The sequence below is a fragment of the Sulfitobacter sp. HNIBRBA3233 genome (genome assembly GCF_040149665.1).
GTDB classification, from domain to species: Bacteria; Pseudomonadota; Alphaproteobacteria; order Rhodobacterales; family Rhodobacteraceae; genus Sulfitobacter; species Sulfitobacter marinivivus.
In genome coordinates, this window is sequence record NZ_JBEFLP010000001.1 from 1,181,764 (window position 1) to 1,238,586 (window position 56,823).

Below are 56,823 nucleotides of genomic sequence, written 5' to 3' on the forward strand. Positions count from 1 at the left end.
TCGTCGGGGTCATAGGCAGGGTCTTCGGGGCTTTGCCACTGCACAGTGGCGGGACGCGCGCGGTTGAGGTAACCCACCGCACGCCGCGCCAGCGACAGCGCATGGGCGTCGTCCTCGGCCAGATAGTCGGCCACGCCCGACAGGCGCGTATGGACGTCACCGCCGCCCAGATCCTCGGCGGTCACAACCTCACCGGTCGCGGCCTTTACCAGCGGCGGTCCGGCAAGGAAGATCGTGCCCTGCTCCTTCACGATGATCGTGACGTCCGACATGGCCGGCACATAGGCGCCGCCCGCCGTGCAGGACCCCATGACCACAGCGATCTGCGGGATGCCCTTGGCGCTCATCCGCGCCTGATTGTAGAAGATCCGGCCAAAATGGTCGCGGTCGGGAAAGACCTCGTCCTGGTTGGGCAGGTTCGCCCCGCCGCTGTCGACCAGATAGATGCAGGGAAGGTGGTTTTCCTCCGCGATCTCCTGCGCGCGCAGGTGTTTCTTGACCGTCATCGGATAGTAGGTGCCGCCCTTTACCGTCGCATCGTTGCACACCACCATGACCTCGAGCCCCTGCACCTGCCCGATGCCCGCGATCACCCCTGCGGCGGGTGCCGCGCCGTCGTAGAGGCCATGGGCGGCAAGCGCACCGATTTCCAGAAAAGGCGATCCGGGATCCAGAAGGTTCGCCACCCTTTCGCGCGGCAGCATCTTGCCGCGGCTGACGTGGCGGTCGCGCGATTTCTCGCCGCCGCCCAGCGCCGCGACGGAAGCGGCCTGCGCCACCTCTGCCAGTGCGTCCAGATGCGCTGCCTCGTTTGTCTTGAACTGGTCCGACGACGCAATCGCCTGAGAGTGCAGTTTCATGGTGTGGTTCCTCGATCCGGCCAGTGTTCCAGTTGTATCCGCGCGGTCATACGGCGGTTTCCCGCGCGGCGCGGGCTTTCAGCTCTTTGCGGATCACCTTGCCCGTTACCGTCATCGGCAGGCTGTCCACGAATTCTATTTCCCTTGGGTAGGAATAGCTTGCCAGCCGTTCCTTGACCCAATCCTGCAAAGCTTCGCCGCGGACACCAGCGCCCTCGCGCAGGACGACATAGGCCTTCACGATCTCGGTGCGCAGCGGATCGGGCTTGCCCACCACGCCGCAGGTCGCCACATCGGGATGGGTCAGCAGGCAATCCTCGATCTCTGCCGGTCCGATCCGGTATCCCGCCGAGGTGATTACATCATCCTCGCGGCCCACGAAGCGCAGGAACTCGCCCTCCCAGCGGCCCCTGTCGCCGGTCAGCATCCAGTCGCCGCGAAACTTCTCTGCCGTGGCCTCGGGGCGCTGCCAATAGCCCAGCATCATCGCGGCAGAGCCACGGCGGACGGCCACATCACCCTCGCCCTGCGCGGGCGCACCCGCCGCATCCAGAACCGCGATCTCATGGCCCGACACCGGTTTGCCGATGCAGCCCGGTTGCGCCGCAAAGGCGGCGCCACAGCTCGACGCGACCATGTTGCATTCCGTCTGGCCGTAGAATTCGTTGATTTGCAGCCCGAAGGCACGCCGCCCCCACTCCAGCATCTCGGCGCCCAGCGGCTCGCCCCCGCTGGCGACGGACCGCAACCCGCCGATATGCACATCCGCCGATTTCAGCATCCGCAGGGCCGTGGGCGGGAAGAACACATTGCGGATGCCCGCATCCGCGATCAGCCTCCGGCAGGCCTGCGGATCGAATTTCTGCATCCGTGCCGCGACGACCGGCACGCCCAGCGCCAGCGCAGGCATCGCCACGTCAAACAGCCCGCCGATCCACGCCCAATCCGCCGGTGTCCACAAACGGTCACCGGGCTGCCCGAGGAAATCGTGGCTGGCCGCGACACAGGGCAAGTGGCCCGTCAGAACCCGGTGACCGTGCAGCGCGCCCTTGGGCGTGCCGGTCGTGCCGGAGGTATAGATCAGCACCGCCGGATCTTCCGGCCCGGTGTCGGCGAAAGGCACCGGATCCCCCGCGATGCCCGCCGTATCGGCCAGCCACGCCTCGGCCAGATCGCCCAGCAGCGCGGCACCTTCGTCATCGGTCAGCACGATCTCGACGCCCGCGTCCGCAATGCGCGAGGCCAGCGCGTCATGCTTGAAGAGTTTGAACAAGGGTACTGATATCGCGCCGATTTTCCAGATCGCCAGATGCGCCGCCGCACACCACGCCGACTGGCCCAGAAGCACCCCGATCCGCGCACCGCCGTCCACCCGCAAGGCTAGTGCCCGCGCAAGACCGTCCGCACGCGCCGCAAGCTGCGATACCGTCACCTCTGTAACCGCGTCCTGCGACACTTCAGTAATGGCAATCCGGTCAGCGGGATGGTCAAGACACTGGCGCGCCATATTCAGGCGTGCCGGAATATCCCAGCGTCCCCGTGCGTCGATGCCGGGAAGCGCGCGCATCTCAGCGGCTCCAGTCCTGAAGGCTCAGCGCCTGCCGTGCGGTCTGCTGCATCGCGCAGCCGATGGCGGCAGGCCCGGCGCCGGTGCCGCCGCCCCAGCGCGACGCCTCGTAAGCGCAGGCCGCGTCGCGGAACACGATCCAGCTCCGCTGCATCGCCCGCAGGGCAACCGCCTGTCGCGGTGTGGCACTGTCGAGCGCGTCGAGATCCTTGTCGTAGGCCACCGCCTGCGACAGCGCCGCCTGATAATACTCGTTCAGCAGCGCGTCCCAGAACAGCCGCTCACGGTCGAGACATCCGCCGGTGCCCACCGTCGATCCCCCCTCGGGCGTGTCGATACAGGCCTGCGCCGAGGCGCCCGCGCAGGCCAGCCGCGCGGTGTAGGTCTCTGCGTCTTGCAGACAGCTCAAAGTCGGGGTGTCGGAATAGGGCAAATCCTGCGCGTGGAGGGCCCCCGCAGACAGCGCCAGCACCGCGACGATCCGCAGGATCATGCCATCGCCGCCATCATCTCGCGCCCCACCAGCATCCGGCGGATCTCGGAGGTGCCTGCCCCGATCTCCATCAGCTTCGCGTCACGGAAGATGCGGCTGACCGGGCTGTCGGACAGGAACCCCGCCCCGCCCATGGCCTGCACCGCCTGATGCGCCTGCACCATCGCCTGCTCGGAGGCATAGAGACAGCACGCCGCCGCATCCGCGCGGGTCACTTCGCCGCGGTCGCAGGCCTTGGCGACCTCGTAGACATAGGCGCGGGCCGAATTCATTGCCGTGTACATGTCGGCCATCTTGCCCTGCATCAGCTGGAACGACCCGACCGGCTGGCCGAATTGCTTGCGCTCGGCCATGTAGGGCATGATCTCGTCGAGGCAGGCAGCCATGATGCCCAGACCGATGCCCGCCAGAACCACCCGTTCGTAATCCAGCCCCGACATCAGCACGGCCACGCCGCGGCCTTCCTCGCCAAGCACGTTCTCGAACGGGACTTCGCAATCGTCGAACACCAGCTCCGCCGTGTTCGATCCACGCATCCCCAGCTTGTCGAAATGCGGCGACGTGGTGAAACCGGTCATCGACTTTTCGATCAGAAAGGCGGTGATGCCTTTGCTGCCCGCGTCCTTGTCGGTCTTGGCGTAGACTACCAGCGTTTCGGCGTCGCAGCCGTTGGTGATCCAGTATTTGCTGCCGTTCAGGCGAAAGTGGTCGTTGCGCTTCTCGGCCCCGAGCTTCATCGACACCACATCCGATCCGGCGGAGGTCTCGGACATCGCCAGGGCTCCCACATGCTCGCCCGAGCACAGCTTCGGCAGGTATTTCGCCCGCTGCTCGTCGGTGCCGTTCAGACGGATCTGGTTGACACAGAGGTTGGAATGCGCCCCGTAGGACAGCGATACCGAAGCGGAGGCGCGCGCAACTTCCTCGACCGCGACCGTATGGGCGAGATAGCCCATGCCGGTGCCGCCCCATTGCTCTTCGACGGTCATCCCCAGAAGGCCCATCTCGCCCATCTCGGTCCACAGCTCGGCGGGAAAGATATTGTCCTTGTCGATCTGCTGCGCCATCGGACGGATCCGGTCCTGCGCCCAGCGGTGCACACTCTCGCGCAGCGCGTTCACATCCTCGCCCAGATCAAAATTCATTGTGGCGTTGAACATGTGGATCCTCCCCGATCTGTCATTTATTGAACGCTTGTTCATTAGTTGCAGGAATCCCGCCTTGCGTCAAGCGCGCAGCGGAACCATTCGCGCAGCTTAGCAGTTGTAACGGCAACCCGAAATGAATGGAGAATACCATGTCGACCGATATCAAAAAGGAATTCTGGGACCGTCTTGAAGACACACGCGCAGGCATGCTCTCCACCGGCAGCGCACCCGCGGTCCCGATGAGCCATTATGCGGACGATGACGGCGGGCCGATCTGGTTCATCTCTGCCAAGGGCACCGATCTGGTGCAGTCCGCCGTGCAGGCCACGCCCGCCCAGTACATCATCAGCAGCGCCAACGAGGGTCTTTATGCCCGTATCGACGGCACGCTGACCTGTGTCACCGATCCCGCCCAGCTGGACAAGCTCTGGGGCGCCATCGCCGCCGCGTGGTTCGAGGACGGAAAGCAGGACGACGATGTCCAGTTGATGCGCTTCGACCCAAAGGAAGCCGAGGTCTGGACCACGGGCGGGACGCTCCAGTTTCTCTACGAGATCACGAAGGCCAACGTGCAGGACGAGATGCCCGACATCGGCAAGCACGGCAAGATCACGTTCTGATCCGGCCCCGCCGCAACGCGACAGACGCAAAGGCCCGCTGTTCCCAAACGGCGGGCTTTCGCATGCCGGAGCGGATCAATGCTCCGACTGGAAGATCCGTCCCGCTTCGTCGCGGATGATACGCGCGATCACAGCACAGTCTTCGAGACTGAAGGTCAGCGGCACGCGCATGTCCACGAGCCCCGCCAGCACATGATCGCTCTGCGGCATCGGCTCTGACGGGACATACCGCCAGCTGTCGTAGCGGCTGGTGAAGCCCACAGGCTCGGCGCTGCCAAACCATTTCAGCTCGACCCCGCGATCGAGACAGCGCGCGAGCAGGGTCTGCACCGCATCCCCCGACCAGTCGTTCAGCAGGAACTGGAAGGAGGACCCGACAAAGCTTTCCTCCGGCGGACGCGGCACGAGTGTCACACCGGGGGTATCGGCCAGCCCTGCCTCGATCGCGCGGTAGCGTTCGTTCCAGCGCTCGCACTGGCGGTGCAGGTCGGCCAGTTGCGGCCGCAGGATCGCGGCGCGCAGATTGTCCATCCGGCCCGAGATGTTCGGCGTCTCGTAACGGATCGTCTCGAATGTCTCGGGCGGCGGACCGGCGGCATGCCGTTCGTAGAGCATGTAGGAGCCCGAATACATGATCGCGCGCGCGGCGGTTTCGGCATCATCGGTGATCAGAAGGCCGCCCTCGCCGGAATTCACATGCTTGTAGGTCTGGCACGAGAAGCAGCCGACCTTTCCCCAAGTGCCGGAGGGCTTTCCCTTCCACGCGGCGCCCATCGTGTGGGCGCAATCCTCGATCACCGTGATGCCAGCTGCATCGCAGATCGCCAGCAGGCGTTCCATGTCGCACAGATGGCCCCGCATATGGCTGAGAAGCAGAACCCGCGCCTGCCCCGCCTTCGCCTCCAGATCCTCAAGGTCAAGCACGAGATCGCCGGTCACACCGACAAAGACCGGCACGCCGCCCACCGCCGCAATCGCGCCCGGCACCGGGGCCAGCGTAAAGGCATTGGTCAGGACCTTGTCGCCGTGTTTCACACCAATGGCGCGCAACGCGGTCGCCATCGCATAGCCGCCCGAGGCCACCGCGAGACAGTATCGCGCGCCCGTCATCGCCGCGAATTCCTGCTCCAGCAAGACGGTTTCCGCCGTCTCGCCGGGGGCGGTGTTGTAACGGTGCAAACGCCCGTGCCGCATCACCCGCACCGCCGCCTCGATCCCCGCCTCGGGGATCGGCTCCTGCTGGGTAAAGCTGCCCTTGAAAACCTCGGTCATCGCGCCGGTGCCCCGATGAGATCGCGCACCAGAGCGGGCAGATCGCCGTAGCGGTGCAGCAGCGCCTCGGGGTCGAGCGCGGCCATGTCGCCACCTGCGGGCCCGAAGGTGACGAGGATCGACGGCACACCTGCCGCCCGCGCGGTGTTGCGGTCTGTATCGCTGTCGCCCACCAGACAGCTTTGCGCGGGATCTCCCCCGGCGCGGCGCACGGTTTCGCGAAGATGCTCGGGGTCCGGTTTGCGCACCGAAAGCGTATCCGCGCCCGTCATCGCCTGAAACCGGTCAAGAATGCCCAGCCGCGTCAGCAGATCGCGCGCCAGCCGCTCGGGCTTGTTGGTGCAGATGGCGACGCGGTATCCCTGCACGCGCAGATCGTCCACCGCAGCCATCGCCCCGTCGTAGATCCGCGTGTGGGTGTCGATGTCGCGCGCGTAATGCTCCAGGAGCGGCTGGTAGTAGTGGTCGATCAGCGGATCGTCGGCATTGCGGCCCAGACGTGTCATGCCCAGACGCAGCATCGCGCGCCCTCCGCGCAGCGCCGTACCCGCGTCCGCCGCCGGATCCAGAACAGCGCCCTCGCCCATATCCGTGAAACAGGCGTTCGCCGCCGCGATCAGGTCGCCGCTGGTGTCCGCCAGCGTGCCGTCGAGATCGAATACCACCGTCTTCATCACCTGCCCCCTCGCACATCTTCCCGCTCATCCATGCGCAATGATGTTGCAAGCCGCAACCGGAATTGATGGGGCGGGTGCTTGTGCTGCCCCGCACATCCTATAAACAAGGAAAAAACGGGCAGAACGGATACCACATGAAAACAAGTCTCATCATCCTCGCGGCAGGCAAAGGCACGCGGATGAATTCCGATTTGCCCAAGGTGCTGCACCCGATCGCGGGCGACGCGCTGCTGATCCATGCCATGGCCGCCGGTGCCACGCTTGAGCCCGAGCGCACGGTCGTCGTCGCCGGACACGGGGCCGAGAGGGTCAGCGCCGCGGCACTGGACCACGATTCCGATACCGTGGTGGTGGTGCAGGAAGAACAGCTGGGAACGGCCCATGCGGTCGACCAGGCGCGCGCGGCACTCGCCGACGCCGAAGGCACGGCCATCGTTCTTTACGGCGACACGCCTTTTGTATCGCCCGAAACGCTGGAGCGTCTGGCCGGCGCGGCACAGAGCAGCGACATCGTCGTGCTGGGGTTCGAAGCCGCCGATCCCGCTCGCTACGGGCGGCTGGTGATGGACGGCGACAGCCTGTCGCGCATTGTCGAATACAAGGACGCCACCGAGGCCGAGCGCGCCATCACCCTGTGCAACAGCGGTGTCGTGGCCTGTGACGTGCGCCGCCTGTTCGACCTTATCGCCGAGATCGGCAACGACAATGCCGCTGGCGAGTATTACCTGACGGATATCGTCGGGCTGGCGCGCGCCAAGGGCCTCAGCGCCACGGCAGTCACCTGTGACGAGGCCGAAACGCTGGGCGTGAATTCGCGTGCCGAACTTGCCGCCGCCGAAGCCGCCTTTCAGGCGCGTGCCCGCGCGGTGCTGCTGGCGGACGGTGTGACGCTTCAGGCCCCCGATACGGTCTATCTGGCGCGCGACACGGTGATCGGGCGCGACACGCTGGTCGAGCCGCATGTGGTCTTCGGCCCCGGCGTGACCGTCGAAAGCGGCGCCACCATCCGGGCCTTCAGCCATCTGGAAGGGTGCCACGTCTCACGCGGATCTGTCGTCGGCCCCTACGCGCGGCTGCGCCCCGGTGCTGAGTTGGCCGAAAACACCCGCGTGGGCAACTTCGTGGAAGTCAAGAACGCGCAGGTCGGCGAGGGTGCGAAGATCAACCACCTCAGCTATGTCGGCGATGCCTTCGTGGGCGCGCGGGCGAATATTGGTGCCGGGACGATCACCTGCAACTACGACGGCGTGATGAAGCACCACACCCATATCGGCGCGGATGCGTTCATCGGCTCCAACACCATGCTGGTCGCGCCGGTGCATGTGGGCGACAGCGCCATGACCGGATCGGGCTCGGTCATCACATCGGACGTCGAGGACGGGGCGCTGGCACTGGCCCGCGCGCCACAGATCGAAAAGCCGGGCATGGCCCGCAAACTCATGGACATGCTCAGGGCAAGGAAAGCCCGGGCGCAGAGAGGCAGCTGATATGTGCGGAATCGTCGGAGTGCTGGGCAACCACGAAGCGGCCCCGATACTGGTCGAGGCGCTGAAACGCCTTGAATATCGCGGCTACGACAGTGCGGGGATCGCGACGGTCAACGGAGGCACGCTGGACCGCCGTCGCGCGGTCGGCAAGCTTGTCAACCTTGGCGATCTGCTGGTGCACGAGCCGCTGGCGGGAAAATCCGGCATCGGCCACACCCGCTGGGCCACCCACGGAGAGCCCAACGTCGGCAACGCCCACCCGCACCGCTCGGGCCCGGTGGCGGTGGTGCACAACGGCATCATCGAGAATTTCCGCGAATTGCGGGCCGAGTTGGCCGCCGAGGGGCTGACCCCCTCGACCGATACGGACACCGAAACGGTCGCGATGCTGACCGAGCATCACATGAACACCGGCCTGTCGCCCACCGATGCCGCGATCAAGACGCTGGGCAAGCTGCAAGGCGCTTTCGCGCTGGCCTTCCTGTTCGACGGTGAGGACGACCTGATGATCGCCGCGCGGCGCGGGTCTCCTCTGGCCATCGGGTACGGTGACACGGAAATGTTCGTAGGCTCGGACGCCATCGCGCTGTCGCCGCTGACCGACCGGATCAGCTATCTCGAGGAAGGCGACTACGCCATCGTCACCCGCGCGGGCGCGCGTGTCTTCGACGCACAAGGCACCGCCGTGGAACGTGAAATCCGCACCATCCAGATCAGTTCGGCCAGCGTGGACAAGGGCGGGCACAAGCACTTCATGGCCAAGGAAATCGCGGAACAGCCCGCGGTGATCGCCGATGCGCTGCGCCATTACCTGAGCCCGACAGGCGATATCAACCTGCCCGATCCCCAGATCGATTTCGCGACTGTCGACCGGATCACCATGGTCGCCTGCGGCACGGCCTATCTGGCCTGCCTGACGGCGAAATACTGGTTCGAGCAGATCGCGCGCCTGCCCGTGGAGGTCGATGTGGCCTCCGAATTCCGCTACCGCGAGCCGCCGATCCCCGCGCGCAACCTCGCGCTTTTTGTCAGCCAGTCGGGCGAGACCGCCGACACGCTGGCCGCGCTGCGCTATTGCACCGGCAAGGCCGCGCGCATCGCCTCGGTGGTCAACGTCCCCGAAAGCTCGATCGCGCGTGAAAGCGACGTGGCGCTGCCCATACTCGCCGGTGTCGAGATCGGCGTCGCCTCGACCAAGGCGTTTACCTGCCAGCTGACCGTGTTGTTCCTGCTGGCGATCAAGGCCGCCACCGACCGCGGTGAAATCACGCCCGAGCAGCGCGAGGACCACCTGTCGCAACTGCGCCGCCTGCCGTCGCTGATTGCCGAGGCGCTGGAGCAGAGCGACGCGGTCCGCGAAACCGCGCGCAAACTGGCAAACGCCCGCGATGTTCTGTTCCTGGGCCGAGGTCCGCTCTATCCGCTGGCCCACGAAGGCGCGCTGAAACTGAAGGAAATCAGCTATATCCACGCCGAGGCCTATGCCTCGGGCGAGCTGAAGCACGGGCCCATCGCGCTGATCGACGAGAATGTGCCAGTGGTGGTCATGGCGCCGCGCGATGCGCTTTTCGACAAGACGGTCAGCAACATGCAGGAAGTCATGGCCCGCAAGGGCAAGGTGATCCTGATTTCCGATCGCGAGGGTCTGGCCGAAGCGAGCCAGGGCGTCTGGGATACGATCGAGATGCCGGATGTCTCGGATGCGGTGGCCCCGATCCTCTACGCGATCCCCGCACAATTGCTGGCCTATCATACGGCCGTCGCCAAGGGCACGGATGTGGACCAGCCCCGGAACCTCGCGAAATCCGTCACGGTGGAATAGATGGCCACGCAATTCGACCGCATCGGCGACGCGCATCGCGGGTTCATCGAAGCGCAGCATCTGTTCTTTTGCGGGACTGCCGCCGAGGACGGGCGCGTCAACATCTCGCCCAAGGGAATGGACAGCCTGCGGGTGCTGGACGAGACGCGGATCGTGTGGCGCAACCTGACCGGGTCCGGCAACGAGACCGCAGGTCACCTCAAGCGGGTCAACCGGATGACGCTGATGTGGTGCGGGTTCGAACGCCAGCCCATGATCATGCGGGCCTACGGCACCGCGCGCACGCTGCATCCGCGCGACGAGGCCTTCGACGGGCTGAACGCCCTGTTCGAGCCGTCGCCGGGCGCGCGGCAAATCTACGACATGACTGTCGACATGCTGCAGACAAGCTGCGGCTATGCCGTGCCTTTCTACGACCACGCCGGCCCGCGGGACGTGTTGAAGGACTGGGCAGAGGCGCGGGGCCCTGAGGGCATCGAGACCTATTGGGACGAACGCAACCGCACCACCATCGACGGTCTGCCCACAGACATCCTTCCGCCCGATGCATGACCCCTATCCCGGCGCGCCCGAAGCCCTGTCCGATCCGGCGCGCGCCGGTGGCTTGCGCGATACGCTGGATGTCGCGAAGCTTCTCGCGGTTGCGGACGGGCTTTAGCGCACAGACTTTTTTGAAGCGCGGCCACGCTGCTGACGCGGGCGCGCTTGCTTGGGTAAACGCGAAACGCGTGCGGGCAGAGATGGCGGGATTGAGTTTAAGGGCAAAATGGAGATGCGGACCCTGTGGCCCCATTCGGCGCGGCACGCCGTTGCGGGCGCTGTGGCATCATTCCTCCAGAGAGACTTCGACTTCGGTGAGATCTGTCAGGGATGCTTCGATCAGGCGCAGCGCGGGAAGCGACAGGCGGCTGCCGCCGGTCGGCGGGCCATCGATGGGTATCAGCGTGACAGCCGAGGATTTGCCCGTCGCTGGATTCGTCACCCGCCCCTTGGTCTGGGTCTTGACCAGCGGCGTCTTGAGCCAAAAGCCCGGCTCTGTCGGGCTGCCGAGGCTCACGATCGTGGTTCCGAGGCTGCGCGAGGCGGTTTCGGGGGCGGCGGGTGCCGCGGCCTCCGCCCGCTGGGCGGCGCTGGTCGTATCCAGCGCATCTGCCGTTGTCGCCGCTTCAGGCGGTGGCGGCGCCGAAGTCAGGACAGGATCTGGCGCTGTTTCCGCAACTTCTGCCGCTGGTGGTGCGGCAGCGTCATCGGGTTGGCGCGGGCCAAGCGCCGCGCAGGCCGAGAGGCCGAGGGCCGCGGCAGCGAGCACGAGAGGGAGGGGGGTATTCAAACGATTCATCTCGCCACGCTACCTTGCCGCGGCGGGCGCTTCAATGATCGGAAATGCTGCTTGCGACACGGCGGCCGCGACTGTACCACTTGGGGCATGAATGCACCCCTGATCGACCCTTTCGCCCGCGCGATCACCTATCTGCGCGTCTCCGTCACGGACCGCTGCGATTTTCGCTGTGTTTACTGCATGTCCGAGAACATGACATTTCTGCCGAAGAAAGAGCTTCTGACGCTGGAAGAGCTGGACCGGCTGTGTTCGACCTTTATCGGTCTGGGAATCGAAAAGCTGCGGATCACCGGCGGCGAGCCGCTGGTCCGTCGCGGGATCATGCAGTTTTTCGACAACATGAAACGGCATCTGGACGCGGGCACGCTGAAAGAGCTGACGCTGACGACAAACGGCAGCCAGTTGGAGAAATACGCAACCGCGCTCTACAGCGCCGGTGTGCGGCGGGTGAATATCTCGCTCGACACGCTGGACGAGGCGAAATTCGCCGAAGTGACCCGGTGGGGACGTCTGGCGCAGGTGTTGCGCGGGATCGACGCGGCACAGGCTGCGGGCCTGCGGGTCAAGATCAATGCCGTGGCGCTCAAGGGGTTCAACGAGCCGGAACTGGCGAAGATTACCGAATGGTGCGCCGAGCGCGACATGGACCTGACGTGGATCGAGGTCATGCCGATGGGCGACATCGGCAACGAGGACCGGCTGGGCCAGTACTGGTCGCTGCGCGACGTGCGCGCCGAATATGCCAAGCACTACACGGTGACCGATCTGGCCGAACGCACGGGCGGGCCCGCGCGCTACGTTCGGCTGGAGGAGACGGGCCAGAAAATCGGCTTCATCACGCCTCTCAGCCATAATTTCTGCGAAAGCTGCAACCGCGTGCGGATCACCTGCACCGGAGAGATCTACCTGTGCCTCGGTCAGGAAGACAGCGCCGACCTGCGCGCCCCCCTGCGCGCGCATCCCGGTGACGACCGCCCGCTGGAAGACGCGATCCGCGCGGCCATCAACCTCAAACCGCGCGGCCACGATTTCGACTATTCCCGCCAGACGCTGGATGGGCAGATGCCGCGCCACATGAGCCACACCGGCGGCTGATCCGCAATGCGCGCGCCTCTGGCCTACCGCGCCTATGTGGTCCTGTCGGTCATCCTGTTGCCCTTCGCCGCGTGGATCGTCACGCGCAAGCTGCGCCGCGCGGGCGTATCCGCCTTGCGGGCCCATGAACGGCTGGGCAACGCCAGCGTGCAGCGGCCCGGGGGCACGCTGATCTGGTTTCACGCGGCATCGGTCGGCGAAAGCCTGTCGGTGCTGGCGCTGATCACCCGCATGAGCGTTCTTCTACCCGGCGCGCAGTTCCTGATCACCTCCGGCACGGCGACCTCGGCCAAGCTGATTGCCGACAGGATGCCACCGCGCGCTGTCCACCAATACGCGCCGCTGGACGCACCGGGGCCGCTGAAGCGGTTCCTGAAACACTGGAGGCCCGACGCGGCGGTTTTCGTTGAATCCGAACTCTGGCCACAGATGCTGCGTCGCACCCGCGCCACCGGTGCCACCATGGCGCTCGTCAACGCGCGTCTGTCGGACCGCTCTGTCGCATCCTGGGCCAAGCGCGGCGCGCTTGCGGCGCATGTTCTGGATGTCTTCGACCTGATCCTGACCCAGAACGACGCCATGGCCGAGGCGATGGTACGGATGCATGCGCCCGCCGGTCGGGTCGCGCGGGGCCAGAACCTCAAGAGCTTTGCCGGGCCCCTGCCCACGGACGACGACACCCTGTTCGAGGCGCGCGCGGCGTTGGGCCACCGCCCCGTCTGGGTCGCCGCCTCCACCCACTCCGGCGAAGAAGAGACCGTGCTGGCCGCCCATAAGCTGGTGATGAAAGACCACCCCACCGCGCATCTGATCCTTGTGCCGCGCCACCCCGAGCGGGGCACCGAAGTGCTGCAACGGATCGCGGACGCGGGCCTTGCCGCTACCCGCCGCACGCGCGGCGACACGCCGGGCGGTGCGGTGTATCTCGCCGATACGCTGGGCGAGCTGGGCAATTGGTTCGCGCTGACGGATGTGGTGTTTCTGGGGGGATCCCTGCGGCCTATCGGCGGGCATAACCCCTTCGAGGTCGCGCAGTCGGGTGCCACGGTTCTGTCGGGCAACCACGTGTTCAACTTTGCCGAAACCTTTGCGGCCATGGAAGCCGCCGGTGCCGCCCGACTGGTCGCGGATGCACAGGATCTCGGCCAGCAGGTGGCCACGCTTTTGTCCGACGACGCTGCGCGCGCCCGCGCCTGCACGGCTGCCGAAGGTTTTGCGAAGGCAGAGACGGGCAAACTTGATACAATTGCCGGGCGGCTGATCAAGGCTCTGGAGCTCGACCATGGGTAAGGCGCCCCATCCGCGCGACATCGACGTGATCGCGCCAAACTTCAAACGCCGTCTGTCGGGTGTGACTGCGACGGTCGTGCGTCTGGTGCCGGTACAGGCGCGCGACATCGCGATCGTGGCAACCGGCCCGGTGCTGCCCGAACATGTGCCGCAGATTCCGCTGTCGCGTCTGATCACCCTGCCCCGGTCTGGCCCCTCGGGCGCGCGCGTCTGGCACGCCCGCCGCAACGTCGAGATGATCGGCGGTCTGGCGCTGAAACACCTGCTGTGCAAGCGGTTGCGGCTGATGTTCACCTCGGCCTCGCAGCGGCAGCAGTCGGGGCTGACACGCTGGCTGATCCGGCGCATGGACGCGGTGGTGGCGACTTCGGACAAGACGGCAGCCTATCTCGAAGGCCCCTCTACCGTCATCATGCACGGGATCGACACCGACACTTTCGCCCCCGCACAGGACCGCGCTGCACTGCGCGCGCGCATGGGGCTGCCGGTCGAGGGGCCGCTTATCGGCTGCTACGGCAGGATACGCGCGCAAAAGGGCACGGATGCCTTCGTTGATGCGATGATCGATACGCTGCCGCGCCATCCCGGCGCGCATGCCATCGTCATGGGGCGCGCCGTGGAGAAAGATCAGGCGTTTCTTGAGGATCTGAAACAACGTGTGCGGGGTGCCGGTCTGGCGGAACGCATCCTGTTCAAACCCGAGGTGCCGACAGACCGAATGGCGGACTGGTACGCGGTCTTGGATCTCTACGTCGCGCCGCAGCGGTGGGAGGGTTTCGGCCTGACCCCGATCGAGGCGATGGCGACAGGCTGCCCCGTCGTGGCCACACGGGTCGGCGCGTTTGATGCTTTGGTGGCATCGGGCGAAACCGGCACGCTGGTCGATCCCGGCGACAGTGTGGCCCTCGGGCGCGCGGTGGACGCGGCCTTGGCCGATCCCGCGCGGCTTGCCGCATGGCGGATCGCATCGCGACAGCGGGTAGAGACCGACTTCTCGATCGAGGGCGAGGCGCGTGCGCTGATCGCGATCTACCGCGAATTGCTTGGCAGGGGCGACCGATAGGGCCGCCCCTGCCCCGTCATCAAGCGATCGGCATGCGCTGTTCGACGATTCCCGCCCACCAGCTACAGCCCGCCGGAATGACGTCATCATTGAAGTTGTAAAGCGGGTGGTGGACGCTGGCCGTATCGCCGTTGCCGACGAGGATATAGGCACCGGGGCGCTCTTCGAGCATGAAGGCGAAGTCCTCGCCACCCATGACCAGCGGTGCCTCGTCGCAGTCGCCCGAGATATCGCGGGCCACTTTCGCCGCGAATTCGGTCTGCTCGTCGTGATTGACCATGACCGGATAGTTGCGGTGGTAGGTCACCCGCGCCTCGCCGCCCATGGCAGAGGCGATGCCTGTGCAGATCTCGTTCACGCGCTTGTCCGCCAGATCGCGCAGCTCGAGCGACATGGTGCGGACGGTCCCCTTCAGATGCACCCGCTGCGGGATCACGTTATAGGCCTTAGATGAGGTCTCGAACGAGGTGATGGAGACCACGATATTGCCGATGGGATCGGCATTGCGCGCGGCGATGGTCTGCAACGCGCCCACGATCTGGCTGGCGATCACGGTGGTGTCGACCGTCTCGTTCGGCTTGGCGGCGTGGCCGCCCTTGCCCTCGATCTCGATATCCAGAAGGTCCGTCGCGGCAAAGAAAGGACCAGAGCGGATTGCAAAGCTGCCCGGTGCCATGCCCGGCCAGTTGTGCATGCCGTAGACTTCCTGAATTCCCCAACGCTCCATCAGGCCGTCGTCGCACATCACCTTGGCGCCGCCGCCGCCCTCTTCGGCGGGCTGGAAGATCACCACGACGGTCCCGTCGAAATTGCGTGTCTCGGCCAGATACTGCGCCGCCCCGAGCAGCATCGCGGTATGGCCGTCGTGCCCGCAGGCGTGCATCGCCCCATCGGTTTTCGATGCGTATTCAAGACCGGTCTGTTCGTGGATCGGCAGCGCATCCATGTCGGCGCGCAGCCCGATGATCTTGCCCGAGGCAGTCTCGCGGCCCTTGATGACGCCCACCACGCCGGTACGGCCCACGCCCTCGACCACTTCGTCGCAGCCGAAGGCGCGCAGTTTGTCAGCCACCGTGGCCGAGGTGCGGTGCGTCTCGAACAGGATTTCGGGGTGTTCGTGCAGATCGCGTCGCCAAGCGGTGATATCGGTGTGCAGTTCGGCAAAGCGGTTCTTGACGGGCATGGGGATCTCCTGATGAAACTGATTGACAGGCTCCTACCGCAAGCCGCAGCCAAGGGCCAGCCGTGTGCCTGCCGCGGCCTAGCCCTTGAGCGGCAAACGCCTTTCGACAAGCTCGGCAAACCACGAACAGCCCGCCGGAATGGCATCGTCGTTGAAGTTGTACTGCGGGTGATGAACCATGGCCCCGCCCCCGTTGCCCAGCATGATATAGGCGCCGGGCCGCTCTTCCAGCATGTAGGAAAAATCCTCTCCCGCCATGATCGGAGAGGTGTTGCGGTCCACCCCGGGGCTGATCGCATCCGCGGCATCGGCGGCGTGGACGGTTTCGGCCGCGTGGTTCATCGTGACAGGATAGCCACGGTCGTACTGGATATCGGCGCTGCAGCCATACGCGCGCGCGGTGTGGGTCACGATTTCGGTCAGACGGTTTTCGGCCAGATCCCGCACACCGGTGTCCAGCGTCCGGACTGTACCGCGCAAGAGGACCGTCTGCGGGATCACATTATGCGCATCGTTGTCGGACCGGATCACGCAGGTCGACACGACCACCTGTTTGAGCGGATCGACATTGCGGCTGGCGATGGATTGCAGCGCGACAACCACATGCGCTGCGGCAAGGTTGGTATCGATCGCCTCGTGCGGGGCCGCCGCGTGGCCGCCCTTACCGGTCAGCACGATGTCAAAGAAATCGACCGCCGCCAGCAGCGCGCCCTCGCGGATCGCGAATTCGCCCACGGGGTATTCCGGCGCGTTGTGCAGGCCGTAGACTTCGTCGATGCCCCACCGCTCCATCAGGCCTTCGTCACACATCACCTTGCCGCCGCCGCCGCCTTCTTCGGCGGGTTGGAAGATCAGCACCACGCGCCCGTCGAAATTGCGGGTCTCGTTGAGGTACTGTGCCGCCCCCAGCAGGATCGCGGTATGCCCGTCATGGCCGCAGGCATGCATCTTGCCCGGATGGGTAGAGGCATAATCGACGCCCGTCGCCTCGTGGATCGGCAGCGCGTCCATATCGGCACGCAGGCCGATGGTGCGCCCCGAGCCGTTCCCGCGCCCCTCGATCACCGCCACGATACCCGTCTCGGCAATGCCGGTGGTGATGTCGGTGATGCCGAAACTGCGCAGCTTTTCGGCGACAAAGGCGCTGGTCTTGGGCAGATCGAACTGCAATTCGGGGATCGTATGCAAATGGCGACGCCAGGCGGTGATATCGGCGTGACGTTCGGCAAAGCTGTTGCGGATGGGCATGGAAATCTCCTTCAGACGTCGGGACCAAGCACGATGGGGGAGCCATCGGAAAAGCGGTTATAGCGGAACCGCGTCAGATCGTGACCCGGATCACGACCGGCGGCAAGATCGGCAAGGATCCGGCCCATCGCAGGGCCAATGCCAAAGCCGTGGCCGCTCATCCCAGTGCCGACGATCAGGCCGGGCAGCGGCGCGTGATCGACCACCGGCACAACGTCGGGCATCGTGTCGATCATGCCGGCCCAAGTCGCGCGCAGCCTGACCGTCCCGAGATGCGGAAACAGATCCTGAAAACGCCGGCGCAACCGCTCCATCCGGCGCTTGTCCGGCTTCGGATCGAGAATGCGCATCCGCTCGAACGGGCTCTGAGCATCGCCAGACCACCGCCGGCGGGTGCCCCAGGCGTCGGGAAAGCCCGCTGGTGCCACCGGTTTGAGCCGCGCGAAGAACGGATCGGCACGCAGCTGCGGCAGGTATTTCAAAAGCGCGCGGAAGGCATCCGGACCGATATAGAGGTCCGGCCCGAATCCCGGCGCAAGGGTAAAGCCGCCATCGGCTCGCCGCCGGAATGCCACCCCCGGAACCGATGCCGCCGCGGTGCCGACATCGGGCAGCCGTTCTGTCGCCGCGACCTGACTGCGCACCGAAAGCTGCGGCAGGCCCAGCCCGTGATTGCGCAAGAACAGCGACGACCAAGCGCCGCCAGCCAGCACCACGCGCGGCGCGCGGATACGCCCGCGTTCGGTAACCACACCGGCCACGGCCCCCGCCGCGATATCGAGGCAACGCACCGCGCAGTGCTCGACGATCGTGACACCCTCGCGATGCGCGATTTCTGCCAGTGCTGGCACGGCGACCCAAGGCTCCGCGCGCAGATCGGACGGCGTATGCAGCCCGCCCTTGGCCTGAAACGTCATGCCGGGATACATCGCGGCCACGTCCGTCTCGCTCAGCAGGCGACTGTCGAGGCCGTTTGCCCGCGCGTGCGGCAGCCATGCCTCATATCCGGCCAGTGCTTTTTCGTCGCGCGCCAGATAGGTGACCCCTGCCCGCGTCAGGCCGATTTCGGCGTTGGTTTCCCGCGCGAGGCTCTGCCACAGGCGGTTCGCCTCGACCATGATCGGCAATTCGGCAGGGTCGCGGCCCTGCTGGCGGATCCAGCCCCAGTTGCGGCTTGACTGTTCGGCGGCCACCAGCCCCTTTTCCAGCAGCACCACACGCGCGCCGCCACGGGCCGCATAAAGCGCCGTGCAAACGCCGATCACGCCCCCGCCAATGACCACCAGATCGGCGTCCTGCGGCAGATCGGGGGTATAGCGCGGTGGCTGATCCGCGGTGATCGGAAAGCCGGCCATCAGCGCGCTGCTTCTATAGACACAGCCGGTCAACGAGTTTGCGCATGAAATCATGGCCCGCGTTGAACTGCGACACTTCGATGAATTCGTTCGGCTGGTGTGCCTGCGCGATATCGCCGGGACCGCAGACCACGGCGGAATAGCCCGCTTCCTGGAATTGCCCGGCCTCGGTGCCGTAGCTAACCTTGTGGCTGGCGTTGTCTCCGGTGATCTGGCGGACCAGTGTTTCGGCCTCGCCTTCGTCTTCCGGCTGGAGCGCGGGCACATCGAAACGCGGCGTGATTTCGATTCGCGTATCCGCCACCACGTCCTGCATCGCGGCTTCGACCTCGCGCACCTTTTCCAGATAGGCGCTGGCCCATGCATCCTTGTTCTCGCCGGGCACAACACGGAAATCCATGGCGAAGTGGCAATCCTTCGCGGTGATGTTATGCGCCGTCCCGCCCGAGATCATGCCGACATGGCAGGTGGTGAACGGCGGATCGAACATCGCGGCAAGATCACTCGGCTTGGCCTCCATGTTCTCGGTATTGCGCGCGTTGGCCCACTCGATCAGCTTGGCGCCCGCCATGATCGCATTCACGCCCGTGTGCAGCAGCGACGAATGAACCTCGAACCCGACGACGTGGGTGTTGAAACCGATGCCGCCCTTGTGGCCGGTCACCGCCTGCAGGCTCGATGGTTCGCCGACAATCACGGCAGAGCCTTTCGGCACCACGCCCTGCATGGCCTCGATCATCGGAGGCGCGCCGGTGCAGCCGACTTCCTCGTCAAAGCTGAAGGCGATCTGCAGCGGGCGTTTGACCCCGGCATATTTCGCCTCCACCAGCGCCCAGAGGGCGAGCGCGTCGAAGCCCTTCATGTCGCAGGTGCCGCGGCCATAGTATTTTCCGTCGCGTTCCACGACGCTGAACGGGTCGCTGTCCCACGGCTGGCCATCGACGGGAACCACATCGGTATGGCCCGAAAGCACGATCGCGCCGTCCTCTTGCGGGCCGACATGGGCAAACAGCGCGTGTTTGGGCTGGTCGGGGTCGATGTAGCGGTGCGCGGTGATGCCGTGCCCGTCCAGATAGTCGCTGACCCAGTCGACCAGAGGAATGTTGGTGTCCCGCGACACGGTCGGAAAGCTGACGAGTTTCTCCATCAACTCGAACGGAGAGAGGCGCGCAGACATAGATGTATCCTTACTGGTTAATAGCCGCTGTCGGTGATCAGAACCTTGTGGCCCGGCGCGACCTCGCGGTAGACGCTTGGTTCGGGATCGTATCCGACCGGATGAATGGGCGACGGTATCGGTTTGAAATTCAGCTCTTTTTCCGATTTGCGCTTGCGCGGATCCGCGATTGGAACCGCTTTCATCAGGGCCTGCGTATAGGGGTGCTGCGGATTTTCGAACACCGCGCGGCGCGGTCCGAGCTCGACGATCCGGCCAAGGTACATCACGCCGACATAGTGGCTGACCCGCTCTACCACAGCCATGTCGTGGCTGATGAACAGAAAGCTCAGCTGCATTTCGGCCTGAAGCTCCATCATCAGGTTCAGTACCTGCGCCTGCACCGAGACATCCAGCGCCGATACGGCCTCGTCCGCGATGATCAGTTTCGGGTTCAGCGCGAGGGCGCGCGCGATGGCGACACGCTGGCGCTGGCCCCCCGACAGTTCGTGCGGATAGCGGCGCATGAAACTGCGAGGCAGCTCGACACGGTCAAACAGCATCTCGACCCGCTTGGCGATATCGCCGCCTTTCAGCGTGGCGTAGTTGTGGATCGGCTCGGCCACCTGATCGGACAGGTTCATCTGCGGGTTCAGCGAGGCAAAGGGATCCTGAAAGATCATCTGCATGTCCAGCCGCGCCGTGCGCAGGTCGCGCTGGTTGAGCGCCATGATGTCCTTGCCATCCAGATCGACTGCGCCGGACATCGGCTCTACCAGTCGCAGGATCGACCGACCTGCGGTGGATTTACCGCACCCCGATTCCCCGACCAGCGACAGGGTCTGGCCCTTGTTGATCTCGAACGACAGATCCTCGACCGCGTGGACATTCGCAACCGTGCGGCGCAGCAATCCACCGGTCACCGGGAAGCGCGTCGTCAGGTTGCTGACCGTCAGCAGCGTCTGGTCGGTGCCCTTGATCGGCTTGATCTCGTTCTTTTCGCTGCCCAGCAGCTTCATCGGTTCGGGATAATCCTTGCCGGTCATCTCGCCCAGCTTGGGCACCGCGGCCAGCAGCGCCTTCGTGTAGGCGTGTTGGGGGTTTTCGAAAATCTGTTCGACGGGCCCCTCTTCCACCTTGTTGCCGCGGAACATGACGACCACACGGTCGGCCATCTGCGCCACAACGGCCATATCATGGGTGATGAACATCACGGCGGTGCCGGTCTCGCGCTTGAGCCGGTCGATCAGGGCCAGAATCTCGGCCTGGATCGTCACATCCAGCGCGGTAGTGGGTTCGTCCGCGATCAGCAGGCGCGGCTCGCAGGCCAGCGCCATGGCGATCACGACCCGCTGGCGCATGCCCCCCGACAGCTCGTGAGGATACTGCTCGAGCCGCTTTTCCGGCTCGGGGATACGCACCTGTTTCATCAACTCCAGCGCACGCGCCTCGGCTTGCGATTTGCTCATCTTCTTGTGCAGGCGCAGACCTTCGGTCAACTGCTTGCCGACCGTGAACACGGGGTTCAGGGCGGTCATCGGCTCCTGAAAGATCATCCCGATCTCGTTGCCGCGGATACCGCGCATCTTGTCCTGCGGTGTCGCGCCGAGATCGATCTGGGTGCCGCCCGCGCGTTCGAACAACAGCTTGCCCCCGGCGATTTCGCCACCGCCGAATTCGACCAGCCGCATCAGCGACAGCGACGAGACCGATTTACCGGAACCGGATTCGCCAACCACGCAGACAGTCTCGCCCGGGTTGATGCTGAATGACACATCCTCGACGCCGACAACGGGGCCGTCCTTGGTCTGAAACTCGACCCTGAGGTTCTCGATCCGTGCGATCGGTCCCTTCGGCGCTTGATCCAGCATAACTGTCCTCTCAGATGGGGGTGCTGCCGCACGCTAAGCCGAAGCCGCAGCGGCGTCAAACAGGACCGTACCCCTTTCGACCCGACACGGAACTTCACCCGCGAAAGCTGCCCGGAATTTCGGCTTGCCCGGCGCGGCAGTGGGGTTGCAATTTTTACCGGTTGTGGTTCTATCCCGCCACGCGCTTTGGGGATGCCGCGACTGCCATGTCAATTTACCTTAGGTAAATCAACACGATGGCAGGCGTTGTTATTTCCGGAGGAGTGAAGCCAAAACCAAGCCCGGTGTACCGGGTGGTCCGACACCGATACGTGTGTCCAACAAGGAGTACGCAATGTCTTTGAAATCAACCCTAATGGGCGCTGTCGCACTAGCGGCGCTTGCACCCATGGCCATCGCGGATGGTCACGAGGGCGAGCGCGGCCGTGACGGTCAGCTCAACATCATCTACTGGCAAGCGCCATCGATCCTGAACCCCTACCTCTCCGGCGGGACAAAGGACCTCGAATCGGCATCGCTGGTCATCGAGCCTCTGGGCCGTTACGACGAAACCGGTGCGCTGGTTCCGTATCTTGCCGCCGAAATCCCGACCGTTGAAAACGGCGGCGTGAGCGAAGACCTCAAGTCGATCACGTGGAAGCTGAAAGAGGGCCTCGTTTGGTCCGATGGCACGCCCGTCACATCGGCAGACGTGAAATTCACCGCCGATTACTGCATGCACCCAGAAGGCGGCTGCGCGCAGGGATCGAAATTTGACGGCGTCGAATCCGTTGAGGTCGTCGACGACCTGACGGTCACCGTCAACTTCTCCGAAGCCAAGCCGAACCCCTACGGCCCGTTCATGGGCGCTCAGTCCCCCATCATTCAGGCCGCACAGTTCGCTGACTGCCTTGGCGCGAAAGCACCCGAGTGCACCGAAGCCAACTTCTCGCCCATCGGGACAGGCCCCTTCGTGGTCACCGATTTCCGTCCGAACGACGTGATCCAGATGGAAGCCAACGAAAACTTCCGTGAAGAAGGCAAACCCGCCTTCGCATCGCTGACGTTCAAAGGTGGCGGCGACGCGACCGCCGCTGGCCGTGCCGTCATGGAAACCGGCGAATTCGACTATGCCTGGAACATGCAGCTGGCCCCCGACGTGCTGGCGAACATGGCCGAAGGCGGCAAGGGCAAGCCGATCTCGGCGTTCGGCACATTGGTCGAGCGGATCGAGATGAACCTGACAGACCCGTCGCCCGATCTGCCCGAAGGCGAGCGTTCGACCGTTGCACACCCGCACCCGATCCTGTCGGACGAGCGTGTACGCCGCGCGCTGTCGATGGCAATCGACCGCGAACTGCTGGTCGAAGTCGGTTACGGTCAGGCAGGTCGCCCGACATGTAACCTCGTGCCAGCGCCCGCGCTTTACGCGTCCGACAACACCGAGTGCCTGACACAGGATCTGGACGGCGCCCGCGCGCTTCTGGAAGAAGCCGGCTGGACCGACACCGACGGTGACGGCGTGCGCGAAAAGGACGGCATGGAACTTTCCCTGCTGTACCAGACATCGACCAACGCCGTGCGTCAGGATTTCCAGGCGCTGATCAAGGATTGGTGGAGCCAGATCGGTGTTGAAACCGAGTTGCGCAACCTCGACGCCTCCGTGTTCTTCGGTGGTGACCCCGGTTCGCCCGACACGTTCCAGAAGTTCTATGCGGACGTTGAAATGTACGCCAACAACTTCGACGGCACAGACCCGCAGGCGTATCTGTCGGCCTACCGTTGCGGCAACGAGCCAAAGCCATCCAGCCAGTGGCAGGGTGAAAACATCAACCGCTTCTGCAACGAAGAGTACGATGCGCTGCTCGACGAACTGGCCCGCACGGGTGAGCTCGACAAGCGTGGCGAGATTGCCAAGCAGCTCAACGACATGATCACCAAGGACAGCATGACCATCGTGCCGCTCGTCGATCGTGGCCGTGTGTCCGCTGCATCCAACACTCTGGGTGGCGTTGTGCTCAATGTTTGGGACAGCGAACTGTGGAACGTCGCGGACTGGTACCGCATCAAGGAATAAGGGTTGCGGCGGGCACGCGCCCGTCATAATCCTGAAACATACGGGCGGGGATTTCCCCGCCCGTGCCATACCTGAAGACTGCTTACCAAAGGCGCCGCCCGATGCTGAATTTCACCATCCGACGACTTGTCCTGTCCATCCCGACGCTTTTGTTCATCAGTCTGGTGATCTTTCTGCTTCTACAGCTCGCCCCCGGCGATCCGATGGCGCAGGTGCCCCTGACCGTCCCGCCAGAGGTCAAACAGAAGATGCGCGAGGCGCTCGGCCTCGGCGCGCCGATCCACGTCCAGTACCTGAAGTGGCTGCACCAGTTCTTCGTCGTCGAACCGGCGGTCTTCATCGACTACCTGACCACGTCGAGCACGCTTCTGGGCTGGCTGCCCGACACGCATCTGAGCATGGTGATGGACGAGGCCACGGGCGAGATGACCCAGCGCCAGCGGGTTATCAGTTGGCAGACCCGGTCGCCGGTCATGGACATCGTCATCCAGCGGATGCCGCAAACGCTGTGGGTCGTCGGGCTGAGCTATGTCGTCGGGATCCTGATCGCCATTCCCATCGGCATCTATTCCGCCTACCGGCACTATTCGGTCTTCGATCAGGCCGGCACCTTCGTGACCATGATCGGCTTCTCGATCCCGCCGTTCTTTACCGGCCCGCTGCTCATTGTGATCTTCTCTGTCAGCCTTGGATGGCTTCCCTCGATCTATGACACCACGCTGGTCGTCAATTCGTGGGATACCTTCAAGTTGCAGTTCATGCAGATGATCATGCCGGTCATGGTGCTCGCGCTTCAGACCACCGCGCAGATCAGCCGCTACATGCGCTCGGCGATGCTCGATAACCTCAACCAGGACTACGTGCGCACCGCCCGCGCCAAGGGTCTGGGCGAAAGCGTCGTGGTCATGGTGCATGTTCTGCGAAACTCGATGATCCCCGTCGTCACCATCATCGCGCTCGGCATGCCCGCGATTTTCGGCGGCGCGATCATCACCGAAAACGTGTTCAAGGTGAACGGCATCGGACAGCTTCTGCTGACCGCCCTCTTTGCCAACGATCTGCCGATGGTGATGACGCTGACGTTCATCTTTGCCATTCTCATCGTTCTCTTCAACCTGATTGCCGATATCCTCTACGGCGTGCTTGACCCAAGGATCCGCTATGACTGAGCAAGCAACACCCGCAAGCCCCGTCGAAGCAGATATCGAAACCTTCGGCGCACTCGTCGACAAGGAACCCTCTGCCCCGCCGCGCAGCCAGTGGAAGGACGTCTGGGACCAGTTCCGCAAGCACAAGGGCGCGGTGTTTGGTGGCGGCTTTCTGATCTTCATCACCCTTGCGGTGATCTTCGGGCCGTGGATCTGGCAGATCGAGCCGACCAAGCTTGATATCCGCAACAAGGACTGGCGTCCGGTCTATACGCTGCTGTGGAACAGCGACGTGAAGGCGGGATGGGCACATCCCTTCGGCACCGACCAGTTGGGCCGCGATATCCTCGCGCAGATGATCTACGGCGGGCGGGTGTCCATGGCCGTGGGCTGGGCCGCCATGGGTCTGGCGCTGTTCATCGGGACAGTGATCGGCGTCGCCGCCGGCTACTTCAAAAAGATGGACTTCTGGCTGATGCGCCTCACGGACCTGTTTCTGTCGTTGCCGATCCTGCCGCTGGTCCTGCTGGCCGTGACCCTCTTCCGCCAGCCGCTGACATCGGCCTTTGGCGGGCCCGAGGCGGGCATGTTCGTACTGATCGTCGGCGTCATCGCCTTTACGTCATGGATGCAGACCGCGCGGATCGTGCGCGGCGACATTCTTGCCCTGAAAGAGCGCGAGTTCATTCTTGCCGCACGCTCCATCGGCTCGACACCGGGCAAGATCATCCGCCGTCACCTGCTGCCCAACGTGATTTCGCCGATCATGGTGTCCGCAACGCTGGGGCTTGCGACCGCAATCATCACCGAAAGCGCGCTGTCGTTTCTGGGCGTCGGCTTCCCGTCGGACTTTCCCACCTGGGGCAAGCTTCTGGCCGATGCGGTGGACCGGATGCAGGAATACCCCGAGCGTGTTCTGCTGCCCGGCATCCTGATCTCGCTGACGGTTCTGAGTGTGAACTACCTCGGCGACGGTCTGCGCGACGCGCTGGACCCGCGTATCCGCGGCCGTTGATCCCCTGCGGGCGCCCTGACGGGGTGCCCGCACCGGCAGGAACGGGCGCTGCGGCCTTCCGCGCTCTTTTGACGGACCTACTGTTTCTGTATCGTCTTGCGCAAGCGGCGGACCGCCCCCCAAACCACCAGCACCACGGGCACCGTGACAATGGCGGTCAGCATCCCCTTGCTCAGCCCCGTCACGTTGGTCAGCGGATAGAGAAGATAGGCCACCAGCGACACGGCGTAATAGCTGATCGCAACCACCGACAGCCCTTCGACCGTGTGCTGGAGGCGCAGTTGCAGATCCGCACGCCGGTCCAGCGACGCAAGGATCGCCTGATTCTGGGCCGAGCGTTCCACGTCCACCCGCGTCCGCAACAGATCCGACGCGCGCGAGGCCCGCGCGGACATCCGCTCCAGCCGCTGTTCCATCGACACGACGGTGCGCATCGCAGGCTCGTAGCGGCGCATCATGAATTCACCGAACTCCTGCAAACCCTGAAAGCGGTTTTCGCGCAGGGCGTCGATCCGCTGGTAGACAATCGCCTTGTAGGCCGCCGTCCCCGCAAAGCGGAAGGCACTTTGCGCGACCACATTCTCAAGATCGACCGAGACATCGAGCAAGGCATCGAGCGTCGCCTCCGGCTCCGTCTCCTTCGCGCTCATCTTTGCCATGAGGTCGCTGATCCGGCGGTCCATGACGCCGACCTCTGCGCCGATCTCGCGGGTGAGGGCAAACCCCAGCATCGACATCGTCTTGTAGGTCTCGATCTCCAGCAGGCGCTGGATGATACGACCCAGCCGCCGGTTGCCCGTCTCGGGTGCTGCGAAGACCGCGAACCGCATATGGCCTGCGGGGTCGATCCGGAAATCAGTCGCGACCACGGCGGCCTCGTCCAGCACATGCGCCACGGCCATGCTTTCGGGGACAAACCATTCGCGCAACAGCGACACGGTTTCCTTGGGATCCTGCGGCGACGGAATCAGCCGCAGCAAGGCCGAGGTCAATCGCTGCCCCGGTGCCTGTTCCAGCCAGCGGGCCGGAAAGACGTCGAATTCCGCCGGGTCGAAGGGACGTTCGCTCAGATCATCACAGAAGGCGGTGTAGGTCACGACTTCGGTATGTTGTTCCCACTTGATGCGGTACTTGCCCATCTCGCCGTAGTAATGCGTGGCGTCGCGATCCGGCAGCGGCGCGCCATAGTGTTTCAGCAGGCTGACCAGATGCTCCATATCGCGCGACCTGTCGCGGTTGCGCGCGGCGGCGTCGCCCGACTGCTTGATCGCGAGAAACGCCACCACCTGCGGAGGCGCGGTATCCGGGAAGGGCCGCGCATGCAACTCTCCGGTCAGGCTGTAACGGAGCGGGTGGTCTTCGATCTGGGGCATGAGCCTACTTCCTTGGGCAACTTGCGGTGGTCGTCTCGGCACCACAAATGCCGCACTGCCCCAACACCTTGCAACGTAGAAGTGACGCGATCAAAGACAAAACAGGGACACCGCTGTATACAGTGCCGCCTATCGGAAAGGTATCGCAGCCTTGGAACGGCGGCGCACGGCGCTAGTTCTGCGTGGTTCGCCCAAGCCCGAAGGAATTTCCGATGCCAGATGCCGCCCAGGACAGTGCCCCGCAGTCCGGCAAGAAAGGAGAGCGCGACCTGACCAAGGGACCGGTCTGGAAAGCCCTGACCGTGATGTCCGCCCCGATGAGCTTTGGCATCCTCGCGGTGCTGAGTGTGGGTCTGGCCGATGCCTATTTCCTCGGCCAGCTTGGCGAGACGGAACTGGCAGCGGTGGGGTATATCTATCCGGTGACCACGGCGATCATCTCGCTCAGCATCGGGATGAGCGCGGGGGCCAATGCCGCGCTCAGCCAGGGCGTCGGACGCGGTGACGATGCCGAGGCGACACAGCGCCTCGGCCTGCACGCCATCGGGATCGGTCTGGCCACGGGGATTACGGTCGCGGTGCTGTTCTGGCTGGCCTATCCGCTTATTTTCGCGGCAATGGGCGCCGATGACGCCAGCGCCGAGGCGATTGCGCAATACGCCCCCTACTGGGCCATGAGCTTTCCGTTCCTTGTCTTGATGATGATCACCAATTCGGTCTTCCGCTCCCACGGGGACAGTGTGACATCGGCGGTGGTGATGGTGGTCCAGGCCGTCATCAACATCGCGCTCAACCCGTTGCTGATCTTCGGCATGTGGGGCCTGCCGGAACTCGGGATGCAGGGGGCCGCAGTTGCGACCCTGACCGGACGCTCCATCGCCAGCTCGATCGCGCTGTTCATCGCGTGGCGGCGCGGCCTTCTGGGCTGGTGCGGCAGGTTGTTCAACGGGCTGGCGGGCTCGGCCAAGCGGATATTCAACGTCGGCGCACCGGCGGCTTTCTCGAATGCGATCAACCCTGCCGGTATGGCGCTGGTCACTGCGGCCGTCTCGACCGTCGGAGACGCCGCCGTGGCCGGTTTCGGCGCCGCAACACGGGTGCAATCCGTGGCGCTGGTGCCGCTGATGGCGCTTTCGTCGGGGATTGCACCGGTCGTCGGGCAGAACTGGGGCGCGCAGGCCCGCGACCGCGCGCAGGATGCGGTGCACTGGGCCTTTATCTTCTGCACCGGCTACGGTGTCTTTCTGGCGCTCATCCTGGGCATCTTCGCGGACCCGATCGCGGGGCTGCTGGCCGCAGGTGACGCGGATCAGGCCTACGCCGCGCAATACCTGCGCTTCGTCGGTGCCAGCTTCTTTGGCTACGGTCTGCTGGTCAGTGCAAATTCGGCGATGAACGCCCGCGACAAACCGTTGTGGTCGATGGGCCTGAGCCTCGGGCGAATCTTTGCCATCTATCTGCCGCTGGCATGGGTCGGCGCATTGACCCTAGGGTTTACCGGTATCGTCGCCGCCGCCGTTGCCGCGAACCTTCTGGGGGCATGGGGGGCAGTGGTTGCCACCCGGTCGGTCGCGCTGAACCGCATCGACCTTGGCCTTGTGTCATTCCTTGCCGCACGGCGCGATTGCGCCTGACGCTGGTTCGGCAAAGGAAAAGGCGCCCGACATCGCTGCCGGGCGCCTTTTGCCGTTGTTGTGGCTCAGCCATCCCCTTTTGAGGGCGCGTGGCTGGTGCCTCGGGATCAGTCGATCATCGGCAACAGCTTGTCGAGCGACGCCTTGGCATCCCCGTAGAACATGCGCGTGTTGTCCTTGAAGAACAGCGGGTTCTCGATACCGGAGTATCCCGTCCCCTGCCCGCGCTTGGACACGAAGACCTGCTTGGCTTTCCAGCATTCCAGAACCGGCATACCGGCGATGGGGCTGTTTGGGTCGTCCTGTGCGGCGGGGTTCACGATGTCGTTCGACCCGATGACAATCGCCACGTCCGTGTCCGGGAAATCATCGTTGATCTCGTCCATCTCAAGCACGATGTCATAGGGCACCTTGGCTTCGGCCAGCAGCACGTTCATGTGGCCGGGCAGACGCCCCGCAACGGGGTGGATCGCAAAGCGGACGTTCTTGCCCGCTGCGCGCAGCTTCTTGACCAGTTCGCTGACCGCCGTCTGGGCCTGCGCCACCGCCATGCCGTAGCCTGGGATGATGATGATGCTTTCGGCCTCGTTCAGCGCCTGTGCGACACCGTCCGCCTCGATCGCGACCTGCTCGCCGTCGACTGCCATCTGCTCACCCGCAGGGCCGCCGAAGCCACCAAGGATCACCGACACGAAGGACCGGTTCATCGCCTTGCACATGATGTAGCTCAGGATCGCACCGGAAGAACCAACCAGCGCACCGACCACGATCAGCAGATCATTGCCAAGGCTGAAACCGATGGCCGCCGCCGCCCAGCCGGAATAGCTGTTAAGCATCGACACCACGACAGGCATGTCCGCCCCGCCGATGCCCATGATCAGGTGATACCCGATGAACAGGGCCGCAACCGTCAGCAGAAGCAGCGGGATGAAGCCACCGGAGGTGAGGTACCAGATCAGGCAGAGCGCCGAGATGACCGCCGCCGCGATGTTCAGCAGGTGACCACCGGGCAGCTTTTCCGCAGCGCTGCTGACACGGCCAGCCAGCTTGCCGTAGGCAATGACCGATCCGGTGAAGGTCACGGCACCGATCCAGATCCCGAGCACCAGTTCGACGCGCAGGATGTTGATCTCGACACCGGTTTTCTTCGCCACGATTGCCGCGAACCCGCGGAACTGATCGGCAACCTCTTTCGCGGCGCCCGTCAGCGTGCCGTAGCTTTCCTGCGGGAACGGCAGGCCGGCATCAGCGAAGGCGGCCGCCACGCGACCGATTTCGATATGGGCGTTCAGACCGACGAACACCGCCGCCAGACCCACAAGGCTGTGCATCGCCGCAACCAGTTCGGGCATCTGCGTCATCTGCACCCGTGTCGCCAGCTGGTAGCCGATGGCACCGCCGCCGATGATCAGCGGGATAGACAGCCACCACAGGCCCGCACCGGGCCCAAGCAGCGTTGCCGCCACCGCCAGCGCCATGCCGACAATACCGTACCAGACCGCACGTTTCGCGCTTTCCTGTCCCGAAAGACCGCCAAGCGAGAGAATGAACAAGATCGCCGCAACGACGTAAGCGGCTGTTGTGAAACCGTATTCCATCTATTCAGCCTCCTTCAGGATTTCTGGAACATGGCGAGCATGCGCCGTGTCACGAGGAAGCCGCCGAAGATGTTGATCCCACACATGAAGACCGACAGGGCAGCAAGAATGATCACGAGGAAGGAGCCCGAGCCGATCTGCATCAGCGCCCCCAGCACGATGATCGAGGAAATCGCGTTCGTCACCGCCATCAGCGGCGTGTGCAGGCTGTGCGCCACGCCCCAGATGACCTGGAAACCGATGAATACGGAAAGAACGAAGACGATGAAGTGCTGCATGAAGCTCGCTGGTGCAACCAGTCCCACCAGCAGCAAAAGCGCGCCGCCAATGGCCAGCAGGCCGACCTGCTGTTTGGTCTGCGCCTTGAAGGCTTCGACTTCCGCCTGCTTTTTCTCTTCGGGCGTCAGCTCCTTTGCCTTTTCCTTCTTCGGCTGTGCCGCAATCGCGGCCACCTTTGGCTTCGGCGGCGGGTATGTGATTTCCTTGTCATGGGCGATGGTCGCCCCGCGGATTACATCGTCGTCCATGTTGTGGTTGATCTGACCGTCCTTTTCGGGCGTCAGGTCAGTCAGCAGGTGACGGATGTTGGTCGCGTACAGCGTTGACGCCTGCGTGCCCATCCGGCTGGGGAAGTCGGTGTAGCCGATGATGGTAACGCCGTTCTCGGTGACGATCTTCTCGTCCTTGACGGTCAGCTTGCAGTTGCCGCCCTTCTCTGCCGCGAGATCGACAATGACCGAGCCCGGCTTCATCGCCGCGACCATGTCTTCGGTCCACAGCTCGGGGGCTTCGCGGTTGGGGATCAGCGCGGTGGTGATGACGATATCGACATCGGGGGCCAGTTCGCGGAACTTCGCCAGCTGGGCCTCGCGGAACTCGGGCGACGAAACAGAGGCATAGCCGCCGGAGGAGGATCCGTCCTGCTGCTCTTCCTCGAAATCGAGATAGACGAACTCGGCGCCCATGCTTTCGACCTGCTCGGCCACTTCGGGGCGCACGTCAAAGGCCAGCGTGATCGCGCCAAGGCTGGTCGAGGTGCCGATCGCGGCCAGACCGGCGACACCGGCGCCAACGACGAGAACCTTGGCCGGGGGCACACGGCCCGCCGCGGTGATCTGTCCGGTAAAGAAGCGGCCGAAGTTGTTGCCCGCTTCGATCACCGCGCGGTAGCCCGCGATATTTGCCATGGACGACAGCGCGTCCATCTTCTGCGCGCGGCTGATGCGCGGGATCATTTCCATCGCAACGACGGTGGCACCCTTCTTGGCGGCGGCCTCCATCTTGGCCTCGTCCGCGACGGGGCTGAAGAACGAGATCAGCGTCTGGCCTTCGCGCAGCCGCTTCATTTCCGTATCGTCAGGGACACGCACCTTGGCGACGATATCCGCGGCTTTCCACAGCGCGGCGGCGGTCTTGACCACTTCCACACCGGCCGCCTCATAGGCAGCATCGTCAAACCCCGAGCGTTCGCCCGCACCGGATTCGATCAGGCATTCATGCCCGAGCTTTTGTAACTGTCCCGCACTCTCGGGCGTCATCGCCACGCGGCGCTCGCCTTCGAATACCTCTTTAGGTGTCCCGATCTTCACTCAAAATCTCCCAAAATCCTGTTTGGTGCGAAACTGGCGTGTCGCAGATGTCCAGTTGACCTAGCGCGCCCCCCAACGGACCACAAGCACCGCGGCCCCAGATTGAAAGCCCCGACGCCACTTTTTCGGGCAAAACGCCCAGTTTTTAGCAGTATACAATGGCATACATTCCCGCAACTTTATTTCAAGCAACGCGCATCCGGCGAAATAATGAAACCCGACCGTTTCCGCCACCCCCTAGATTCGGCATGCCTTCAACTTATCCGCGCACCGGTTTGCGTTTCGCTGCGTCATGCCTAGTCTGTGGAGGAACTGAATTCGGGAGAAAACCATAATGACACTCAAAGGCAAACACGCCCTCATCACCGGCGGCGGCACAGGCATCGGGCTGGCCATCGCCCGGTCGTTCGCGGCGCAAGGGGCGCATGTGACGATCACCGGTCGCCGGCAGGAAGTGCTGGACGAGGTCGCCACCGACGCCATGACGCCGCTGGCGATGGATGTGCGCGACGAAGACGATGTGGTCGCCAAGATCGCGCAGGCGGTGGACCGCAACGGCCCCGTGCAGATCTGCGTGCCCAACGCGGGGCTGGCCACGGGCAAAGCGGCGCACAAGACCGACATGGCATTCTGGCGCGACATGATGGCCACCAACCTCGACGGGGCCTTCCTGACCGTGCGGGAAAGCCTCAAGACGATGCGCGAAACCGACTGGGGCCGCGTGATCGCGATTTCCTCCATGGCAGGGATCAAGGGGTTGCCGGGGGCCACGTGCTATACCGCGTCCAAACACGGGATGATCGGCCTGATCCGCGCGCTGAGCGAGGAGTACATGGGCAAGCCCTATACGTTCAACGCGCTCTGCCCCGGATATGTCGATACCGATATCGTGACCCGCAACACCGCGTCCATATCGGCCCGCGCAGGCATTTCAGAGGACGCGGCACGCGATGTGATGGTCAATGCAAACCGCCACAAACGCCTGATCACGGTCGACGAGGTGTCGGCGGCAGCGAACTGGCTGGTCGGTGAGGGGTCGGGCAGTATCAACGGTCAGTGCATCGAAATCGCGGGCGGCCAGATGTAGCCTGCAAAAGGATCGGGCCGTCCGTGCGCCAGCGCGGTCGGCCCTGCGCTATCAGCCCGCGTGTTGTAGCGCTGCGGGGCGCTGGCCGGCTGCCCAGGCGGACGCGGCCTGACCGAAGGCTTCGAAGAGCGGGCGCGACACCGGATCCTTCGCGGCCTCGTATTCCGGATGCCACTGCACCGCGAGGGTAAAGCCGGGCGCGCCGTCGATATAGATCGCCTCGGGCGTGCCATCCTCGGCGTAGCCGTCGATGACCACACGGCCACCGGGCGCCTTGATCCCCTGCCCGTGCAGGGTGTTGGTACGGACGACTTCCGCGCCCATGACCCGGTGAAACACGCCACCCTTGGTAAAGCGGACATCGTGGCGCAGTTCGAATTTTTCCTCGATCGTCCCGTCGGGAGGCATCCGGTGGTTCATCCGGCCCGGCAATTCGCGAATCTCAGGGTAGAGCGATCCGCCCATTGCGACGTTCACTTCCTGAAAGCCGCGGCAAATTCCGAGGATCGGCTGACCGGTCGCGACACAGGCCCGGGTCAGCTCAAGCGCCAGTCCGTCGCGCTTGCGGTCGAAGGTGCCATGCGCCTCCGTCTCGGGCTCTCCGTATTCTTCGGGATGCACGTTCGGACGCCCGCCGGTCAGCAGAAAGCCGTCGCAGCAGGCCATCAATTCCGCAATCGGAGCCACTTCCTGATCGGCGGGAACCACGAGGGGCAATCCGCCGGCCACTTCTGCGACCGCCTTGATGTTCATCGCCCCGGCGGCCTGAACGACGTATTGATCGTTGATGAGATGACTGTTTCCGATAATCCCGATGACAGGCCGTCTCATGTCGCACCTCGCTGGTTGATCTACCGGCAGAAGCTAGCAACTGCTGCCCGCGACCTCAACACCACAAAAACGGGCGCGCCCAGTCGGAGGGCACGCCTGCATTATTTTTGGGCAAATCTGGTGGCGTCAGATCTCGCCGATCAGGTTCGCCGCTTCGATGCCCGCCATGGCCGCAGCGGCATCATTGTCGGAGGTATCGCCGGTCACGCCGACCGCCCCGATCACGGCGCCCTTCGCGCTGCGCAAAAGCACACCGCCCGGCACCGGCACAACCTGACCGCCGAACACACCGTTGACCGCAGCCATGAAATAGGCCTGATCTTCCGCCCGCTTCATCTGCGCACCGCCGGACATGCCCAGCATCACGGCCCCGTAGGCTTTGCCGTGGGCAATCGCGAACCGGCCCACCGACGCCCCGTCCTGCCGTTCGAACGCGATCACATGTCCGCCCGCGTCCAGCACCACAACCGACAGTGGCTTCAGTTCCAGCTCGGCACCTTTTTCGAACGCCTTGCGGATCACGGTCCGCGCTTTTCTCAGTGAAACAGTCATGCTTCGTCCTTCCCTTTTTCTGCGGCCCCTTCCACGGGTACCGATTCTGTCTTCTTTTCCTGGCCTTCAGCCTCCGGCCAACCGCGCGCCTTGTGCGGGGCGGGGGCTGGCCCCCTTCCCCGCTGCGCCCCGCGCCTCAGCCTGCGGCCTTCAGCTCCAGCCGCCGCGCGTGCAACACTGGCTCTGTATAACCCGAAGGCTGTTCGACGCCTTTCAGCACCAGATCGCAGCCCGCCTTGAACGCGATCCCGTCGTAGCCCGGCGCCATCGGCGTATACTGTGGATCACCCGCGTTCTGGCGGTCGACGACTTCGGCCATCTTCTTGAGCCCGGCAATGACCTGCTCCTCGCTGATCACCCCGTGGTGCAGCCAGTTGGCCAGCGCCTGCGCCGAGATCCGGCAGGTTGCGCGGTCTTCCATCAGGCCCACATCATTGATGTCGGGCACCTTGGAACAGCCCACCCCCTGATCGACCCAGCGCACGACGTATCCGAGGATACCCTGGGCGTTGTTCTCGATCTCGCGGGTGACCTCGTCATCGCTGAGGTTGCGGCCTTCCATCACCGGGATCGTCAACAGGTCTTCGAGGGTGCCGCGCGCCCCGCCGGCGGCGAGTTCATCCTGACGCGCCAGCACGTCGACAGCGTGGTAGTGCATCGCGTGCAGGGTGGCGGCCGTCGGCGACGGAACCCAGGCACAGGTCGCGCCCGCCTTGGGGTGGCCGATCTTCTGGTCCAGCATCTCTGCCATACGGTCAGGCATGGCCCACATGCCCTTGCCGATCTGCGCGCGCCCCTTCAGGCCGCAGGCCAGACCGATATCGACGTTGCGGTCTTCGTAGGCCGCGATCCAGGGCTGTGTCTTCATCTCGCCCTTGGGCACCATCGGACCTGCATCCATCGAGGTATGGATCTCGTCGCCGGTACGGTCGAGGAAGCCTGTGTTGATGAAGGCCACACGGGATTTCGCCGCGCGGATACATTCCTTGAGGTTGACGCTGGTGCGGCGCTCCTCGTCCATGATCCCCAGCTTTACGGTGTTCTGCGGCAGGCCCAGAACCTTTTCCACATGGCTGAAAATTGCGTCCGAAAAGGCGACCTCTTCGGGGCCGTGCATCTTCGGCTTCACGACGTAGACCGATCCGGTGACCGAATTTCCGCCCTCGCGATTCAGGTCGTGCATCGCGATCAGCGTTGTGATCATCGCATCCATCAGCCCCTCACCCACCTCGAGGCCGTCACGGTCGAGGATCGCGGGATTGGTCATCAGATGGCCCACGTTGCGCACCAGCATCAACGACCGGCCCTTGAGTGTCAGGCTGCCGCCATCCGCCGCGGTATAGTCGCGGTCGGGGTTCATCGCGCGGGTGACGGTCTTTCCGCCCTTCTCGAAGGTCTCTTCCAGATCGCCACGCATCAGGCCCAGCCAGTTGCCGTAGGCGACGACCTTGTCCTCGGCATCGACTGCCGCGACGCTGTCCTCGCAATCCATGATCGTGCTGAGCGCGGATTCCATCAGCACATCGCTGACATGGGCGGGGTCCAACGCGCCGATCGGATGGTCAGCGTCTATCTGGATCTCGATGTGCAGGCCGTTGTTCCGCAGGACAACTGCCGAAGGCGCATCGGCCTGCCCGCGGTAGCCCACGAATTGCGAGGCGTCCGCCAGCGGTGTGCCGTTCTTGACCGGCGGCGTGCCGTCGCGCGCCTCGTCCTGCACGGCGGTGCTGCCGCCACCGCGCCAGTCCGACCCGTTCAGCATCACGCCTTCAAGCTGCCCGTCCACGATCTGGTATCCCACGACCTGCGTGTGGCTGCCTGAAACCAGCGGCACGGCGTCATCCAGAAATGCCTTGGCGCGGGCCACGACACGTTTTCCACGCTCGGCGTCATATCCACCCGCCTGCGGCAAATCGCCCAGCGCATCGGTGCCGTAGAACGCATCATAAAGGGATCCCCAGCGCGCGTTGGCCGCGTTCAGCGCAAAGCGGGCATTGGTGATCGGCACAACCAGTTGCGGTCCGGGCGTCTGGGCGATTTCGGGGTCGACGTCGCGCGTGTCGATCTGGAAATCCTCGCCCTCCTCGACCAGATAGCCGATCTCGCGCAGGAACGCGGTGTAGGCTTCTGCGTCGTGGGGCTTGTCCTGATGGTCACGGTGCCAGCCGTCGAGCTGGCTCTGGATCCGCTCGCGGTCTTCGAGCAGGGCGCGGTTTTTCGGCCCCATGTCGTGGATAAGCGCGGAAAACCCGCTCCAGAAAGATCCCGCATCGACGGACAGCCCGTCGAGGGCTTTCTCTTCGATGAATTCCGCAAGCCTGCTGTCCACTTGCAGGCCGTCACGATCAACACGCTTCATGGTCGCTCCCCTTCGATAGATGGTGTTCCCGCCGGATCGTGTTTCCGATAGGAAATTTCCGTTAAGCCAGCCATAATACCATGCCGACCGGCTCGCAAGGGGCTGCGGTCAGATTATCTTACCAATTTGCCCCCGTCGCCGCGCGGACGGCCGCGCTTGCACCTCTCCGAGCAATAGCGCACTTCGTCCCAGACATCGGCCCATTTCTTGCGCCACGCGAAGGGCCGCCCGCAGGTGGCGCAGGTTTTGCTGGGCAAATCGGACTTCTTGCGCTGCTTGGGCATGACCGCGGCCTATCTCATGCAAAAGCGCCCCCGAACGGAATCGGAGGCGCGGATGGCTTCTGCAAATGCGGCGAAAACGGTCACTCCGTTGCGGCGGGATCCGTTGGCGTGCCGGAGTTGTTCGTGCCCGGCTCGTAGGTGTCGGTTGCAACGGTCGACCCTTCGGCGTTCGTCTCGACGTCGTTCAGCACGGCCTCGCCATCGCCCGCGTTCATCACGTTGTAGACGATGAGCAGAACAATCATCAGCCCCCCGAAAATCATCGCTCCGCGGATGCCGAAAAGGGATGGTTTATGGCGTCGTTCCTGACGCTCAACGTCGGTTTGGGGTGCAGACATTGTCTGTTCTCCTTACTACTTTCTAGCCCGCTTGCGGGCATTGATTCATAGGCATAACGTAAGGCCAGCACCGTCCGTTCCAAGGGCGACCTAAATTTCTTAGCCAGCCCTGTCAGGATACCCGATGCGCGACGCCAGCCCACAGACCGTCTACCTTGCCGACTATACGCCCTTCGGCTGGAAGGTCGAAAGCGTTTCGCTTGCGTTCACATTGGATCCGCATGCCACAAGAGTGCGGTGTCGGATGACGCTGACCCCGAATCCCGGGGCGCCTAAGCAGGATTTCTTCCTGCATGGAGAGAACCTACAGCTGATTAGCGCCAAGATCGACGGGCAGCTTGTCACACCCGACATCACGGCGGACGGTCTGCGCTGCGCCGTACCCGACCGCGCCTTCCTGTGGGAAAGCGAGGTCGAGATCGACCCCGCAAACAACACCGCGCTCGAAGGGCTTTACATGTCGAACGGCATGTACTGCACCCAGTGCGAAGCCGAGGGCTTTCGCAAGATCACCTACTACCCCGACCGCCCCGATGTGATGTCGGTGTTTTCGGTCACGATCGACGGGCCACATCCTGTGCTCTTGTCCAACGGCAATCCCGTCAGCACCTCAGAGGGGCGCGCGGAATGGCATGATCCATGGCCCAAGCCCGCTTATCTCTTCGCACTGGTGGCAGGGGATCTGGTTGCGCATCAGGGCAGTTTCACCACGCGCAGCGGGGCCGAGGTCGCGCTGAACCTCTACGTGCGTCCCGGTGACGAGGGCAAATGCGCCTTCGGCATGGAGGCGCTGAAAGCCTCGATGAAATGGGACGAAGAGGTTTACGGCCGCGAATACGACCTCGATCTGTTCAACATCGTCGCGGTGGACGATTTCAACATGGGCGCGATGGAGAACAAGGGGCTGAACATCTTCAACTCCTCCGCCGTTCTCGCCTCGCCCGAAACCTCGACCGACACGAATTTCGAGCGGATCGAGGCGATCATCGCCCACGAGTATTTCCACAACTGGACCGGCAACCGCATCACCTGCCGCGACTGGTTCCAGCTGTGCCTCAAGGAAGGGCTGACCGTCTTTCGCGACAGCCAGTTCACCGCCGACATGCGGTCGGCACCGGTCAAGCGCATCTCGGACGTGATCGACCTGCGCGCCCGCCAGTTCCCCGAGGATCAGGGCCCGCTGGCGCATCCCGTCCGGCCGGAAAGCTTTCAGGAAGTGAACAACTTCTATACCGCCACGGTCTACGAAAAGGGGGCGGAGGTCATCCACATGCTCAAGACGCTGGTGGGCGATGCGGCCTATGCCGACGCGCTGGACCTGTATTTCACCCGTCACGACGGCGATGCCGCCACAATCGAGGACTGGTTGAAGGTTTTCGAGGACAGCACAGGCCGCGATCTGACGCAGTTCAAGCGCTGGTATTCGCAGGCGGGCACACCGCATCTGTCGGTCACGGAACAGTGGGAGGACGGAACGCTGACGCTCGCGTTCCGGCAGGAAACCAAACCTTCGGCGGCCAGCCCCGCGCCCGCACCACAGGTGATCCCGATCGCGGTGGGCCTGATCGCACGCGACGGAAGCGAAGCCGCGGCCACCCGCGTGCTGGAGATGGACCAGGCCGAGCAGAGCTTCACCTTCGAAGGGCTGGCGGAGCGCCCGGTCGCGTCGATCCTACGCGATTTTTCGGCGCCTGTCGTGCTGGACCATCCCATGCCGGACGCCGACCGCGCGCATCTGGTTGCCCATGACACCGATCCGTTCAACCGCTGGGAAGCGGCACGCACGCTGGCCCGCAAATCCCTGATCGCGATGATCACCGAGGGTGCCGCCCCGGACGCCGCCTATCTCGACGCGCTTGCCGCCGTGGTCACCGACAAGGCGCTTGATCCCGCCTTTCGCGCCCTGATGCTGGGCCTGCCCAGCCAGACGGATCTGGCCGGAACCCTCGACCAGGCAGGACATACCCCCGATCCCGCGAGAATATACACCGCCGCCGAAGCCATGCGCGACGCGCAGGCGCAGCGGCTGGCGGACGATCTGGCAGCGCTGCACAGCGACAATCAGGTGACGGCCCCCTATCGCCCCGACGCTGAGCAGTCGGGCAAACGCGCGCTGGCCAACGCGGCGCTCGCGCTGATCTCGCGACAGGATGGCGGCGCCCGCGCGGCGCGCCAATTCACCGACGCCGACAATATGACACAGCAGCTGGCCGCCCTTGCCTGTAGCCTGCGCGCGGGCAACGGGCAGGATCTGCTGGCGTCCTTCGAGACCCAATGGAAAGACGACCGTCTGGTGATGGACAAGTGGTTCAGCCTTCAGGTGATCGAAGCCGCGCCAGACGAGGCCGCCGCGACCGCCCGCCGCCTGACAGAGCACCCCGATTTCAATTGGAAAAACCCGAACCGCTTCCGCGCGGTCTTCGGGGCGCTGGCGATGCACCACGCGGGTTTCCACCATGCCTCCGGCGCGGGCTATGAACTGCTGACGGACTGGCTGATCCGGCTCGATCCCGTCAACCCGCAGACGACGGCGCGCATGTGCTCGGCCTTCCAGACGTGGCGCAGGTATGACGAGGACCGCCAGAGCATGATCCGCGATCAGGTGACCCGCCTGCTCGACACGGACGGGCTCAGCCGGGACACGACAGAGATGCTCAGCCGGATCGCCGCCGCGTGAGCCGACCGCTGTGCCTGATCACCGGTGCATCTGGCGGAATCGGAGCCGCCTGCGCCCTGCGTGCCGCCGAAGAGGGCTACGACCTTGTCCTGACCTACAACGGCAATCGCGACGGTGCCGAAGAGACCGCCGCGCAGGCGCGTGCCTTAGGTGCGGATGTCGCTGTCCGGCAAACGGATGTCGCCGACCCACAGGCCATCCACGATCTCTTTGCGCAGATCGACGATCTGGGTCCGCTTGCTGCACTGGTCAACAACGCAGGGATCACGGCCCCGCCTGCCCGCGCGGCAGAACTGACCCACGACAGGCTGCGCGCGATCTTTGACGTCAACGTGATCGGCGCGATGCTGGTGGCGGGGGCCGCCGTGCGCCGGATGGTGCCACGGAAATCCGGCGCGATCGTGAACATCACCTCGATCGCCGCGCGCACCGGCGCGCCCGATCTCTTTGTCGACTACGCCGCCAGCAAGGCAGCGCTCGAGACATACTCCAAGGGGCTTGCACTGGAAGTGGCGGGCGCGGGCGTGCGGGTGAACGCGGTCGCCCCCGGCCTGATCGACACCGACATCCACGCCCGCAGCGGCGATCCCGGGCGCCTTGCGCGCACGGCGCCGAACGTGCCGCTGGGCGGACGCGCGGGAACAGCGCGCGAAGTCGCCGACGCCGTGCTTTATCTGTTGTCGGACGCGGCAAGCTATATCACCGGAACCACCCTCGATGTGACGGGCGGCAGGTGACGGGCCCCCGTTCCCGCACCTAAGGAAGGATGCAGTCGATGCTCTACATCATCATTCTGGCCGGCGTGCTCTTCACCGGCCTCTTGATCCTCAGAAAACTTCAGCGCGGCCCCTATATCGCGGGCGGCCTGATGGATGCCCCTGCACCGGTGCGCAAAGCGGCGAAGCGTGCGGGGCTGCACGCGAAACCCAATACCGAGATCATCGCCTCCATCGCCAGTTCCGAGATCTGCATCGCGGCGCTCGGGCAGGCCTTCGCGCAGATGGACAACGCCGGCGCCGTGCAGGACACGGCCCTGCAGACTGCGCTGAAAAAGCATCTGAAACTGGACGCGTCCGCCGCGCAGGATTTGACCGTCCTCGCACCTTGGATCGTGGCGCAGGGCGGTGGCCCAACACCTGCCTTCGATGCGCTGACGCGGCGGCTGAAACGGCTGGACCACGGAACCGCCTTTGACAAGCTGATGCGCGTGCTGGGAGATATCTCTGCCGCGGGCCAGCGCGGCATGCCCAGCGCACGGCAATCGGATGCGATGGGCGCGCTGGCGCGGGTTTTCAGGACCGCATGACGCTTCCATATCACTATAGCGCCACGCCGGACCGGCGGACGCTTCTCTTCGTGGTCGGCCTGATATGGGCGGCGCTTGCCGTGGCCTTGCTGGTGCTGGATGCGGCGTGGTGGATCGTAGCCCTCCTGGGGGCGTTCACGATACCGGCAATGAACGATCTGGTGGTCAATCCGCGTGCCGAATTCGGGCTGACCGACAGCCACATCAACTGGCAGACCCCGCGCTCCGAGGCAGAGATCGCGCTCGAAGGCGTGGATCACCTGCGGCTGGACACGCGGCTCGATTTCTCGGTCCGGCTGAGCGTGGTTCTGACATCGGGCCGCAAGCTGCGTGTGCCGGTTCCGGCAACGCCCCCCGCCGACCGGATCGAAGCGGCAGCGACCGAGGCCGGCCTGAAGGTGAGGCGGCACCATTTTTCCCTGATCGGCTGACCTGCGCTTTGGGCAACAACGCGTCTTCCGTCAGGGTCTGGCCCGTGGCCTCGTGACACCGAGTGGTTTGCAATAGGCCTGACCGCGCAGCCAGTTCGCGATATCCTCGCGTTTGCGGGCATTGCGCATCGGTCCCCAATCCGCCGACACACCCCGCCATGCCCCGTCGCGCCCGTGGATTACACCGTCGCGCCGCACCGTATGGGTCATGATGCGCACCGCACAGCTGAGATTCGCGGCACCGCTTTTCAGTGCCTCGCCGGTACCGGCATTACATCTGTACCCCCGCGCCGTGGCAGGCAGGATCTGCAACAACCCGTACCATTTGCCACCGCCACCGACCGCCCAGGGTTTGAAGGTACTCTCGTGCTTGGCCAGCGCCGACAGGTATCCCACCCAGAACGCCCGCCTCTTGGCGTCGTCGTTCATCGGATAGGCGGGGCACCATGTTTCGATGTCGCGCGGCACGAGGTCGACCAGCGGCTTGCCATGATCCTTGAGCGCCGAAAGTGCGGTTTGTGTCCAGAGCGCGTGGCCCGACATGTGCTGCCAGCGCGTGCGCGGAAGCTGCGCGCGCCGTGCGGGGGGACGGACCGCGATGCTGGCCGGATCAATCAGCGGCGGCCCCGTACGTGGCACCCCTACCGCGGCAGCCGTGGTCACCACGCCGTCAACGCGCGGCCCCAACGCATCCGGCGCCACCGGCACTGCGGGCAAGGCCGGGGGCCGCACGGTCGCCTGTGTCTCGGCACCAAGCGCGAGCGGGATGCCCGCGCAGAGGATAAAGAAGAGCAGCTTTTTCATGACGCACACTATGTTGCGCCCTGCGTCGCCTTGGCAAGACAGACAGAATCCGGTCGCGCGCCCGTCTGTCCCCTGCGGGGGTACAATCAGCCGCTATCCGCCGGTCTGGCGGGACACGCGCAACAATCCGCCGCAAATGACCGCTTGGCGGGCTTCAACATTCTCGCAATTCCCCTCCTTCTCCGCGTCCGCGCCACAGTCAGGCCAAATTGCACCGGCACCTAAGGGACAAATCATTCACCCATTATCCCGGAGCGCCACATGACACTGATGTCGACCCTCATCAGCAAGATTTCCAAGCCGACCGGGATCCGCCTGCGGGCGCCCTGGCCGCTCGCGGTTGCTGGCAAGCCAGCCGAGGCAGCCCAGCGGCCTGCCGCATGGACCCGCAAACGCGCGAAAGAACTCGCAGAGGCCCCCGCGACAGCCACGATCCCCGAGAGAATGTCGCTGAAACAGGCCGTCGCCGACCCCGAACGCGGCCCTTGCGCACTGAAACAGCTATCGATTCCCTGCCCGGATCCGACAGCCGAGGAGCGCACGCGCGACGCCTATCAGAACAGCGCCTTGCGGTTAGTCCGTCAGGAACGCTGGAGCGATCTGACCACGATGATCGAACGGGCAGACCAGCGCAGACTGCTGACCCCCGGCGGGATGAGCGTCGCCGACCTGATGGCCTTCGGTGCCCGCGCAGACGTGGTTCTGGCAGTGGAACACGCCCTGATCGACCGCACGCCCGACCGTGACGCTCCGCTTCTGCGCGGAATCGAAGCGCTCGAATACGTTCTGGCAGAACATGCAGGCAACCTTGTGGTGGCCTGCATCGTCGCACAGACCCATGTCGATCTGGCATGGGCCTGGCGCGGGATCGGCTGGGACGTGGAGATCGCTCCGCGCAACCGCGAGGCCTTCGAGGCGCACCTCGCCCGCGCCCGCGAAATCATCGAGCCCTTCGACGGCGAAACACCGTCCTCGACCCTGCTGGCCGCAACCGCCTGTTCGGTCCTGACCGGCGCAGGCGGCAGCGCGCGGGAAGTCGCGGACCGTTTCGAAAAGCTGATCGACCTGAACCCTGCGAACACCGCCCCCTACCGCGCGCTCGGCACCCATATGCTGCCGCGCTGGTTCGGCTCCCTTCCGGGTCTCGAACTCGAAGCGCGGCGCACTGCCGCGCGCACCGAACAGCACTGGGGCGCCGGTGGTTATACATGGGTGATGATGGATGCGATCACACTCGACGATGCGGCCTGCGCGCGGGTCGATCTGCCGTTTTTCGTCGAGGGCATCTCCGATATTCTGGAGCGGTCGTCGGACCAGCACACGGTGAACCTGCTGGCGGCCTATTGTGCGAACACGATGGGTCAGGCCTATTCCGGCAATGACAGGGCGGATCATATCCGCTCGCAGATCGCCAATTGCGCGGGCTGGATCGTGCGCGAGCGCCTGACCGAACTGCACCCGATGATCTGGGCCCATGCGGCGCAGGGTTTCGCCAACAACCTGCGCGTCTCGTCCACCTCGCGCTTTGCGGCGGCGGGCCAGGACGACGCCCTGCGCATCATCGCCAATCTTTTCCGCAAGGAGATCGACGCGGGCAAACGCATCGTCTTTACGGACAAGGGGGCCATCACCATGGCCGCCTGACGTGGGGTCGCCGCGACCGGACAAACCCTATGTCCCGTTCACGGCTGGACAATACCCCCCGGGAATTCATATTCCTTCCCTGAAATAGGGAGGACTTTCATGTCAGTGTACAAGACTGCCGCCGCGGACATCGCCATCCGCGACATCACCATCACCGAACGCGTTTTCGAAAACCTGCGCACACGCCCCGAAGAAACCGTGCTGACGGATGGTCCGTCCGGCGCGTCGATGACGGCAGCCGAATTCATGCAAACGGTCAAATCGCTGGCAGGTGGTCTGACCGAACGCGGGTTCGGGGCGGGCAAACGTGTCGCACTGATGGCACCGAACATGCCGCAATACGCGGTCGTGTTCCACGCCGTTGCATGGGCCGGTGGCACGATCACGACGATCAACCCCACCTACACCGCCTCCGAAGTCGCCCACCAGCTGCGCGACAGTGCTGCCGATATCCTGATCACCATCCCGATGTTCCTTGAAACCGCGCAAACCGCCGCGAAAGAAGTCGGCGACCTGCCCGTCGTCACCATCGGAGAGGCCGAGGGCGCCGAAACGCTGGACGCCTATTTCGGTGCCGAGCTTGCCGATCAGGTCGAGGTCGATCTCGATACCCACGTCGTCGTGCTGCCCTATTCGTCGGGTACCACCGGATTGCCCAAGGGCGTGCGCCTGTCGCACCGCAACCTCGTCGTCAACGTCGATCAGGTGATCGCGGCGTCGAAATTCCAACCCGGCGAGACCGCCGCCGCCTTCCTGCCGTTCTTCCACATCTACGGCATGCAGGTTCTGATGAACGTCCATCTCGGCGGGGGCGGTGCACTGGTCACTCTGCCACGCTTCGACCTCGAGCTTTTCCTGAAGATCTGCCAGGAGCACAAATCCAGACGGATGTGGGTCGTGCCGCCAGTGGCACTGGCGCTGGCCAAGCACCCGCTGGTCGAGGAATACGATCTGTCGAGTGTGGTCGAGATATTCTCGGGCGCGGCCCCGCTGGGCGGTGAAGTCGCCGATGCGGCGGCCAAGCGCGTCGGCTGCGTGGCCCTCCAGGGCTACGGCATGACCGAGTCGAGCCCCGTCACCCACGTGTCCCCGCGCGATGGCGCGAAATCGGGATCCTCGGGGCTGGCCCTGCCAAATACCGAATGCCGCATCGTCGACCCCGAGACCGGAGAAGACATGGCCACCGGAGAAGAGGGCGAGCTGTGGATCAAGGGGCCACAGGTGATGCTGGGCTATCTCAACAACGAAAAAGCCACCAACGAAACGATCAACGAGGACGGCTGGCTCAAGACCGGCGATATCGCCAAGATCGACGAGGACGGTTTCATGTTCATCATGGATCGCCTGAAAGAGCTGATCAAATACAAGGGCTTCCAGGTCGCTCCGGCCGAGCTTGAGGCGACGCTCGTCACCCATCCGGGGATTACCGACGCAGCCGTGATCGGCCAGCCGGACGATGAGGCGGGCGAATTGCCGATCGCTTTCGTGGTCACCGGCAAGGACGCGCCCAGCGAGGCAGAGATCAAGGATCACCTCAAGAAAACCCTGTCGTCCTACAAGCAGGTCCACAAGGTCCACTTCGTCGACGAGATCCCGAAATCGGCCTCCGGCAAGATCCTGCGCCGCGTCCTGCGCGATCAGATGGCCTGAGACCTTCCGACGGGCATCCGCAGGGGGGCGATCTCTCCTGCGGCTGCCCGATCTGCCGGCAACGCTCCGATGGAGGCGCGGGTACGCCCCCGCGGTCCTTGCAGGTTTGCCCTGCCGCGGCTAAACCCGGCTGAGTTCTTCCACGCCTGAGGCTTCACCATGCTTGATCTGACCTACGACACCCCCAAACCGCGCACCATCGCCGGTGCAAAGCAGGACTGGGAACTTGTTATCGGCATGGAAGTGCACGCGCAGGTGCTCTCCAAATCCAAGCTCTTTTCCGGCGCGTCCACGCAATTCGGTGCCGAGCCGAACTCGAACGTGGCGTTCGTGGACGCTGCGATGCCCGGTATGCTGCCGGTTATTAACGAATTTTGCGTCGAACAGGCCGTGCGCACCGGGCTTGGGCTGAAAGCGGACATCAACCTGTTTTCGGCGTTCGACCGGAAGAATTATTTCTACCCCGATCTGCCACAGGGCTACCAGATCAGCCAGCTTTACCACCCCATCGTCGGTGAGGGCGAGGTGCTGGTCGAGATGGGCGACGGTACGGCCCGCACGGTGCGGATCGAACGGATCCACCTTGAACAGGACGCCGGCAAATCGATCCACGACATGGATCCGTCGATGTCTTTCGTCGATCTGAACCGGACCGGCGTGGCACTGATGGAGATCGTCTCGCGCCCCGATATCCGCGGCCCGGAAGAGGCGGCCGCCTATCTTGCCAAGCTGCGCCAGATCATGCGCTATCTGGGCACCTGCAACGGCGACATGCAGTCGGGCGCCATGCGCGCAGACGTCAACGTGTCGATCTGCAAACCCGGTGCCTACGAGAAATATCAGGAAACACAGGATTTCTCCTTCCTCGGCACCCGCTGCGAGATCAAGAACATGAACTCGATGCGCTTTATCCAGCAGGCCATCGAGGTCGAGGCGAAGCGCCAGATCGCCATTGTCGAGGGCGGCGGCGAGGTGGTGCAGGAAACGCGGCTCTTCGATCCGGACCGGCAGGAGACCCGCTCCATGCGCTCGAAAGAGGAAGCGCATGATTACCGGTATTTCCCCGATCCCGACCTGCTGCCGCTCGAAATCGAACAGGCGTGGGTGGACGATATCGCGGCCAACCTGCCCGAGCTTCCCGACGCCAAGAAAGCGCGCTTCATCTCCGATTTCGGGCTGAGCGACTATGATGCCAGCGTGCTGACCGCCGATCTGGATTCGGCAGGCTATTTCGAACAGGTCGCGCAAGGGCGCGATGGCAAGATGGCGGCGAACTGGGTCATCAACGAGTTGTTCGGCCGGCTCAAGAAGGACGACCGCGACATCACCGAAAGCCCCGTGACACCCGCACAGCTGGGCCAGATCATCGACCTGATCGCCTCCGACGCCATCTCGGGCAAGATCGCCAAGGATGTGTTCGAGATCTGCTATACCACGGGCCGCGAGCCGAACGAGATCGTCGAGACCGAAGGCATGAAGCAGGTCACCGACACAGCCGCGATCGAGGCGGCGGTGGACGAGATCATCGCAGGCAATCCAGATCAAGTCGCCAAGGCGAAAGAGAACCCGAAACTCGCGGGCTGGTTCGTCGGTCAGGTCATGAAAGCCACGGGCGGCAAGGCCAACCCCAAGGTCGTGAACCAGCTGGTCGCGCAAAAGCTGGAAGGCTGAGCGCATGACCGAGCATGTCTTCCGCTCCGAACCGATGGTCGTCCTGCCGGAATGGATCGATTACAACGGCCACCTCAACATGGCCTATTATTCCGTGCTGATGGATCAATGCGCCGATCAGGCCTATCCGCTGATCGGCTTCGGCCCCGACTACCGTGACCGCACTGGCTGCACGACCTATGTGGTGGAATTCCACATCTGCTATCTGCGCGAGCTGCACGAGGGCGACCGCGTGACCTCGACCCTGCATCTGCTGGACTACGACAAGAAGCGGTTCCACGTCTATCAGGAGCTGACCCACGAGGACGGCTGGGTGGCCGCCACCGGCGAGGCGCTGACGCTGCATATCGACCAGTCCGGCGACGCGCCGAAATCCGCCCCCATGCCCGAAGACATTCAGGCCCGGTTGCGGGACATGAAAGCCCGCCACGATCTTGCACCCTGGCCCGAACGCGCCGGTCGCAAGATCGGTATTGTCCGCTAGGACGCGCGCCTAACGCGCACTGCCCTACCCCGCGCGGCTCCTGCGGGCGCGCAACCGCCGCCCGGCAGGCGCGGCGGTTTCCTTTCGCGCTGCCGCAGGCTAGAACATCGCAAACTGAACCGGAAACGCATCCATGCCCCGCTATGAATACAAGGTTGTTCCCGCCCCGACGAAGGGGCTCAAAGGCAAGGGTGTGCGTGGCGCGGAGGCACGGTTTTCCTTCGCACTTCAGGAACTGATGAACGGTCTTTCGGGATACGGCTGGGAGTTCATGCGCGCCGAAACACTTCCGTCGATCGAACGTGCCGGTCTGACCGGAACGACAACGGAATGGCGCAACGTGCTGGTGTTCCGCCGCCCGCGCGAAGGCGACGCGGCGGAATTTCAACCCGAACTTCTGCCTGCGCCCCTGTCCCAGGACGACGCGGAAGCCCCTGAGGCGAAATCCGGCGACAAAGCGGCGGCACCCGCGCAGAGCGATCCGGCGGACAACGGCGTCGAGGATCCCCAGAGCGAGAGCAAGATCAGTTCGACCCTGAATATTCTGGCGCGCGCGCGCAGTCTGGCCCGCACAGGCCCCGACGCACCGCCGGAATTGTCCGAAGACGCCCTGCCCGACCCCGGCGCCGCATCGATGGCCTTGCCCGAAGACGCCGAGCCGCCCTCACCCGAGCCGGAGCCGGAACAGGAGCCCGAACCACCGGAAAACACCCGCGACACGCCTAAATCGTGATCCGGCCCGCGCAGGACCGTGCCCGCGTCAGGGCTTGATATCGAGCGACAGCGCGTGGATGCGCCCGATCAGCGCAGGCCCAAGCGCCGCGTGAACCGCGCGATGCTTCGCAATGCGGCTCATCCCCTTGAATTCCGGTGCGGTGATCGCGACATCGAAGTGGCTTTCACCGCCCTCCTGAAATCCCGCGTGGCCCCTGTGGGCCTCGCTCACGTCCTCTACCTGCAACGCTTCGACGCTGAATGACTTCCTAAGGGAAGCTTCGATTTCATCTTTGACAGCCATGTCCATCCTCAATCCGGGGCGCGGTCTAATGTCGCCGTGATCCGACGCATTTTTTCGATACGCCCCCTTCCCTCTGCTGCCCAGAGGTTTAGACTAGACGCCCTGCAACGGAAAGGTTCTCCCATGCGAAAAGATGATCCCTTTGGTTTCGATATGTCGGTTTCTTCCGCAAAGAAGAAAAACCCGCGCGGTCGGCGCGGTATGTCCGGCGCGTCGGAAACATCCACGCGGATCTGTGACCACGACGGATGCCAGGAGGCGGGCAAGTACCGCGCGCCAAAGGCTCCGGACGTGCTCGATGACTATTTCTGGTTCTGCCAGCAGCACGTGCGCGAATATAACAACAAGTGGAATTTCTTCGACGGCACCACCGAAGCGGAAATGAACGCGAAGCTGAGCGAGGGCAAAGTCTGGGAACGCCCGACAAAGCCCATGGGCGACCCCGAGCAGCGTGCATGGGCGCGCCTGGGGATCGAGGATCCGCATCAGGTGCTGGGGGCCAACGCCACGCAGAACCCCGGCAAGGGGCCGCAGGCAGGACGCCGCCTGCCGCCGACCGAACGCCGCTCGCTCGAGATTCTGGAAGCCAAGGACAACATGACAAAGGCGGAGATCCGCAAGATCTACAAATCGCTCATCAAGGTATTGCACCCGGATATGAACGGCGGCGACCGCAGTCAGGAAGAACAGTTGCAGCAGGTTGTCTGGGCATGGGACCAGTTGAAGGCCAGCCGGAACTTCAAGGACTGACCGACGTTTTCGCGAGGGCCGTTGCCCGTGCCAGGACGTGCACGGAAATCGGGCAACGGCGGCCGCCCCGGTCATTGCGGGCGCCCGTAAATTTCTTCCTTTCCCTTGCACCTCTGCGCGATATGTTGCATCCGCAGTGAAACCACAGATCTCCGGCCCTCGCGTCAGGAGAGGTAGAATTAGGATGATTGGCATGGCTGACGGCGCACTCGACATCAACGCAACCCCGACCAAGGAAATCTCGGTGCGTGAGGTGTTCGGCATCGATACGGACATGGTGGTCAAGGGTTTCGCCGAAGCCACCGAACGCGTCCCCGAATTCGACAGCACCTACAAATTCGATCCCGACACCACGCTGGCGATCCTTGCAGGATTTACACACAATCGCCGTGTGATGATCCAGGGCTATCACGGCACGGGTAAATCGACGCATATCGAACAGGTCGCCGCGCGGCTGAACTGGCCTGCGGTGCGTGTGAACCTCGACAGCCACATCAGCCGGATCGACCTGATCGGCAAGGACGCGATCAAACTGCGCGACGGCAAGCAGGTCACCGATTTCCAGGAAGGCATCCTGCCGTGGGCGCTGCGCAACCCGACGGCGATTGTGTTCGATGAATACGATGCCGGTCGCGCCGATGTGATGTTCGTCATCCAGCGGGTTCTGGAAAAGGACGGCAAGCTGACGCTTCTCGACCAGAACCAGGTGATCACGCCGCACCCCTATTTCCGCATCTTCGCCACGGCCAATACCGTCGGTCTGGGGGATACGACCGGGCTCTACCACGGGACCCAGCAGATCAACCAGGGCCAGATGGACCGCTGGTCGCTGGTGTCGACGCTGAACTACCTCAGCATTGACGCGGAAGCCGCGATCGTGCTGGCCAAGAACCCCCATTACAACACCGCCGAGGGCCGCAAGAAGATCAAGCAGATGGTGACCGTCGCCGACCTGACGCGCACCGCATTCATGAACGGCGATCTGTCGACGGTGATGTCACCGCGTACCGTGATCGCATGGGCGCAGAACGCCGAAATCTTCAAGAACGTCGGCTACGCCTTCCGCCTGTCGTTCCTCAACAAATGTGACGAACTCGAACGCCAGACAGTCGCGGAGTTCTACCAGCGCCTGTTCGACGAAGAGCTTCCCGAAAGCGCTGCCAGCATCAGCATGGGCTGAACGGCCTAAGCACTGAACTAAAAAAGCCCCCGAGCAGTGCTCGGGGGCTTTTTTGTTCGGATGGTCTGCCGACGATTAACCGTCGCGCTTGGCGTCGTCCTCGTAGATCGAACCGTCGACATCCTCGACGACGTCCGCATCATCGTATGCGTCTTCCTGACCGGCGATCGGCGTGTTTTCCATGGACTCGCCGGTTACGGCATCCTCAGATGCGACATACTCGTCGGGATCGGCCTCGACCGACTGCTGGGGCGAACCGGATTCGACTGCAAATGCGGCGACGGGCGCGGATGCCAGCAGGGCGACTGCGGTGATGCGTGCGGTTTTTGTGAACAGATTTGTCATGTTGTAACTCCTTGATTTCAATTGCGCGGGCCACTCGTGGGGGCCGCTCTGCGCTGTTGAAGGGCCAACCGGTGGGCCGCCCATCCGTTCCCCGCGACTGCCTAGGCCAAAAGGTCGCACCGCCCCGCAGCACCCCCGTCCGGCGGTCATTCCTGAACGCGCTTTGCACCGGCGGCGACACTGGCCGATAGCGCTGCGCGAACTATCTGGAAGCCAGACGGATGCCGGGCTTTGACCCTGCCGGTAAAACCTGCGAAACCTGTCCCCGACAACAACCCCACGAGGGCCACAATGAGCACGTCCGACAACCCCGCAGATGCCTTCAAGAAAGCGCTGGCTGAAGCGTCCAAGGTCATGGCCAACGACCCCGACCTGACGGTCAGCTACTCGGTCGACCCGTCCGGCCTGTCGGGGGACGCGATGCGCCTGCCCCAGATCACCCGGCGGATGACCCGTGACGAAGTCCTTCTGGCGCGTGGTACTGCGGATGCGCTGGCGCTGAACCGCCGCTATCACAACGGCCAGACCCACGCGAAATACCAGCCACAGGGCGAAATGGCCCGCGATCTCTACGAGGCGATGGAAACCGCCCGCTGTGAGGCGATGGGCGCGCGCGACATGCCCGGCACCGCAGGCAATATCGACGCCAAGATCAAGCACGAGGCCCTGCGCAAGGGCTACGATCAGGTGACGCAGGCCGCCGACGTGCCGCTGGCAGTCGCCGCAGGCTATCTGGTGCGCCACCTTGCCACCGGGCGCGACATGCCTGCCGGTGCGGAAAACGTGATGGAGCTGTGGCGCGGCTATATCGAGGACCAGTGCGGCGGCACGCTGGAGGATCTCAACGAGGTGCTGGACGACCAGCAGGCATTTGCCAAATTCGCCCGCCAGATGATCACCGACCTCGGCTATGCCGACCAGCTGGGAGACGACCCGGACGGGACAGACGAGGATCAGGAAGACGAGGCCGAGGAAGGCGCCGAAGAAGAGCAGGATCCCGACAGCACCGGCGACGACGATCAGGAACAGGACGACGCCGAGGCCTCCCCCGAGCAGAGCCAGGAAGACCAGCAGGACAGCGCCGAGGCGCAGGTGTCCATGGACGACATGGCCGATCAGGAACTGGGCGAAGATGCCGAGATGCCCGAGGGCGAAGCGCCTATGGAGCCGCCTGCCCCCGCGCCGGTATCGGACGCGGATCCCAACTATACCGTCTATCTTGGCGATCACGACGAGATCGTGGGCGCGGAAGATCTGGCCGAGCCGGTCGAGCTGGAGCGCCTGCGCGCCTACCTCGACCAGCAGCTCGAGCCGCTGAAAGGCGCCGTCAGCCGGTTGGCCAACAAGCTGCAACGCAGGCTTCAGGCGCAGCAGAACAGGTCGTGGGAGTTCGATCTGGAGGAGGGCACGCTCGACGCGGGCCGTCTGGCGCGGGTGGTGGCGAATCCGACAACCCCGTTGAGCTTCAAGGTCGAGAAAGACACCGAATTCCGCGATACGGTCGTGACTTTGCTGCTGGACAACTCGGGCTCCATGCGCGGGCGGCCGATCTCCATCGCGGCGATCTGCGCCGATGTGCTGGCGCGCACGCTTGAGCGGTGCAACGTGAAGGTCGAGATCCTCGGCTTCACCACCCGCGCGTGGAAGGGCGGACAGGCGCGCGAGGCATGGCTGAACGACGGACGGCCTTCGATGCCGGGACGGTTGAACGATCTGCGCCACATCATCTACAAAAGCGCCGATGCCCCCTGGCGGCGGACGCGCAGCAACCTCGGGCTGATGATGAAAGAGGGGCTGCTGAAAGAAAACATCGACGGCGAGGCGCTGGAATGGGCGCACCGCAGGATGGTGGGCCGCTCAGAAGCGCGCAAGATCCTCATGGTGATCTCGGACGGGGCACCGGTGGACGACAGCACGCTTTCGGTGAATCCTGCGAATTATCTCGAAAAGCACCTGCGCGACGTGATTGCCATGGTCGAAAAGAAGAAGGCCGTCGAGCTGTTGGCGATCGGCATCGGCCACGACGTCACCCGCTATTACGACCGTGCCGTCACGATCACCGATGTCGAACAGCTTGCCGGTGCGATGACCGAACAACTGGCATCCCTGTTCGACAGCGATCCGCGCAAGCGGGCGCGTGTCATGGGCATGAAGCGCGCAAGTTGAGACTGCGGGATTGAGTTTACTGGCAAAATGGAGACGCAGGTCGCGCGCCGCCGCAGCCGCGGGGGGTGCCTGCCGCGGCGCTGCCCCTGCATGCGGGCTCTGCCCTGAACGAGGAGAAATCTGATGTACCAGACGTTCGACGTGACAGCGCGGCCCGAACAGGGGCCTCCGCGCCTGAAAGCCTTGCGCGGGGTACTGGCTGACGAGGGTCTCGACGGGTTCCTGGTGCCGCGTGCGGACGCACATCAGGGTGAATATGTGGCCGCGCGGGACGCTCGGCTGGCGTGGCTGACGGGATTTACCGGATCGGCCGGGTTCTGCGTCGTGCTGCGAGACCGGGCGGGCGTGTTCATCGACGGGCGCTACCGCACGCAGGTGAAAGCGCAAGTCGCGGCGGAGTTCACGCCCGTGCCTTGGCCCGAAACCTCGATGGCGGCATGGCTGCGCGATGCGCTGCCCGCGGGCGGGCGTGTGGGATTTGACCCCTGGCTGCATACCGTCGAGCAGATCGCGCAAACGACGAAAGCCCTTGCGGGCAGCGGGATCACGTTGATCGAGACCGCAAACCTTGTCGACCGGATCTGGGACGACCAGCCCGCACCGCCAAGCCAACCGGCGAAGATCCATCCGCTGGAATTCGCGGGAGAGAGCCACGAGCACAAGCGCGCACGCCTCGCCAAAACCCTTGCCGAGGCCGGTGAGCGGGCAGCGGTGATTACCCTTCCCGACAGCCTGTGCTGGCTGCTCAATATCAGGGGCGCGGACATCGAGCGCAATCCCGTGGTCCATGCCTTTGCCCTGTTTCACGCGGACGGGTCAGTGGATCTTTTCGCCGATCTGCGGAAGTTTGAGGGCATGGCCGCGCATCTGGGCCCCGAGGTGAGACTGGCTGCGACGGAGAAATTCCTGCCCGCGCTCGACGGGCTGGACGGGCCCGTGCGCATCGACGCCGGAACCGCGCCGCAGATCGTTGCCAACCGCCTCGGCGATCGCGCCGTGCACGGCAAGGACCCCTGCGCCCTGCCGAAGGCGCGCAAGAACGCTGCCGAGATCGCCGGTGCCGCCGAAGCGCATCTGCGCGATGGCGCGGCCATGGTCGAAATGCTGTGCTGGCTCGATGCGCAGCCGGCAGGATCGCTGAGCGAGACACAGGTCGTCCGCAAGCTGGAGGAATTTCGCAGGCGCGACAACGCGCTGCAGGACATCAGCTTCGAGACCATCGCGGGCACCGGCCCGAACGGGGCGATCATGCACTACCGCGTGACCGAGGAAACCGATGCCACGCTGGAGGACGGCCATCTGATCGTGATCGACAGCGGCGGGCAATATCTGGACGGCACCACTGATATCACCCGCACCATCCCCATCGGCACACCACCGCAGGAGGCCTGCGCTGCCTTTACCCGCGTGCTGGCGGGGCTGATCGCCATGAGCCGCCTGCGCTGGCCCAAGGGCCTTGCCGGTTGCCATATCGAGGCGATCGGCCGGATGCCGCTCTGGCTGGCGGGGCAGGATTTCGACCACGGTCTGGGCCACGGTGTGGGTGCCTATCTCAGCGTGCATGAAGGGCCGCAGCGGTTGAGCCGGGTCAGCGACGTTCCGCTGGAGGCAGGCATGATCCTCAGCAACGAACCGGGGTACTACCGTGAAGGGGCGTTCGGGATCAGGCTGGAGAATTTGCTGGTGGCCGAAAAAGCCCCCAACCTGCCCGGTGGCGACGACCACCGTGCAATGCTGCACTGGCGCACGCTGGCCTTTGTCCCGATCGACAGGCGGCTGGTGGTGCCGGAACTGCTCGATCCGGATGCGCGGACATGGCTGAACGACTATCACGCCGAGGTTGTGCAAAAGATCGGGCCGCGGGTTACACCGCCTGCGAAAGAATGGTTAGATAACGCAACCGCGCCGATCTGAGTGCGAAACCGAGACATGTGGGGGGAATAAACGTGGCAAGCACGATCACGATACGAAAAGCTGAAGGCACCTGGACCGTTCGCGCAGGTGGCGCTGTTCTGGGCGAAACCAACGACGCGCTGGAGCTGATCGAGGGGGATTATCCCCCCGTCATCTATTTCCCGCGCGGCGATATCGCGATGGCGTTTCTCGACCCTTCGGACAAGGTCACCAGCTGCCCGCTGAAGGGGGAGGCGACCTATTTCTCCGTGGTTACCAAGAGCCGCACCCTGCAGGATGTCGTCTGGTCCTACGAGGATCCGAAGGACGATGTGGCGCAGATCAAGGGCTACCTTGCGTTCCAGAAACGCGACGAGATCGCCGTCGAACAGATCTGAGGCTGTGGGTCAGGAGTGCTCTTCGGCCGCCGTGGCGGCGAGAGCCCTGTTGTAGGCGCGCAGCGCATCAACGTGGAAGAGCGCGCCCAGCAGTTCGGGCGGGGCCGCATCCGCGGTCAGAGTCACGACCGGCAGGAACGGCACGCCCGATTGTTCGAACATGGGCATTGCCGCTTCCAGCGTGGCGGCCCCGTCGATATATGTGCCCTCGCCGATCAGTTCCCAGCAACGCTCCGGATCGGCGGCGCGCGGATGCGCGTCGGTGCGCATGACTTTTGCAGCGGTAAACATCGCCAGCAAATAGGCCTGGGGGCCGGCGGCGAGGTGAATGCCGCGCCTTTCGATCTGGGTGAGGAAGAAGCTGTGATCGACCACGCGCGACGCGATGGCCGTTGACATGCTGACCGCGACCATCACCGCAAGACCCGTTTGCCAGTCACCGGTCAGTTCGAACACGATCAATGTGGTCGAGATCGGCGCCCCCAGAACGGCGGCGGCGACGGCCCCCATGCCCGCCAGCGCATAGAGCGATACGGACCCCGATACATCGGGAAAAATTCCCGTGGCGATCAATCCGAAGGCCAGCCCGACCAGCGCGCCGACCATCAGCGAGGGCGAGAACACACCGCCCCCCATGCGTCCGCCCAGCGTGATCGTTACCGCCAGCACCTTGAGGACCGCAAAGACGATCGCCTCGTGCAGCACCAGCTCTCCGGTCAGGGCCAGCGACGTGGTTTCGTAGCCGACGCCGATGATATGCGGAAACCACAGCGCGATGACGCCCAGCATCGCACCGGCCACCATGGGGCGCATCCAGCGTGGCAGGCGCGTCCGGTCCTGTATGTGGTTGCCCAGATCCTCCGCCCAGAAGATAGACTTCATCAGGGCAACGGCGACGATCCCACAGGTCAGCCCCAGCATCAGAAAGGCGGGCAATTCGATGTAGAACTGGAGCTCGCCAGTGGTGGGCAGCTTGAATTCGGTCACCCCGCCGAA

The 56,823-nt window shown here is 64.2% G+C and carries 50 protein-coding genes (2 of these 50 cut by a window edge); 26 read left to right on the plus strand and 24 right to left on the minus strand.

Features of this window, described 5'->3' with window-relative positions; all coding sequences use genetic code 11:
• The 4 genes in view from ABMC89_RS05680 to ABMC89_RS05695 are tightly spaced (at most 46 nt apart) and all read right to left on the minus strand, a layout consistent with a single transcriptional unit that may run on beyond the window.
• A protein-coding gene (locus ABMC89_RS05680) for a carboxyl transferase domain-containing protein (protein WP_349566082.1) crosses the window boundary here: on the minus strand, positions 1–860 show its 5' portion. 745 nt of this gene lie to the left of the window's left edge; only the first 860 of its 1,605 coding nucleotides appear in the window; the start codon lies at positions 858–860; the stop codon falls past the left edge of the window.
• Positions 861–906: 46 nt separating this feature from the next.
• Positions 907–2,427 carry an AMP-binding protein gene (locus tag ABMC89_RS05685; RefSeq protein WP_349566084.1) on the minus strand — a complete coding sequence of 507 codons (1,521 nt, stop codon included), beginning with the start codon at positions 2,425–2,427 and terminating at the stop codon, positions 907–909.
• Between the two features lies 1 nt (position 2,428).
• On the minus strand, positions 2,429–2,920 hold the full coding sequence (locus tag ABMC89_RS05690) for a lysozyme inhibitor LprI family protein (RefSeq protein ID WP_349566086.1): 492 nt from the start codon (positions 2,918–2,920) through the stop codon (positions 2,429–2,431).
• Positions 2,917–4,080, minus strand: a complete 1,164-nt coding sequence (locus tag ABMC89_RS05695; protein ID WP_349566088.1) for an isovaleryl-CoA dehydrogenase — start codon at positions 4,078–4,080, stop codon at positions 2,917–2,919. The genes ABMC89_RS05690 and ABMC89_RS05695 overlap by 4 nt, the downstream gene beginning before the upstream one ends.
• Positions 4,081–4,217: 137 nt before the next feature.
• On the opposite strand from ABMC89_RS05695, the gene ABMC89_RS05700 reads away from it, so the two are divergent.
• Positions 4,218–4,688 (plus strand): pyridoxamine 5'-phosphate oxidase family protein, encoded by a 471-nt coding sequence (locus ABMC89_RS05700; protein WP_349566090.1) that lies wholly within the window; start codon positions 4,218–4,220, stop codon positions 4,686–4,688.
• 75 nt (positions 4,689–4,763) lie between these two features.
• Here the strand turns inward: ABMC89_RS05700 and ABMC89_RS05705 are convergent, their stop codons facing one another.
• Together ABMC89_RS05705 and ABMC89_RS05710 are read right to left on the minus strand one after the other, a co-directional pair.
• Positions 4,764–5,960: a DegT/DnrJ/EryC1/StrS family aminotransferase gene (locus ABMC89_RS05705; RefSeq protein ID WP_349566092.1), complete on the minus strand. Its 1,197-nt coding sequence runs from the start codon at positions 5,958–5,960 to the stop codon at positions 4,764–4,766.
• A complete protein-coding gene (locus ABMC89_RS05710; RefSeq protein ID WP_349566094.1) occupies positions 5,957–6,634 on the minus strand; it encodes an HAD-IA family hydrolase in 678 nt (225 codons plus the stop codon). The genes ABMC89_RS05705 and ABMC89_RS05710 overlap by 4 nt, the downstream gene beginning before the upstream one ends.
• A gap of 137 nt (positions 6,635–6,771) precedes the next feature.
• Between ABMC89_RS05710 and glmU the strand changes: the two genes are divergently transcribed.
• The 3 genes from glmU to ABMC89_RS05725 are packed head-to-tail and all read left to right on the plus strand — an operon-like array spanning position 6,772 to position 10,498.
• Positions 6,772–8,124: a bifunctional UDP-N-acetylglucosamine diphosphorylase/glucosamine-1-phosphate N-acetyltransferase GlmU gene (gene glmU / locus ABMC89_RS05715; protein ID WP_349566096.1), complete on the plus strand. Its 1,353-nt coding sequence runs from the start codon at positions 6,772–6,774 to the stop codon at positions 8,122–8,124.
• A 1-nt stretch (position 8,125) separates the two neighbouring features.
• Complete coding sequence (glmS, locus tag ABMC89_RS05720; protein WP_349566098.1) at positions 8,126–9,946, plus strand: glutamine--fructose-6-phosphate transaminase (isomerizing); 1,821 nt, start codon at positions 8,126–8,128, stop codon at positions 9,944–9,946.
• The gene (locus ABMC89_RS05725) at positions 9,947–10,498 is read left to right on the plus strand and encodes a pyridoxamine 5'-phosphate oxidase family protein (protein ID WP_349566102.1); all 552 of its coding nucleotides are present in this window, start codon (positions 9,947–9,949) and stop codon (positions 10,496–10,498) included.
• A gap of 274 nt (positions 10,499–10,772) precedes the next feature.
• Here ABMC89_RS05725 and ABMC89_RS05730 read toward each other — a convergent pair whose 3' ends face one another.
• Positions 10,773–11,285, minus strand: coding sequence for a hypothetical protein (locus tag ABMC89_RS05730; protein WP_349566104.1), 513 nt, complete (start codon positions 11,283–11,285; stop codon positions 10,773–10,775).
• Positions 11,286–11,372: 87 nt separating this feature from the next.
• Here ABMC89_RS05730 and moaA point away from each other — a divergent pair, with 87 nt between their 5' ends.
• From moaA to ABMC89_RS05745, 3 genes are read left to right on the plus strand one after another with little or no spacing between them, the layout of a single operon-like run.
• Positions 11,373–12,380 carry a GTP 3',8-cyclase MoaA gene (gene moaA, locus ABMC89_RS05735; protein ID WP_349566106.1) on the plus strand — a complete coding sequence of 336 codons (1,008 nt, stop codon included), beginning with the start codon at positions 11,373–11,375 and terminating at the stop codon, positions 12,378–12,380.
• Between the two features lie 6 nt (positions 12,381–12,386).
• Positions 12,387–13,670, plus strand: coding sequence for a 3-deoxy-D-manno-octulosonic acid transferase (locus tag ABMC89_RS05740; RefSeq protein ID WP_349566108.1), 1,284 nt, complete (start codon positions 12,387–12,389; stop codon positions 13,668–13,670).
• The gene (locus ABMC89_RS05745) at positions 13,663–14,733 is read left to right on the plus strand and encodes a glycosyltransferase family 4 protein (RefSeq protein WP_349566110.1); all 1,071 of its coding nucleotides are present in this window, start codon (positions 13,663–13,665) and stop codon (positions 14,731–14,733) included. The genes ABMC89_RS05740 and ABMC89_RS05745 overlap by 8 nt, the downstream gene beginning before the upstream one ends.
• 19 nt (positions 14,734–14,752) lie before the next feature.
• Here the strand turns inward: ABMC89_RS05745 and ABMC89_RS05750 are convergent, their stop codons facing one another.
• The 5 genes from ABMC89_RS05750 to ABMC89_RS05770 all read right to left on the minus strand — a co-directional run bounded on the left by ABMC89_RS05750 (position 14,753) and on the right by ABMC89_RS05770 (position 21,546).
• The gene (locus ABMC89_RS05750) at positions 14,753–15,916 is read right to left on the minus strand and encodes a M20 aminoacylase family protein (RefSeq protein ID WP_349566112.1); all 1,164 of its coding nucleotides are present in this window, start codon (positions 15,914–15,916) and stop codon (positions 14,753–14,755) included.
• A gap of 78 nt (positions 15,917–15,994) precedes the next feature.
• Positions 15,995–17,164, minus strand: a complete 1,170-nt coding sequence (locus tag ABMC89_RS05755) for a M20 aminoacylase family protein (RefSeq protein WP_349566114.1) — start codon at positions 17,162–17,164, stop codon at positions 15,995–15,997.
• An 11-nt stretch (positions 17,165–17,175) separates the two neighbouring features.
• Positions 17,176–18,519 (minus strand): NAD(P)/FAD-dependent oxidoreductase, encoded by a 1,344-nt coding sequence (locus tag ABMC89_RS05760; RefSeq protein WP_349566116.1) that lies wholly within the window; start codon positions 18,517–18,519, stop codon positions 17,176–17,178.
• A 13-nt stretch (positions 18,520–18,532) separates the two neighbouring features.
• A complete protein-coding gene (gene argE, locus ABMC89_RS05765) occupies positions 18,533–19,696 on the minus strand; it encodes an acetylornithine deacetylase (protein WP_349566118.1) in 1,164 nt (387 codons plus the stop codon).
• Positions 19,697–19,713: 17 nt separating this feature from the next.
• Positions 19,714–21,546: an ABC transporter ATP-binding protein gene (locus tag ABMC89_RS05770; RefSeq protein ID WP_349566120.1), complete on the minus strand. Its 1,833-nt coding sequence runs from the start codon at positions 21,544–21,546 to the stop codon at positions 19,714–19,716.
• Between the two features lie 334 nt (positions 21,547–21,880).
• On the opposite strand from ABMC89_RS05770, the gene ABMC89_RS05775 reads away from it, so the two are divergent.
• The 3 genes from ABMC89_RS05775 (at position 21,881) to ABMC89_RS05785 (ending at position 25,765) form a co-directional block, all read left to right on the plus strand.
• On the plus strand, positions 21,881–23,602 hold the full coding sequence (locus tag ABMC89_RS05775; protein ID WP_349566122.1) for a peptide ABC transporter substrate-binding protein: 1,722 nt from the start codon (positions 21,881–21,883) through the stop codon (positions 23,600–23,602).
• Positions 23,603–23,703: 101 nt separating this feature from the next.
• Positions 23,704–24,771: an ABC transporter permease gene (locus tag ABMC89_RS05780; protein ID WP_349566124.1), complete on the plus strand. Its 1,068-nt coding sequence runs from the start codon at positions 23,704–23,706 to the stop codon at positions 24,769–24,771.
• Entirely contained in the window at positions 24,764–25,765 is a 1,002-nt protein-coding gene (locus ABMC89_RS05785) for an ABC transporter permease (RefSeq protein WP_349566126.1), read from the plus strand. Before ABMC89_RS05780 ends, ABMC89_RS05785 begins: the two co-directional genes overlap by 8 nt.
• A 77-nt stretch (positions 25,766–25,842) precedes the next feature.
• Here the strand turns inward: ABMC89_RS05785 and ABMC89_RS05790 are convergent, their stop codons facing one another.
• Positions 25,843–27,138 carry a DUF3422 family protein gene (locus tag ABMC89_RS05790; protein ID WP_349566128.1) on the minus strand — a complete coding sequence of 432 codons (1,296 nt, stop codon included), beginning with the start codon at positions 27,136–27,138 and terminating at the stop codon, positions 25,843–25,845.
• 212 nt (positions 27,139–27,350) lie between these two features.
• Here ABMC89_RS05790 and ABMC89_RS05795 point away from each other — a divergent pair, with 212 nt between their 5' ends.
• Entirely contained in the window at positions 27,351–28,772 is a 1,422-nt protein-coding gene (locus tag ABMC89_RS05795; RefSeq protein ID WP_349566130.1) for an MATE family efflux transporter, read from the plus strand.
• Positions 28,773–28,879: 107 nt separating this feature from the next.
• On the opposite strand, the gene ABMC89_RS05800 is transcribed toward ABMC89_RS05795, so the two are convergent.
• Positions 28,880–30,370 (minus strand): NAD(P)(+) transhydrogenase (Re/Si-specific) subunit beta, encoded by a 1,491-nt coding sequence (locus ABMC89_RS05800; RefSeq protein WP_349566132.1) that lies wholly within the window; start codon positions 30,368–30,370, stop codon positions 28,880–28,882.
• A gap of 14 nt (positions 30,371–30,384) precedes the next feature.
• Positions 30,385–31,959 (minus strand): Re/Si-specific NAD(P)(+) transhydrogenase subunit alpha, encoded by a 1,575-nt coding sequence (locus tag ABMC89_RS05805; RefSeq protein WP_349566134.1) that lies wholly within the window; start codon positions 31,957–31,959, stop codon positions 30,385–30,387.
• Positions 31,960–32,293: 334 nt separating this feature from the next.
• Between ABMC89_RS05805 and ABMC89_RS05810 the strand changes: the two genes are divergently transcribed.
• Positions 32,294–33,046: an SDR family NAD(P)-dependent oxidoreductase gene (locus ABMC89_RS05810; RefSeq protein WP_349566136.1), complete on the plus strand. Its 753-nt coding sequence runs from the start codon at positions 32,294–32,296 to the stop codon at positions 33,044–33,046.
• Between the two features lie 51 nt (positions 33,047–33,097).
• On the opposite strand, the gene ABMC89_RS05815 is transcribed toward ABMC89_RS05810, so the two are convergent.
• The 5 genes from ABMC89_RS05815 to ABMC89_RS05835 form a co-directional block, all read right to left on the minus strand.
• On the minus strand, positions 33,098–33,877 hold the full coding sequence (locus ABMC89_RS05815; protein WP_349566138.1) for a gamma-glutamyl-gamma-aminobutyrate hydrolase family protein: 780 nt from the start codon (positions 33,875–33,877) through the stop codon (positions 33,098–33,100).
• Positions 33,878–34,003: 126 nt separating this feature from the next.
• Complete coding sequence (locus ABMC89_RS05820; RefSeq protein ID WP_349566140.1) at positions 34,004–34,429, minus strand: GlcG/HbpS family heme-binding protein; 426 nt, start codon at positions 34,427–34,429, stop codon at positions 34,004–34,006.
• 136 nt (positions 34,430–34,565) lie between these two features.
• Positions 34,566–36,788 carry a malate synthase G gene (locus tag ABMC89_RS05825; protein ID WP_349566142.1) on the minus strand — a complete coding sequence of 741 codons (2,223 nt, stop codon included), beginning with the start codon at positions 36,786–36,788 and terminating at the stop codon, positions 34,566–34,568.
• Positions 36,789–36,901: 113 nt separating this feature from the next.
• Positions 36,902–37,072: a DUF2256 domain-containing protein gene (locus ABMC89_RS05830; RefSeq protein ID WP_349566144.1), complete on the minus strand. Its 171-nt coding sequence runs from the start codon at positions 37,070–37,072 to the stop codon at positions 36,902–36,904.
• Between the two features lie 80 nt (positions 37,073–37,152).
• On the minus strand, positions 37,153–37,410 hold the full coding sequence (locus ABMC89_RS05835) for a hypothetical protein (RefSeq protein ID WP_349566146.1): 258 nt from the start codon (positions 37,408–37,410) through the stop codon (positions 37,153–37,155).
• Positions 37,411–37,534: 124 nt separating this feature from the next.
• Here ABMC89_RS05835 and pepN point away from each other — a divergent pair, with 124 nt between their 5' ends.
• Genes pepN through ABMC89_RS05855 form a run of 4 tightly spaced genes read left to right on the plus strand, consistent with a single transcriptional unit; the run spans position 37,535 to position 41,824 of the window.
• Positions 37,535–40,087 carry an aminopeptidase N gene (gene pepN, locus ABMC89_RS05840; protein ID WP_349566148.1) on the plus strand — a complete coding sequence of 851 codons (2,553 nt, stop codon included), beginning with the start codon at positions 37,535–37,537 and terminating at the stop codon, positions 40,085–40,087.
• Positions 40,084–40,824, plus strand: coding sequence for an SDR family NAD(P)-dependent oxidoreductase (locus ABMC89_RS05845; RefSeq protein ID WP_349566150.1), 741 nt, complete (start codon positions 40,084–40,086; stop codon positions 40,822–40,824). Before pepN ends, ABMC89_RS05845 begins: the two co-directional genes overlap by 4 nt.
• Before the next feature lie 38 nt (positions 40,825–40,862).
• Positions 40,863–41,393 (plus strand): hypothetical protein, encoded by a 531-nt coding sequence (locus ABMC89_RS05850; RefSeq protein WP_349566152.1) that lies wholly within the window; start codon positions 40,863–40,865, stop codon positions 41,391–41,393.
• Positions 41,390–41,824, plus strand: coding sequence for a hypothetical protein (locus ABMC89_RS05855; protein WP_349566154.1), 435 nt, complete (start codon positions 41,390–41,392; stop codon positions 41,822–41,824). The genes ABMC89_RS05850 and ABMC89_RS05855 overlap by 4 nt, the downstream gene beginning before the upstream one ends.
• A 30-nt stretch (positions 41,825–41,854) precedes the next feature.
• Here the strand turns inward: ABMC89_RS05855 and ABMC89_RS05860 are convergent, their stop codons facing one another.
• On the minus strand, positions 41,855–42,628 hold the full coding sequence (locus ABMC89_RS05860; RefSeq protein WP_349566156.1) for a transglycosylase SLT domain-containing protein: 774 nt from the start codon (positions 42,626–42,628) through the stop codon (positions 41,855–41,857).
• 261 nt (positions 42,629–42,889) lie between these two features.
• Here ABMC89_RS05860 and ABMC89_RS05865 point away from each other — a divergent pair, with 261 nt between their 5' ends.
• The 5 genes from ABMC89_RS05865 to ABMC89_RS05885 all read left to right on the plus strand — a co-directional run bounded on the left by ABMC89_RS05865 (position 42,890) and on the right by ABMC89_RS05885 (position 48,810).
• A complete protein-coding gene (locus ABMC89_RS05865; protein WP_349566158.1) occupies positions 42,890–44,272 on the plus strand; it encodes a hypothetical protein in 1,383 nt (460 codons plus the stop codon).
• 99 nt (positions 44,273–44,371) lie between these two features.
• On the plus strand, positions 44,372–45,922 hold the full coding sequence (locus ABMC89_RS05870) for an AMP-binding protein (RefSeq protein ID WP_349566160.1): 1,551 nt from the start codon (positions 44,372–44,374) through the stop codon (positions 45,920–45,922).
• A 159-nt stretch (positions 45,923–46,081) separates the two neighbouring features.
• Positions 46,082–47,593, plus strand: coding sequence for an Asp-tRNA(Asn)/Glu-tRNA(Gln) amidotransferase subunit GatB (gene gatB / locus ABMC89_RS05875; RefSeq protein WP_349566162.1), 1,512 nt, complete (start codon positions 46,082–46,084; stop codon positions 47,591–47,593).
• 4 nt (positions 47,594–47,597) lie between these two features.
• The gene (locus tag ABMC89_RS05880; protein WP_349566164.1) at positions 47,598–48,077 is read left to right on the plus strand and encodes a thioesterase family protein; all 480 of its coding nucleotides are present in this window, start codon (positions 47,598–47,600) and stop codon (positions 48,075–48,077) included.
• Between the two features lie 133 nt (positions 48,078–48,210).
• Positions 48,211–48,810 (plus strand): hypothetical protein, encoded by a 600-nt coding sequence (locus ABMC89_RS05885; protein ID WP_349566166.1) that lies wholly within the window; start codon positions 48,211–48,213, stop codon positions 48,808–48,810.
• Between the two features lie 27 nt (positions 48,811–48,837).
• Here the strand turns inward: ABMC89_RS05885 and ABMC89_RS05890 are convergent, their stop codons facing one another.
• Positions 48,838–49,095: a BolA family protein gene (locus tag ABMC89_RS05890; RefSeq protein WP_349566168.1), complete on the minus strand. Its 258-nt coding sequence runs from the start codon at positions 49,093–49,095 to the stop codon at positions 48,838–48,840.
• Positions 49,096–49,218: 123 nt separating this feature from the next.
• On the opposite strand from ABMC89_RS05890, the gene ABMC89_RS05895 reads away from it, so the two are divergent.
• Both ABMC89_RS05895 and cobS read left to right on the plus strand, forming a co-directional pair.
• On the plus strand, positions 49,219–49,845 hold the full coding sequence (locus tag ABMC89_RS05895; protein ID WP_349566171.1) for a J domain-containing protein: 627 nt from the start codon (positions 49,219–49,221) through the stop codon (positions 49,843–49,845).
• A 193-nt stretch (positions 49,846–50,038) separates the two neighbouring features.
• Positions 50,039–51,025, plus strand: a complete 987-nt coding sequence (cobS, locus tag ABMC89_RS05900) for a cobaltochelatase subunit CobS (protein ID WP_349566173.1) — start codon at positions 50,039–50,041, stop codon at positions 51,023–51,025.
• A gap of 75 nt (positions 51,026–51,100) precedes the next feature.
• On the opposite strand, the gene ABMC89_RS05905 is transcribed toward cobS, so the two are convergent.
• Positions 51,101–51,370: a hypothetical protein gene (locus ABMC89_RS05905; RefSeq protein WP_349566175.1), complete on the minus strand. Its 270-nt coding sequence runs from the start codon at positions 51,368–51,370 to the stop codon at positions 51,101–51,103.
• Positions 51,371–51,661: 291 nt separating this feature from the next.
• Here ABMC89_RS05905 and cobT point away from each other — a divergent pair, with 291 nt between their 5' ends.
• From cobT to ABMC89_RS05920, 3 genes are all read left to right on the plus strand, one after another.
• Positions 51,662–53,536, plus strand: a complete 1,875-nt coding sequence (gene cobT, locus ABMC89_RS05910) for a cobaltochelatase subunit CobT (RefSeq protein ID WP_349566177.1) — start codon at positions 51,662–51,664, stop codon at positions 53,534–53,536.
• A gap of 123 nt (positions 53,537–53,659) precedes the next feature.
• Positions 53,660–55,450: an aminopeptidase P family protein gene (locus ABMC89_RS05915; protein ID WP_349566179.1), complete on the plus strand. Its 1,791-nt coding sequence runs from the start codon at positions 53,660–53,662 to the stop codon at positions 55,448–55,450.
• Between the two features lie 32 nt (positions 55,451–55,482).
• Positions 55,483–55,827 carry a DUF427 domain-containing protein gene (locus ABMC89_RS05920; protein ID WP_349566181.1) on the plus strand — a complete coding sequence of 115 codons (345 nt, stop codon included), beginning with the start codon at positions 55,483–55,485 and terminating at the stop codon, positions 55,825–55,827.
• 9 nt (positions 55,828–55,836) lie between these two features.
• Here the strand turns inward: ABMC89_RS05920 and ABMC89_RS05925 are convergent, their stop codons facing one another.
• Positions 55,837–56,823, minus strand: the 3' portion of a protein-coding gene (locus ABMC89_RS05925; RefSeq protein WP_349566183.1) for a chloride channel protein. It continues 702 nt past the right edge of the window; only the last 987 of its 1,689 coding nucleotides appear in the window; its start codon lies off the right edge, out of view — the gene reads right to left on this strand; its stop codon occupies positions 55,837–55,839.

What these genes read in the sequence shown, in the direction of transcription:
- ABMC89_RS05705 (WP_349566092.1), bottom strand. Translation starts at nt 5,960, where the DNA reads ATGACCGAGGTTTTCAAGGGCAGCTTTACCCAGCAGGAGCCGATCCCC.
- ABMC89_RS05800 (WP_349566132.1), bottom strand. Translation starts at nt 30,370, where the DNA reads ATGGAATACGGTTTCACAACAGCCGCTTACGTCGTTGCGGCGATCTTG.
- ABMC89_RS05730 (WP_349566104.1), bottom strand. Translation starts at nt 11,285, where the DNA reads ATGAATCGTTTGAATACCCCCCTCCCTCTCGTGCTCGCTGCCGCGGCC.
- ABMC89_RS05760 (WP_349566116.1), bottom strand. Translation starts at nt 18,519, where the DNA reads ATGGCCGGCTTTCCGATCACCGCGGATCAGCCACCGCGCTATACCCCC.
- ABMC89_RS05700 (WP_349566090.1), top strand. Translation starts at nt 4,218, where the DNA reads ATGTCGACCGATATCAAAAAGGAATTCTGGGACCGTCTTGAAGACACA.
- ABMC89_RS05710 (WP_349566094.1), bottom strand. Translation starts at nt 6,634, where the DNA reads ATGAAGACGGTGGTATTCGATCTCGACGGCACGCTGGCGGACACCAGC.
- ABMC89_RS05835 (WP_349566146.1), bottom strand. Translation starts at nt 37,410, where the DNA reads ATGTCTGCACCCCAAACCGACGTTGAGCGTCAGGAACGACGCCATAAA.
- ABMC89_RS05850 (WP_349566152.1), top strand. Translation starts at nt 40,863, where the DNA reads ATGCTCTACATCATCATTCTGGCCGGCGTGCTCTTCACCGGCCTCTTG.
- gatB (WP_349566162.1), top strand. Translation starts at nt 46,082, where the DNA reads ATGCTTGATCTGACCTACGACACCCCCAAACCGCGCACCATCGCCGGT.
- ABMC89_RS05685 (WP_349566084.1), bottom strand. Translation starts at nt 2,427, where the DNA reads ATGCGCGCGCTTCCCGGCATCGACGCACGGGGACGCTGGGATATTCCG.
- ABMC89_RS05820 (WP_349566140.1), bottom strand. Translation starts at nt 34,429, where the DNA reads ATGACTGTTTCACTGAGAAAAGCGCGGACCGTGATCCGCAAGGCGTTC.
- ABMC89_RS05870 (WP_349566160.1), top strand. Translation starts at nt 44,372, where the DNA reads ATGTCAGTGTACAAGACTGCCGCCGCGGACATCGCCATCCGCGACATC.
- ABMC89_RS05890 (WP_349566168.1), bottom strand. Translation starts at nt 49,095, where the DNA reads ATGGCTGTCAAAGATGAAATCGAAGCTTCCCTTAGGAAGTCATTCAGC.
- ABMC89_RS05725 (WP_349566102.1), top strand. Translation starts at nt 9,947, where the DNA reads ATGGCCACGCAATTCGACCGCATCGGCGACGCGCATCGCGGGTTCATC.
- cobT (WP_349566177.1), top strand. Translation starts at nt 51,662, where the DNA reads ATGAGCACGTCCGACAACCCCGCAGATGCCTTCAAGAAAGCGCTGGCT.
- ABMC89_RS05885 (WP_349566166.1), top strand. Translation starts at nt 48,211, where the DNA reads ATGCCCCGCTATGAATACAAGGTTGTTCCCGCCCCGACGAAGGGGCTC.
- ABMC89_RS05810 (WP_349566136.1), top strand. Translation starts at nt 32,294, where the DNA reads ATGACACTCAAAGGCAAACACGCCCTCATCACCGGCGGCGGCACAGGC.
- ABMC89_RS05880 (WP_349566164.1), top strand. Translation starts at nt 47,598, where the DNA reads ATGACCGAGCATGTCTTCCGCTCCGAACCGATGGTCGTCCTGCCGGAA.
- ABMC89_RS05775 (WP_349566122.1), top strand. Translation starts at nt 21,881, where the DNA reads ATGTCTTTGAAATCAACCCTAATGGGCGCTGTCGCACTAGCGGCGCTT.
- glmU (WP_349566096.1), top strand. Translation starts at nt 6,772, where the DNA reads ATGAAAACAAGTCTCATCATCCTCGCGGCAGGCAAAGGCACGCGGATG.
- ABMC89_RS05830 (WP_349566144.1), bottom strand. Translation starts at nt 37,072, where the DNA reads ATGCCCAAGCAGCGCAAGAAGTCCGATTTGCCCAGCAAAACCTGCGCC.
- ABMC89_RS05695 (WP_349566088.1), bottom strand. Translation starts at nt 4,080, where the DNA reads ATGTTCAACGCCACAATGAATTTTGATCTGGGCGAGGATGTGAACGCG.
- ABMC89_RS05790 (WP_349566128.1), bottom strand. Translation starts at nt 27,138, where the DNA reads ATGCCCCAGATCGAAGACCACCCGCTCCGTTACAGCCTGACCGGAGAG.
- ABMC89_RS05795 (WP_349566130.1), top strand. Translation starts at nt 27,351, where the DNA reads ATGCCAGATGCCGCCCAGGACAGTGCCCCGCAGTCCGGCAAGAAAGGA.
- glmS (WP_349566098.1), top strand. Translation starts at nt 8,126, where the DNA reads ATGTGCGGAATCGTCGGAGTGCTGGGCAACCACGAAGCGGCCCCGATA.
- ABMC89_RS05895 (WP_349566171.1), top strand. Translation starts at nt 49,219, where the DNA reads ATGCGAAAAGATGATCCCTTTGGTTTCGATATGTCGGTTTCTTCCGCA.
- ABMC89_RS05860 (WP_349566156.1), bottom strand. Translation starts at nt 42,628, where the DNA reads ATGAAAAAGCTGCTCTTCTTTATCCTCTGCGCGGGCATCCCGCTCGCG.
- ABMC89_RS05770 (WP_349566120.1), bottom strand. Translation starts at nt 21,546, where the DNA reads ATGCTGGATCAAGCGCCGAAGGGACCGATCGCACGGATCGAGAACCTC.
- ABMC89_RS05815 (WP_349566138.1), bottom strand. Translation starts at nt 33,877, where the DNA reads ATGAGACGGCCTGTCATCGGGATTATCGGAAACAGTCATCTCATCAAC.
- moaA (WP_349566106.1), top strand. Translation starts at nt 11,373, where the DNA reads ATGAATGCACCCCTGATCGACCCTTTCGCCCGCGCGATCACCTATCTG.
- ABMC89_RS05780 (WP_349566124.1), top strand. Translation starts at nt 23,704, where the DNA reads ATGCTGAATTTCACCATCCGACGACTTGTCCTGTCCATCCCGACGCTT.
- pepN (WP_349566148.1), top strand. Translation starts at nt 37,535, where the DNA reads ATGCGCGACGCCAGCCCACAGACCGTCTACCTTGCCGACTATACGCCC.
- ABMC89_RS05690 (WP_349566086.1), bottom strand. Translation starts at nt 2,920, where the DNA reads ATGATCCTGCGGATCGTCGCGGTGCTGGCGCTGTCTGCGGGGGCCCTC.
- ABMC89_RS05905 (WP_349566175.1), bottom strand. Translation starts at nt 51,370, where the DNA reads ATGACAAATCTGTTCACAAAAACCGCACGCATCACCGCAGTCGCCCTG.
- ABMC89_RS05755 (WP_349566114.1), bottom strand. Translation starts at nt 17,164, where the DNA reads ATGCCCATCCGCAACAGCTTTGCCGAACGTCACGCCGATATCACCGCC.
- ABMC89_RS05915 (WP_349566179.1), top strand. Translation starts at nt 53,660, where the DNA reads ATGTACCAGACGTTCGACGTGACAGCGCGGCCCGAACAGGGGCCTCCG.
- ABMC89_RS05745 (WP_349566110.1), top strand. Translation starts at nt 13,663, where the DNA reads ATGGGTAAGGCGCCCCATCCGCGCGACATCGACGTGATCGCGCCAAAC.
- cobS (WP_349566173.1), top strand. Translation starts at nt 50,039, where the DNA reads ATGGCTGACGGCGCACTCGACATCAACGCAACCCCGACCAAGGAAATC.
- ABMC89_RS05855 (WP_349566154.1), top strand. Translation starts at nt 41,390, where the DNA reads ATGACGCTTCCATATCACTATAGCGCCACGCCGGACCGGCGGACGCTT.
- ABMC89_RS05740 (WP_349566108.1), top strand. Translation starts at nt 12,387, where the DNA reads ATGCGCGCGCCTCTGGCCTACCGCGCCTATGTGGTCCTGTCGGTCATC.
- argE (WP_349566118.1), bottom strand. Translation starts at nt 19,696, where the DNA reads ATGTCTGCGCGCCTCTCTCCGTTCGAGTTGATGGAGAAACTCGTCAGC.
- ABMC89_RS05785 (WP_349566126.1), top strand. Translation starts at nt 24,764, where the DNA reads ATGACTGAGCAAGCAACACCCGCAAGCCCCGTCGAAGCAGATATCGAA.
- ABMC89_RS05865 (WP_349566158.1), top strand. Translation starts at nt 42,890, where the DNA reads ATGACACTGATGTCGACCCTCATCAGCAAGATTTCCAAGCCGACCGGG.
- ABMC89_RS05825 (WP_349566142.1), bottom strand. Translation starts at nt 36,788, where the DNA reads ATGAAGCGTGTTGATCGTGACGGCCTGCAAGTGGACAGCAGGCTTGCG.
- ABMC89_RS05750 (WP_349566112.1), bottom strand. Translation starts at nt 15,916, where the DNA reads ATGCCCGTCAAGAACCGCTTTGCCGAACTGCACACCGATATCACCGCT.